This window comes from Kitasatospora sp. NPDC018619, assembly GCF_044391605.1.
GTDB lineage: Bacteria > Actinomycetota > Actinomycetes > Streptomycetales > Streptomycetaceae > Kitasatospora.
Map to the genome: position 1 here is coordinate 12,651 of NZ_JBISAI010000007.1, position 55,739 is coordinate 68,389.

Consider the following 55,739-nt stretch of genomic DNA (forward strand, 5'->3'; position numbering starts at 1 on the left):
CGCCCCCGCGGATGGCCCGGGGCCCGCGGGGGGCGGCCCGGGCCCGGGCCCGCCACCCCGGGGCCCCGGCCGGGGGGGGGGCGGGGGGCGGGGCGGGGGGGGGCCCCCCCGGGGGGGGGGCCCCCCCGCGGCGGGCCGTCGGCGAAGGCTCAGCCCTTCTGCATGACCTCGGGCTCGTGCCGGCGCTGGAGCCGGGTGACGACGATGCCGATGACGACCGAGATGGCGACCAGCACGCCGGCGTCGATCGCCCACTGGGCGACGCTGTGCTTCCAGAGCGGGTCGTAGTTGGGGTTCTGGAAGTCCTTGTTCCAGGGGCCCATGAGGGTGGACAGGTCGAGCGTGGTGGAGACGATGCCGGTGCCCCAGCGGGCGGGCATCAGCCAGGCGACCTGCTCCAGGCCGGGCTTGCTGAAGATCTGGAACAGGCACCCGGTGAACACGACCTGGACGATGGCGAACATGACCAGCAGCGGCATGGTCTTCTCGGCGGTCTTCACCAGGGCGGAGATCATCAGACCGAACATCATCGCGGCGAAGCTCAGCAGGATCATGCCGACGGTCATCTCGACGATCGGCAGGTTCTTCACGATCAGGCCGTGCTCGGGCAGCTTGCGCGGCAGGAAGCCGACGGCGGAGATGATCGCGCCCTGGATCACGCTGAAGAAGCCCAGCACGATGATCTTGGACATCATGTACGCCGAGCGGGACAGGCCGGTGGCCCGTTCCCGTTCGTAGATCGCCCGTTCCTTGATCAGCTCGCGGACCGAGTTGGCCGCGCCGGAGAAGCAGGCGCCGATCGCCAGGATCAGCAGGATCGTGGCGGCCCCGTTGTTGAGGTGGAGCTGGGTGTTGGGGTTGGGCGCGAGCCCCGGCGCGTTGGGGATCAGCACGCTGACCGCGCCGATGACCGCGGGCAGCAGCACCGACAGCGCCAGGAAGCCGCGGTCCGAGGCGAGCACCGACATGTAGCGGCGCATCAGCGTCCACAGCTGGGAGCCCCAGCTCTGCGGCTTCGGCGGCTTGACGGCCTCCTGGGCGACCTGGGCGTGCTGCACCTCGCCCGCCTCGACGGTCGGGGCGGAGTACTGCTGGTAGTGCACCGATCCGCGGTAGCGGCCGGCCCAGTCGTGGTCCGGGTAGTTCTCGAAGGCCTGGAAGACGTCGGCCCAGGTCTCGTACCCGAAGAAGTGCAGCGCCTCGTCCGGCGGGCCGAAGTAAGCCACCGAGCCGCCCGGCGCCATGACCAGCAGCCGGTCGCAGAGGGCGAGTTCCGCCACCGAGTGGGTGACGACCAGGATCGTGCGGCCGTCGTCGGCCAGGCCGCGCAGCATCTGCATGACCTCGCGGTCCATGCCCGGGTCGAGGCCGGAGGTGGGCTCGTCCAGGAAGATCAGCGAGGGCTTGGTGAGCAGCTCCAGGGCGACCGAGACGCGCTTCTGCTGGCCGCCGGAGAGCGCGGTGATCTTGTTGTCGGCCCGCTTGTCCAGGCGCAGCTCGTACAGCACCTCGTCGATCCGGGCCTCGCGCTCGCTGGCCTCGGTGTCGCCGGGGAAGCGCAGCCGGGCCGCGTACTTGAGGCCCTTGCGGACGGTGAGCTCGCGGTGCAGGATCTCGGACTGCGGCACCAGGCCGATGCGCGAGCGGAGCTCGGCGAACTGCTTGTAGAGGTTGCGGCCGTCGTACAGGACCTCGCCGCGGTCCGCCGGGCGGTAGCCGGTGAGGGCGCGCAGCAGGGTGGACTTGCCGGAGCCGGACGGGCCGATGACGGCGACCAGGGACTTCTCCGGGACGCCGAAGCTGACGTCGTTGAGCAGGATCTTCTTGGCGCCCTTGTGCTCGACCTCGACGGTCAGGTGGCGCGCCGAGAAGGAGACGGCGCCGGTGTCGACGAACTCCTGCAGCTGGTCGCCGACCAGCACGAAGCTGGAGTGGCCGACGGTCAGCCGGTCCTGCGGGCCCATCAGCTGACGCTGCACCCGCTGGCCGTTGAGGAAGATGCCGTTGTGGCTGCCGAGGTCGACGATCTCGTAGCGGCCGTCCGGGAGCTGGCGCAGCTCGGCGTGGTGGCGCGAGACCTGGAGGTCGGAGACCACGACGTCGTTGTCGAGCGCACGGCCGATCCGGACGGTGCGCATCGCCGCGGTCAGGTTGCGGATGATGGTCGGCTGCGGCCCGCCGCCGTCCTGCACCGGCGGCGCCGGGAAGCCCTGCTGCTGCGGGAAGCCGCCGTGCTGCGGCTGCGGCTGCGCCGGCTGTTGCGGGGCGTGCGGGGCCTGCGGCGGCGCGTACTGCTGCGGCGGGTAGGGCTGCTGGGCCTGCGGCTGGCCGGCCCAGGGCTGCTGCGGCTGCTGGTACGGGTCGTGCTGCGGCCAGCCCTGCTGCGGGGCGGGCTGCTGGGACGCCGGCACCGGGCCGCGGCTGGTGGCGGCCTCGTGCACCGGGGCGGCCTGCGGGGCGGCGGCGTGCGCCGGGGCGGAGAAGCCGAGCCGGGGGCCGTTCTCCGGGTTGCCCAGGTTCACCACGGCACCGGGGAACAGCTGGGCCTGCAGGGTGCGGGCGCCGGCCACGTACGTTCCGTTGGTGCTGCCGTGGTCGTCCAGCTGCCAACCGTTGCCGTTGAAGCTGATGGTCCCGTGCTGCCAGGAGACCCTGGCGTCGTCGAACGTGAAGTCCGACTGCGGGTTGCGCCCGATGGTGTAGGACCGCCCGGGCTCCAGAGTCCGCTGCTGTCCGTTGATCTCGATGACGAGTTGCGGCACTGCTCGCCTGCCCCGCTCTCTCGGTTCCCCCGAATTGTGGCCCCCGGCCGGGGCCGCGATGTACCTCTGACTGACGGGGGAATCATTCCAGCCCTCCGTCCGTCGGTGAAAGTCGGCCCGGGCGACTGTGACCAGGCTGCTACCGGAGCCCGGACCTGCGGCGTCCCGCGAGGTGGGACGGGTGGTCCCGGCCCCTGCGGAGCCCGGTAGCGTGGGAGCCACCATGAACGCATCGCCCCTGGCCGCTGAGCCCCTCCCCGCCGCCCAGCACCGGACCGCGGACGAGCGCACCCTGCTCGTCAAGGTGTTCGGCAAGGACCGCCCCGGCATCACCGCCGGCCTCTTCGCGACGCTGGCCGGCTTCGGCGTCGACGTCATCGACATCGAGCAGGTCGTCACCCGTGGCCGCATCACGCTGTGCGCCCTGGTCACCCCGCCGCCCGCGCCCGGCGACGAGGGCGGACTGCGGGCCACCGTGCACCGCTGGGCCGACGAGCAGAAGCTCCAGGCCGAGATCCTCTCCGGCATCGGTGACAACCGGCCGCGCCGTGAGGGCCGTTCGCACGTCACGGTGCTCGGCAACCCGCTGACCTCCGCCGCCGTCTCCGCGCTGACCTCGCGGATCACCGCCTCGGGCGGCAACATCGACCGCGTCTTCCGGCTCGCCAAGTACCCGGTGACGGCGGTCGAGCTGGCCGTGTCCGGTGTGGCCACCGACGAGCTGCGGGCCGCGCTGGCCCAGGAGGCGGCCACCCAGCGGGTGGACGTCGCGGTCGTCGCCGCCGGGCTGGAGCGCCGGGCCAAGCGCCTGGTGGTCATGGACGTCGACTCCACTCTCATCCAGGACGAGGTGATCGAGCTGTTCGCCGCCCACGCGGGCTGCGAGCAGGAGGTCGCCGAGGTGACGGCGGCGGCGATGCGCGGCGAGCTGGACTTCGCCGAGTCGCTGCGGGCCCGGGTGGCGCTGCTGGCCGGGCTGGACGCCTCGGTGACGGAGAAGGTCCGCGCCGAGGTCCGCTTCACGCCGGGCGCGCGCACCCTGATCCGTACGCTCCAGCGTCTCGGCTACCAGGTCGCCGTGGTGTCCGGCGGCTTCACCCAGGTCACCGACCACCTGGTGGCGGAGCTGGGGTTGGACTTCGCGGCGGCGAACACCCTGGAGGTGGTGGACGGCAGGTTCACCGGCCGGGTGGTCGGCGAGATCGTGGACCGCGCGGGCAAGGCCCGCTGGCTGGCCCGCTTCGCCGAGCAGGCGAAGGTGCCGCTGGAGCAGACGGTGGCGATCGGGGACGGCGCCAACGACCTGGACATGCTGAACGCGGCCGGCCTCGGGGTGGCGTTCAACGCCAAGCCGGTGGTGCGCGAGGCCGCCGACACCGCGGTGAACGTGCCGTTCCTGGACACCGTGCTCTACCTGCTGGGCATCACCCGTGAGGAGGTCGAGGCCGCCGACGCGCTGCACGGCACGCCGACCGAGTGAGGGCCCGACGACAGCCGAGGGGCGCGCGGATGGGATCCGCGCGCCCCTCGGTGCGTTCCGCGGTCAGTCCTGCGGCGTGTAGTACGAGACCAGCTCGGCCACGCCCGGCTCGACGCCCTTCCAGGAGCCGTTGAAGCTCAGCACCGCGATCGCGGCCGTCGGGAAGCCCCCGAGCCGCAGCCGCTCCAGCGCGTCGCGGTCGCCCGCGTCCCCGGCCAGTACCTGGGTCAGCCCCAGCACACCAGGGTTGTGGCCGACCAGCACCACGTCCGCGTACTCCTCCGGGGTCTCCTGGAGCACGGCGATGATCTCGCCGGGGCTCGCCTCGTAGACCCGCTCCTCGTAGACGGTCTTGCGGGGCCGCTGCGGCAGCTCGTGCACCGCCAGCTTCCAGGTCTCCCGGGTGCGCAGCGCGGTGGAGCAGACCACGTAGTCGGGGTTGATGCCGGAGTCGACCAGCCAGCGGCCGGCGTCCGGGGCCTGGTGACGGCCCCGGTCGGCCAGCGGCCGGTCGTGGTCGTCCACGCCGTTCGGCCAGTCGGCCTTGGCATGGCGGAGAACGATGATCCTGCGGGGCGTGTCGGCGCTCATACCCAGCAAGCTTGGCAGAAAAGCGGCCCGGCGGCGCGATGCTCCGGGTTGCCGCCACTCCGAGGGACGAGGGGTGCCACCGCGCCCCGTTCACCGGGGCCCAGGTGGCCCGGGTGGCGCGGCGCCGCCCGTCAGCCGATCGAGGCGGCGACGGTGGCGATGACGGACACCAGCACTGCGATGGCCACGAAGGCGAGGGCGATGCGGCCGAGCTGCTTGCGGCCGTCGGTGGGGTTGGGATCGAGAACGGGCATGTCCGGGATTCTCCCACCCCGAACACGCCCGCGGCCGCCCGGCCCCGCTCCCTTGGCCCGGCCTTGACCTTCCGCCCGGGCCCCGCCCCCGGCCGTGACCTCAACGGCCGGGACCGGTCCCGGGCCCGGTCCCGGCCAGGACCTCGGGCACCGACCCCGGCCGCACGAGCAGCCGCGGGCGTCACGCCCCGGCCGGCTCCGCCGGGTGCACCGCCTCGTCCTCGATGTGCCGGGCCCGTGCCGCGCGCAGGCCGAACAGCATCTGCGGCACCAGCAGCAGCGCCAGGAAGCCGAGCGGCCAGTACCACTCACCGGTGACGTCGTAGATCCGGCCGATCAGGATCGGGCCCGGCACGGCGATCAGGTAGCCGACACCCTGGGCGAAGACCGACAGCTGGGCGACGCCGCCGGCCGTCCGGGCACGCAGTCCGATCATCGTCAGTACCAGCGGGAAGGCGCAGTTGGACAGGCCCACCAGCAGCGACCAGACCCACGGCGCCCCGGCCGGGGCGAGCGCCAGGCCGGCGTACCCGGCGATGCCGCAGCAGGCCAGCAGCACCACGAACAGCCGCTGGTCGCCACGGCGGGCGGCCAGGTTGGGCAGCACGAAGGAGACCGGCACGCCGATCACCATGGTGACCGCGAGCAGCACCCCGGAGGTGCCCTTGTCGATGCCCGAGTCCTGGAAGATCTTCGGCAGCCAGCCCATCACCACGTACGCGCCGGTGGCCTGGAGGCCGAAGAAGCAGGCCATCGCCCACGCCGTACGGCTGCGGGTGATCGGCAGCTTGGCCGGGGCGGCGGCGCCGCCGGACCGCTCGCCGCGCTCGCGCTTGGCGATCAGCAGCGGCAGCCAGAGCACCAGGGCGAGCGCCCCCAGGGCGGCCCAGCTGCCCAGGCCGTAGCGCCAGTCGCCGCCGAGCGAGCTGGTCAGCGGCACGCTGACCAGGGCGGCCAGCGCGGTGCCGGCCGACAGTGCCATGGAGTACAGGCCGATCATCGGGCCGACCTTCTCCGGGAAGTAGCGCTTGATCACCACCGGCAGCAGCACGTTGGAGACCGCCACACCGGCCAGGGCGAGCGCGGTGAACAGCAGGAACACCGCCGTGCCGCCAGCGAAGGAGCGGGCCAGCACGCCGGCGGTGATCGCGCCCATCCCGGCCGTGATCACCGCGATCGGGCCGATCCGGCGGGCCGCGGCGGGGGCGGCGAAGCCGAACAGCGCGAAGCACAGCGACGGGACGGCGGTGAGCAGCCCGGCGAGCGTCGGGTTCATCCCGAGGCCGTCGCGGACCTGGTCGAGCAGCGGTCCGAGGCTGGTGACCACGGGGCGCAGGTTGAGGGCGGCGGCGGCGATCGCGACGGCGAACAGCCACCCCAGGTAGGTGGCGGAGCCGGAGGGCCGGTCGGCGGCCGGCGACCGGCCCTCCGTCCGGGGGGAAGCGGCGGTCTCTGGTGCGGGCATGTGCAGCATCATAGAATGATGGGATGAATTGATGCACCCCGGAGTTGGCATGATGTGCCGACCTGTGCCGAGCGTTCATCCACCGGCCACCTCCCACCCAGGCCCCACCCAGCCGCAGCCGCAAGGAGTCCCCGTGGCGCTGACCTCCCCGAGGCGCACCCCGCTGTCCGACCAGGTGATCGCACAGCTGCGCTCCCAGATCACGTCCGGTCAGTGGCCGGTCGGCTCGCGCATCCCCACCGAGGCCGCCCTGGTCGAGCAGCTCGGCGTCGCCCGCAACACCGTCCGCGAGGCCGTCCGCGCCCTCGCCCACAACGGGCTGCTCGACATCAGACAGGGCTCCGGCACGTACGTGCTGGCCACCAGCGAGCTGGCCGGGGTGATGCACCGCCGCTTCGCCGACGCCGACCAGGGGCAGGTCGCCGAGTTGCGGGCCGCCCTGGAGACCTCGGCCGCGGCCCTCGCCGCCCGCCGCCGCACCGCCCGCGACCTGGAGCTGCTGGACGGCGCGCTGGCCCGCCGGGAGGCCGCCTGGCACTCCGGCGGCGCCGAGGACTTCGTCCAGGCCGACGCCGCCTTCCACCAGGCCGTGGTCGCCGCCGCCCACAACGACGTCCTGCTCGCCGTCTACGCCGACCTCGGCGAGGCCACCCGCGAGCTCCTGCGGCACGACGTCGGCCCCGAGCTGGTCGCCGAGCGCTACATCGGCCACCACGCCATCCTGGACGCGATCCGGGCCGGTGACCCCGAGCTCGCCGCCCTGGAGGCCGGCCGGGTCACCGTCTCCTGCGCCACCGTCGAGGCCTGACGGCCCCACCGCCGGGGCCGGGCCGAACGCCGTCGCCCGGCCGGAACCCGCCACGCAGCCTGAGCACCGCCGCCCAACCGGAACAACGCCGCAGCCGCAACACCGCTGCCCGGCACCCCCACGAGGGAGGCGCCGGGCAGCGGCGTACGGGCGGGCGTCAGGCGCCGATGGCGTGCAGACCGCCGTCCACGTGGATGATCTCGCCGGTGGTCTTCGGGAACCAGTCCGAGAGCAGCGCGACGATGCCGCGGCCGGCCGGCTCCGGGTCGCTCAGGTCCCACTTCAGCGGGGAGCGGTGGTTCCAGGTGTCCGCCAGGTCGCCGAAGCCCGGGATGGACTTGGCGGCCATCGAGCCGATCGGGCCGGCCGAGATCAAGTTGCAGCGGATGTCCCGCTCGCCCAGGTAGCGCGCCAGGTAGCGGTTGGTCGCCTCCAGGGCGGCCTTGGCCGGGCCCATCCAGTCGTACTGCGGCCAGGCGAACTGCGCGTCGAAGGTCAGGCCGACCACCGAACCGCCGTCCTGCATCAGCGGCAGCAGCGCCGTCGTCAGCGACTTCAGCGAGTACGCCGAGACGTGCATCGCGGTGGCCACGGACTCCCACGGGGTGTCCAGGAAGCTGCCGCCCAGCGCGTCCTGCGGGGCGAAACCGATCGAGTGGACGATGCCGTCCAGGGTCGGCAGGTGCTCGCGGACCTGGTCGGCGATGCCGGCCAGCTGCTGCGGGTCGGAGACGTCCAGCTCCAGCACCTTGACCGGGTGCGGCAGCTTCCTGGCGATCCGCTCGGTCAGGCTCGGGCGCGGGAAGGCGGTGAGGATGATCTCCGCGCCCTGCTCCTGCGCCAGCCTGGCGGTGTGGAAGGCGATGGAGGACTCCATCAGCACACCGGTGATCAGGATCCGCTTGCCCTCGAGGATTCCGCTCATGATCAGTGACCCATGCCCAATCCGCCGTCGACGGGAATGACGGCTCCAGTGATGTACGCGGCCTCGTCCGAACCGAGGAACCGCACGGTGGAGGCGACCTCGGCGGGCGCCGCGTAGCGGCCCAGCGGCACGCCCGAGACGATCTCCGCGCGGCGCTCGTCACTGAGCACGGCGGTCATGTCGGTGTCCACGAAGCCGGGGGCGACCACGTTGACGGTGATGTTGCGCGGGCCGAGCTCGCGCGCCAGCGACCGGGCGAAGCCGACCAGGCCGGCCTTGGAGGCGGCGTAGTTGGCCTGGCCCGGGGAGCCGGACAGGCCCACCACGGAGGAGATCAGCACGACGCGGCCCTTGCGGGCGCGCATCATCAGCTTGGAGGCGCGCTTGACCACCCGGAAGGTGCCGGTCAGGTTGGTGTCCACGACGGAGGTGAAGTCCTCCTCGGACATCCGCAGCAGCAGCGTGTCGTTGGTGATGCCGGCGTTGGCGACCAGCACCTCCACCGCGCCGTGCGCCTGCTCGATCTCGGTGAAGGCGGCGTCGACCTGCGCGGCGTCCGTGATGTCGCAGCGGACGGCCAGGACGTCGTACTTGGCCAGCGCCTCGGGCACCTCGCCCGAGCGGCTGGTGATGGCGACCTTGTCGCCCGCCTCGGCGAAGGCCTGGGCGATCGCGAGGCCGATGCCCCGGTTTCCTCCGGTGACGAGAACCGAGCGGCTCAACGATCCACCTCTCTCCGTGTGTGCGCGTCCGTCGGAATGCGTACGCACTGTGACGCTATCGGGCGGCCGCCGACGGCGGCGCATCGGGCTCCCACAGCGCCTCACGGGCTGATCTGTGGCAATCCGACAATCCGCGCCCCTCCTCGCCGGCCCGGCGGCGGACACCGCCCCTGGCCCGGGCGCCGCCCGGATCGGGCCCACTGTCCGGGAACAACACGGGCGGGCGCGCCCGTTGCCCCCGTGGTGCGGGGCCGGCCCCGGGAGCGGCCGTACCGATTCCCGACCGTCCCGGCGAACGACGAAGGCAGAGCGGATGACCAAGGCACGGCCCGGGAGCACCCACCGACGCGGACGACTGCTGGCCCTCACCGCCCTGGCGGCCGGCCTGGGCGCGGCCGCCTGGTCGCTGCGCGACCTGCCGGCGGCGTTCGGGCGGCGGCCGGACGGCGAGCGCGAGGAGCGGGTGCGCAACTCCCCCCAGTACCGCGACGGCGTCTTCCACAACGCGCCCTCCACGCTCGCCCGCACCCTCGGTGCCCCCGGCTTCGACGGCGCCACCGCCCGCCGGATGCTGTTCGAGCGGGCCGGCCGGGTGCCCACCCGCCCGGTGCCGACCGTCCGCCCCGCGGGCCCGCCCGGGCCGGCCGCCGAGGGCGTGGAGATCACCTGGTACGGGCACGCCTCCGCGCTGGTGGAGATCGAGGGCTTCCGGGTGCTGCTCGACCCGGTCTGGAGCGACCGCTGCTCCCCCGCCGCGCACGTCGGCCCCAAGCGGCTGCACCCGGTACCGGTCGGGCTGGAGGAGCTCCCGCAGGTCGACGCGGTGCTGATCTCGCACGACCACTACGACCACCTGGACATGGCGACGGTCAAGCGCCTGGTGCGCAGCCAGTCCGCGCCCTTCGCGGTGCCGCTCGGCATCGGCGCCCACCTGCGCCGCTGGGGCGTCCCCGAGCACCGGATCATCGAGCTGGACTGGGACGAGACCTGCACCCTGGGCGGCCTGGTGCTCACCCTGACCGCGGCGCACCACTTCTCCGGCCGCGGGCTGACCCGCAACACCACCCTGTGGGGATCCTGGGTGGTCGCCGGCCCGAACCGCAGGGTCTTCTACACCGGCGACTCCGGCTACTTCGAGGGCTACGCCCGGATCGGCGCGCAGCACGGCCCCTTCGACGCCGCCCTGGTCCAGATCGGTGCCTACGACGAGGCCTGGGCGGATATCCACATGACCCCCGAGGACGCCGTCCTCGCCCACCGGGACCTGACGGCCGGCCTGCTGGTGCCCGTCCACTGGTGCACCTTCAACCTGGGCCTGCACCCGTGGGCCGAGCCGGTCGAGCGGCTGGTGAGGGCCGCGAAGGAGCAGGCCGTCCCGCTGGCCGTGCCGCGCCCCGGCGAGCGGGTCGACGTCGACAACCCGCCGGAGCTGGACAGCTGGTGGGAGGCCGTCGGCTGACGGCGCGGGCCGCGGCCGCACGGAACCGGCCGAAACCGCGGCGCACCGGCCGAAATGCGCTGGCCGGAATCCCGGTGGACGGGACATGATGCGGTGCGGGCGCCCCTGTGGCGCCGCACCGCCACCCACCGCGACCTGGGAGCCCGATTGCCTCCGACCCCTTCGGCCGATCACCCCGGCGCGCCGCACGGGCGCGCCGTCGACCCGCTGTTCCTCGCCCTGCCGCTGCGCCCCCTCGCCGACGCCGCCCTCGTCCGGGCCCGCGAACTGGGCGCGGGCCACGCCGACTTCCGCCTGGAGCGGATCCGCAGCGCCTCCTGGCGGCTGCGCGACGCGCGTCCGGCCGGCACCTCCGACAGCGTGCGGCTCGGCTTCGCCGTGCGGGTGCTGCTGGACGGCGCCTGGGGCTTCGCCGCCGGGGTCGACCTCACCCCCGACGCCGCGGCCCGGGTCGCCGAGCAGGCCGTGGCGGTGGCCCGCCTCTCCGGCGGGATCAGCCGGGCGGCCGGCTCCGCCGAGCGGGTCGAGCTGGCCGACGAGCCGGTCTACCGGGACGTCACCTGGGTCTCCTCCTACGAGGTCAACCCCTTCGAGGTGCCGGACGCCGAGAAGACGGCCCTGCTCGCCGAGCGCAGCTCCCGGCTGCTGGCCGCCGACGGCGTCTCGCACGTGCGGGCCGCGCTGCGGACGGTCCAGGAGAACAAGTTCTACGCGGACACCGCGGGCACCGTGACCACCCAGCAGCGGATCCGGGTCCACTCCGACCTGGAGGCCACCTCGGTCGACGAGCGCACCGGCGCCTTCGACTCGATGACGACGCTGGCCCCGCCGGTCGGCCGCGGCTACGAGTACGTCACCGGCACCGGCTGGGACTGGGACGCCGAGCTCGCCGAGCTTCCCGTCCTGCTGGCCGAGAAGATGCGGGCCCCGAGCGTCCGGGCGGGCCGCTACGACCTGGTGATCGACCCGACCAACCTCTGGCTGACCATCCACGAGTCGGTCGGCCACGCCACCGAGCTGGACCGCGCGCTCGGCTACGAGGCCGCCTACGCCGGCACCTCCTTCGCCACCTTCGACCAGCTCGGCTCCCTGCGGTACGGCTCCGAGCTGATGCACGTCACCGGCGACCGCACCGCCGAGCACGGCCTGGCCACCGTCGGCTACGACGACGAGGGCGTGGCCACCCAGTCCTGGGACCTGGTCCGCGACGGCGTCCTGGTCGGCTACCAGCTCGACCGCGCCATGGCCGCGCTGAAGGGCTTCGAGCGCTCCAACGGCTGCGCCTTCGCCGACTCCCCCGCGCACGTGCCGGTGCAGCGGATGGCCAACGTCTCGCTCCGGCCGGCCGCCGACGGTCCGGACACCGCGGGCCTGGTCTCCCAGGTCGAGGACGGCCTCTACATCGTCGGCGACCGCTCCTGGTCCATCGACCAGCAGCGGTACAACTTCCAGTTCACCGGGCAGCGGGCCTACGCCATCAAGGACGGCGAGCTCGCGGGCCAGGTCAGGGACTTCGCCTACCAGGCCACCACCACCGACTTCTGGGGCTCGATGGCGGCGGTCGGCGGCCCGCAGACCTACCGCCTCGGCGGCGCCTTCAACTGCGGGAAGGCGCAGCCCGGTCAGGTCGCGGCGGTCAGCCACGGCTGCCCGTCGGCGCTGTTCCGCAACGTCAACGTGCTCAACACCCAGCAGGAGGCCGGTCACCGATGACCGCGAAGCAGCCCCACGAACTCGTCGAGCTGGCGCTCGGCCTCTCCCGCGCCGACGGCTGCGTGGTGATCGCCGACGAGGAGTCCACCGCCAACCTGCGCTGGGCCGGCAACGCGCTGACCACCAACGGCGTCACCCGCGGCCGCCGCCTCACCGTGATCGCCACCGTGGCCGGCACCGAGGGCACCGCCTCCGGCGTGGTCTCCCGCGAGGCCGTCACGGCGGCCGACGTGGAGGGCCTGGTGCGGGCCGCCGAGGAGGCCGCCCGCGCGGCCGGCCCCGCCGAGGACGCCCGGCCGCTGATCGCCGGCCAGCCCGCGTCCCCGGACTTCACCGAGCCGCCCGCGGTGACCTCCGTCGAGGTGTTCGACGCCTTCGGCCCGGCCCTCGGCGAGGCCTTCGCCCGCGCCCGCGCCCAGGGGCAGCTGCTGTACGGCTTCGCCCGGCACGAGCTGACCTCCAGCTACCTGGGCACCTCCACCGGCCTGCGGCTGCGCCACGACCAGCCCACCGGCATGGTCGAGATCAACGCCAAGACCGCCGACCTCTCCGGTTCTGCCTGGGTGGGCGCGTCCACCCGGGACTTCGCCGACGTGGACGTCGACGACCTGCACGCCGAGCTGACCAGGCGGCTCGGCTGGGGCGCCCGCAAGGTGGAGCTGCCGGCCGGCCGGTACGAGGCGCTGCTGCCGCCCTCGGCCGTCGCCGACATGCTGGTCGTGCTCAACTGGTCCTCCGGCGGCCGGGACGCCCAGGAGGGCCGGACGGTGTTCTCCCGGCCCGGCGGCGGCACCCGGATCGGCGAGAAGCTCAGCCCGCTGCCGCTGACGCTGCGCTCCGACCCGCACGAGCCCGGCCTGGAGGCCGCGCCGTTCGTGCTCGCCCACGCCAGCGGCGGGGACTCCTCGGTCTTCGACAACGGCCAGCCCGTCACCGCCACCGAGTGGATCCGCGGGGGCGTGCTGAACGACCTGGTCACCACCCGCCACTCGGCCGCCCTCACCGGCCTGCCGCTGCGCCCGGCGATCGACAACCTCGTGCTGGAGACGGCCGACCAGGAGTCGGCGCCGACGCTGGACGAGATGGTCGCCCGCACCGAGCGCGGCCTGCTGCTCACCTGCCTCTGGTACATCCGCGAGGTGGACCCGGCGTCGCTGCTGCTCACCGGGCTCACCCGGGACGGCGTCTACCTGGTGGAGAACGGCGAGGTCGTCGGCGAGGTCAACAACTTCCGCTTCAACGAGTCCCCGGTGGACATGCTGAACCGGATCACCGAGGTGGGCCGCACCGAGCGCTGCCTGCCCCGCGAGTGGAGCGACGACGTCACCCGCACCGCGATGCCACCCGTGCGTGTCGCGGACTTCAACATGAGTTCGGTCAGCCAGGCCTCTTAGCCGCCGGTCCACGGGGGGATACGAAGGACATGATGGACGAGAAGCGCGCGACGAGGTCGAGCCGGATGCTGTCGCGCATCCTGCGGCACGAGCCCGGGCTGGCGGGGGTCACGCCGGACGGCGCGGGGTGGGTCCGGGTGGACGAGCTGCTGGCCGGGCTCGCCGCCCGGGGCAGGCCGCTCACCCGGGCCGAGCTGGACCACGTCGTGGCGACCAACGACAAGCGCCGCTTCGGCTACTCGCCGGACGGCCTCTCGATCCGCGCCAACCAGGGCCACACGGTGGCGGTCGACCTCGGTCTGGCCGCCGCCGTGCCGCCGCCCGTGCTGTACCACGGCACCGCCGACCGGCACCTGGCCGCGATCTTCCGCGAGGGCCTGCGGCCGATGGCCCGCCGGGACGTCCACCTCTCGGCGGACACCGAGACGGCCACCCGGGTCGGCGCCCGGCACGGCCGCCCGGTGGTGCTGACCGTGCACGCGGCGGCGATGACGGCGGCCGGCCACACGTTCCGGATCAGTGAGAACGGCGTCTGGCTCACCGACGCCGTCCCCCCGCGGTACCTCTCCCGGCGTTCGTGACCGGGTGTGCGAAGGGCCTGTCCGCTCCGCCGGACAGGCCCTTCGCACACCCGGTCGGGTGGGTCCGGCCCACCCGGTCTCGTCGCCGGGCGGCTCCGGGCGTACCGTGAGGAGGCCGCGCGGCCAGGCGCGCGGGTGCACGACGAGGGCGGTAGGACACATGGGCAAGAGCGCCGACGGCGGGCAGGTCTTCCGGATCACGGGTGCGCGCAGCAGCCTCACCGAGGACGTCCGGGGACGCCAGCGCCGGTACGTCATCTCGATGCTGGTCCGCACGGCCTGCGTGCTGCTCGCCGTGGTGCTGTGGGACGTCCAGCGGGTGCTGGCGTTCGCCGCGCTGGCGGGCGCCGTCCTGCTGCCGTACTTCGCGGTGCTGATCGCCAACGCCGGCCGGGAGCGGGCCCCGGGGCTGCCGAGCACCTTCGATATCCCGCTCGACACCCCGCTGATGCTCGGCCCCGGTGGGACGGGTGGGGCGGGTGCGAAGCCCGGTACAGGGGAGGCAAAGGCCGTTCCCACCGATCCTTCACAGGACGTGGACTGACGGTCCGTTTCCTGCTGGTTCGCCCGCTCGGGCCTCGACGAAAGCTCAAAAGAAGCTCAGATTAATCATGCAGGACCTCCCCATCCGAGGGGGTCGGCGTGACATACTGCGTACGCGCTCCGCATCCCCCGTCGGAGCGACGGACCGACGCCGGGCGGCTCCCCCCGTGGCTGCCCGGCGTCGCCATGCCCGGATCCGCGGCGGGCCCGCGCGGGCGCGACGGGCCGCGTGACAGACTGGCGGTGCAGACGCCACCCGCCAATCGTTGAGGACGGCCCGATGGACACCCCGCAGGCACCGATCTGCTCCGCCAAGGGCTGCCGGGAACAGGCCGGCTGGGTGCTGGTGTGGAACAACCCGAAGCTGCACACCCCGGACCGCCGCAAGACCTGGCTCGCCTGCGACGGGCACCGCGAGCACCTGTCCGGCTTCCTCGGGGTGCGCGGCTTCCTCAAGGAGGTCGTCGCCTTCGCCGACTGGACCCCCGAGGGCGCCGACGGCTCCGGAACGCCGGCCTAGCCGGCCGCGCCTCGCGGCCGTTCCCTCCCTGCGTCCTGGCCGCGTCTTGGCCGTGCCCTGGCCGCGTCCTAGCCGCCGATCGCGGACATCGGCCGCTCGGGCTGGAGGAACTCCGGGTCGTCGATCCCCGCCCCGGCCTTCTTGCCCCACATCGCCGCCCGCCACAGCGCGGCCAGTTCGGCGTCGTCCGCGCCCGAGCGCAGCGCGGTGCGCAGGTCGGTCTCGCCGGTCGCGAACAGGCAGTTGCGCACCTGCCCGTCGGCGGTCAGCCGGGTGCGGTCGCAGGCGCGGCAGAACGGCCGGGTGACGGAGGCGATCACACCGACCCGGCCCGGGCCGCCGTCCACCACCCAGCGTTCGGCGGGGGCCGCGCCCCGGTGCGCGGGCGGCTCCGGGGTGAGCGTGAAGCGGGCGCCCAGCAGGTCCAGGATCTCCGTCGCGGTGACCATCGAGGAGCGGTCCCAGCCGTGCTGGGCGTCCAGCGGCATCTGCTCGATGAAGCGCAGCTCGTAGCCCCGCTCCAGGCACCAGGCCAGCAGGTCGGCCGCCTCGTGGTCGTTGACCCCGCGCATCAGCACCGCGTTCAGCTTCACCGGCGCCAGCCCGGCGGCCTCGGCGGCGGCCAGCCCGTCCAGCACGTCCTGGTGGCGCCGGCGGCGGGTGAGGGTGTGGAACACCTCGGGGTCGAGGGTGTCCAGCGAGACGTTGACCCGGTCGAGGCCGGCCTCGCGCAGCGCCGTCGCGGTGCGGGCCAGGCCGATGCCGTTGGTGGTCAGCGAGAGTTCCGGGCGCGGCTCCAGCTCCGAGCAGGCGGCGACGACCGCGACCAGCCCGGGGCGCAGCAGCGGCTCGCCGCCGGTGAAGCGGACCTCGCGCACGCCCAGGTCGCGGACGGCGACGGTGACCAGCCGGACGATCTCCTCGTCGGTCAGCAGGTCGGGCCTGGCCAGCCACTGCAGGCCCTCCTCGGGCATGCAGTAGGTGCAGCGCAGGTTGCACCGGTCCGTGAGGGAGACCCGCAGGTCGACGGCCTGGCGTCCGAAGGTGTCGAGCAGCACGTGCGTCCTTCCCGAGATGCGGCCGGCCCGGCCACCGTCACGGCGGGCCGGGCCAGCATAGTCATCGCGGGACGATCAGTGGGCGCCCAGCCCGGTCAGCGAGCGGACCTCCAGTTCAGCGTACTTCGCCGGGTCGGGTCGCTCCCTGGACAGCAGCGTGCCGAGCCAGCCGGCCAGGAAGCCGACCGGGATGGAGACCAGGCCGGGGTTCTCCAGCGGGAACCAGTGGAAGTCGGAGTGCGGGAAGAGCGAGGTCTTCGCGCCGGAGACCACCGGCGAGAACACCACCAGCGCCACCGAGGTGACCAGTCCGGCGTAGACCGAGCTGACCGCGCCGACGGTGGTGAAGCGCTTCCAGAACAGCGAGTAGAGCAGGGTGGGCAGGTTGGCCGAGGCGGCGACGGCGAAGGCCAGGGCGACCAGGGCGGCGGTGTTGAGCTTGTCCGCGAAGAGGCTGAGCACGATCGCCACCGCCCCGATCGCGAACGCGGCCCACTTCGCCGACAGCACCTCCTCGCGCTCGCTCGCCTTGCCGCGCCGGATCACGTTGGCGTAGAGGTCGTGGGCGAAGGAGGCCGAGGAGGCGAGCGTGAGCCCGGCGACCACGGCGAGGATGGTGGCGAAGGCGACGGCCGAGATCACCGCGAGCAGGACGGCGCCGCCGGTGGTCCCGGCGCCCCCGCCGAGCGCCTCGGCCAGCTGCGGGGCCGCGGTGTTGCCGGCCGCGTTCGCCGACTTGATCGCCTTGGAGCCGACGAGCGCGGCCGCGCCGAAGCCGAGCGCCAGGGTCATCAGGTAGAAGACGCCGATGATGCCGATCGCCCAGAGCACCGACTTCCGGGCGGCCTTGGCGGTGGGCACGGTGTAGAAGCGGACCAGGATGTGCGGCAGGCCGGCGGTGCCGAGCACCAGGGCGATGCCGAGGCTGATGAAGTCGAGCTTGGCGGTGCCGCTGCCGTACTTCTGCCCCGGTTGGAGGAAGGCCTCGCCCTTGCCGCTCGCGCTCGCCGCCGCGCCGAGCAGCTCGGAGGGGTTGAAGTGGTACTTGGCGAGCACCAGGACGGTCATCAGCGCGGCGCCGACGATCAGCAGCACCGCCTTGACGATCTGCACCCAGGTGGTGCCCTTCATCCCTCCTATCACCACATAGATGATCATCAGTGCGCCGACCCCGACGATGGTCCAGCGCTTGGCGGCGTTCCCCTCGGCCCCGAGCAGCAGGGCGACCAGGGTGCCGGCCCCGACCATCTGGGCGAGCAGGTAGAAGATCGACACCACGATGGTGGAGACGCCCGCCGCGGTGCGCACCGGGCGCTGGCGCATCCGGAAGGCGAGCACGTCCGCCATGGTGAAGCGGCCGGAGTTGCGCAGCGGTTCGGCGATCAGCAGCAGCGCGACCAGCCAGGCGACCAGGAAGCCGATCGAGTAGAGGAAGCCGTCGTACCCGGCGAGCGCGATGGTTCCCGCGATGCCGAGGAAGGAGGCGGCGGACATGTAGTCGCCGGAGATGGCCAGGCCGTTCTGGAACCCGGTGAAGCCGCGGCCGCCGGCGTAGAAGTCGGAGGCGCTCCTGGTCTGCCGTCCGGCCCGGACGGTGATCGCGAGGGTGGCCAGGACGAAGGCCCCGAACAGGGTCATCGTCAGGCCGCGGTGCTCGGTGGCCGAGCTGGCGAGGAGCATCATTCGGCGGACTCCCGGGGGGCGTGGACGACGGCGCCGTGCGCCTCGCGGATCGCCGCGGCGGCGGGGTCGATCCGCCGGTCCGCGTAGCGGGCGTACCAGGCGGCGATGGCGAAGGTGGTCGCGAACTGCAGCAGCCCGAGCACCAGGGCCACGTTGACGTGCCCGAGGACCTTGGCGCGCATCAGTCCCGGGGCGTAGCAGGAGAGCAGGACGTAGAGCAGGTACCAGAGCACGAAGCCGACGGTGACCGGGAAGGCGAAGCTCCGGAACGAGCGCCGCAGTGCACGGAACTCCTCGCTCCCGTCGATGTGTCGGGCTTCCGTGGCGTCGGTGGCGAGGGGCGGCGAATCCACGCTGTCTCACTCCTTCGGCGTATTCGTCACACGGGGCGATCGAACGTGAGGGGCGTCACATGTCTGGTGTGCGCCGCGCAATGCTAGGAGCGTCCTGCCCGCCCCGGAAGGGGTTGGCCGCGATCAGTCGACCGTTCACCCCCTCGCACCATCCGATTGGCCGAAAAGCAGCCCATCCCAGTGAACGCACCGCCCACGACCGGCCCCCGAAACGGCTCCGGCCCGTGCCGCCCCGGTCGGGGAGCGGTACGGGCCGGAGCCGGGGAGCGGGGGCCTTCAGAAGGCGATCCGCACCTTCAGGGCCGAGCGGTCGTCCATCGCGCGGTAGCCGTCCGGAACGCCGTCCAGCCCGACGGTGCGGTCGAAGACCAGGCCCGGCTCGATGGCGCCCGAGAGCACGTCCGGCAGCAGCTCGGGGATGTACGCCCGGGCCGGGGCGACGCCGCCGTTCAGGGAGACGTTCCGGCCGAACATCTGGCCGATGTCGACGCCCGCGCTGCCGCCGTGCGGCACCCCGACGTAGCCCACCGCGCCGCCGTCCCGGGCGATCGAGACGGCCGTGCGCATCGACTCCTCGGTGCCCACCGCCTCCAGCACCGCGTGCGCGCCCTGGCCGCCGGTCAGCTCCTTGACCGCCTCGACCGCGGCGTCCCCGCGCTCGGCCACCACGTCGGTCGCCCCGAAGCGCCGGGCCAGCTCGGTGCGGGCCGGGTGCCGCCCCAGCGCGATGATCCGGCCCGCGCCCAGCCGGTGCGCCGCCAGGACCCCGCACAGGCCCACCGCTCCGTCGCCGACCACCGCGACCGTCGCCCCCGGCCGCACCCGGGCCGAGACGGCCGCGTGGTGCCCGGTCGACATCACGTCGGACAGCGCCAGCAGCCCCGGCAGCAGCTTCTCGTCTCCCGCCGCCTCCTTCGGCAGCTTCACCAGCGTCCCGTCCGCGAACGGCACCCGCACCGCCTCGCCCTGGCCGCCGTCCGAGCCGACCTGCCCCCAGAAGCCGCCGTGCGGGCAGGAGGTCTGGAGGCCTTCGAGACAGAAGTCACACGTCCCGTCCGACCAGACGAACGGCGCCACCACCAGGTCCCCCCTGGTGAAGCCGCGCACCTCGGCGCCGACCTCCTCGACCACGCCCAGGAACTCGTGGCCGATCCGCTGGCCGGCCACCCGCTGCGCCACACCGCGGTACGCCCACAGGTCGCTGCCGCAGATACAGGCGTTCACCACCCGCAGCACCACGTCGGTCTGGTGCTGGATCACCGGGTCCGGCACCTCCTCGATACGGATGTCGTTCGGGCCGTGGATCACGGTGGCACGCATGCGCTGTTCCTTTGTTGAAACGGTTTCGACCAGGTGTACGACACCCCCGCCGACCACTCTATTCCGGCCGCCCGGTCGGAACATTCCGGCCGGAGCCCCCCGCCGCGCCCCTTATCCTGTTGGACCATGCAACCGATCCAGCCCGAGACCCTCGGAGCGCCGCGGACCGCCCCGGTCCCCGCCCAGCGCTCCGCCGCGCCCAGCGGGGGCTTCGCGGTCGTCGACGTCGAGACCACCGGTCTCGGCCGCTCGGACCGCGTCATCTCGGCGGGCGTCTACCAGCTGGACCACGACGGCGACGTCGTCGACCACTGGTACACCCTGGTCAACCCCGAACGGGACCCGGGCCCGGTCTGGATCCACGGCCTCACCGCCGAACTGCTCGCCACCGCCCCGACCTTCCCGCAGATCGCCGAGGAGTTCGCGGCCCGGCTGCGGGGCCGCGTCCTGGTCGCGCACAACGCGCTCTTCGACTGGAACATGATCTCCCGCGAGTTCTCCCGGGCCGGCCTGCGCGCCCCGGTCGACCAGCGGCTGTGCACCATGGTCCTCTCCCGCGACCTGCGCCTGCCGCTGCCCAACGGCAAGCTGTCCTCGCTCGCCGCCCACTTCGGTGTCCGGCAGCGCCACGCCCACAACGCCCTGGACGACGCCCGGGTGCTCGCCGAGGCCTTCCGCCCCAGCCTGCACCTCGCCCGCGACGGCGGCGTGCCGCTGCCGCTGCAGAACTGCGTCGCGGTCACCGACCTCGGCGAGGACGAGCCCGCCTCCCCCGCCCGCAGCACCTGGACCGGCTCCACGTACCGCCAGGCCAGGAAGCGCCCGCCCTGCCCCTACCCCAACCCGGGGCGCTGGGTGGACGGCAAGCCGCTCGTCCAGGGCATGCGGGTGGCCATCACCGGCGACACCGCCACCGACCGCGAGGTCCTGGAGGACCGCGCCGTCGAGGCGGGCCTGCACATCGCCACCTCGGTGAGCCGCCTCACCAGCCTGCTGGTCACCAACGAGCCGGACAGCTGGAGCGGCAAGGCCCGCAAGGCCCGTGAGGTCGGCACCCCCGTGGTCGGCGAGGACGCCTTCCTCCAGCTGCTGCGCGAGGTCGCCCCGCACCCCGGTGCGTGAGCCGGTTGTGAGGTCGGCGTACGGTTCCGGTGTGTACCGTTTTCTGCTGACCCGACAGTGGCTGACCACCATGCTGGTCGCGCTGCTGCTGATCCCCGCGACGATCAAGCTGGGCTTCTGGCAGCTGCACCGCCACGAGGCCCGGGTGGCCCGGAACGAGCTGATCGGCCAGGCCCTGACGGCGGCGCCGGTCCCCTTCGACACCCTGTCGCCGACGCCCGGCTTCGCCGTCCCCAAGGACCTCACCTGGCGCACCGCGACCGCCACCGGACAGTACGACCCGGCGCACGAGTTCGTGGTCCGCAAGCGGACCGACTCCAGCGGCACCATCGGCTACTTCGTCGTCACCCCCTTCCGGCTCGCCGACGGCAAGGGCACCGTCCTGGTCAACCGCGGCTGGGTCGCCTCCGGCACCGGGGCCACCGAGTACCCGCCCGTCCCGGCCGCCCCCGCCGGCGAGGTCTCCCTCACCGGCCGCCTGCGCGCCGAGGAGACCTACGGCGCCAGCGGCATCAAGGACCGCACCGGCCTGCCCGACCGCCAGTACAACCTGATCAACACTGACGAGCAGGCCAAGCGCACCGGCACCCCCCTCCTCGGCGGCTACCTCGAACTCACCGGCACCACCCCGGCCCCGGCCGAGCAGCCCCAGCTGATCCCCGAGCCCAACCACTCGGACATCGGTCCCCACATGGCCTACGCCATCCAGTGGTGGCTGTTCACCGCGATGATTCCGGTCGGCGTCTGGGTCCTCGCCCGCCGCGAGGCCAAGGACCGCGCCAAGCAGGCCGCCGAGGCCGAGGTGCCGCTCGACGCCGTCCCCGCCTAGGAGGGCGGGGCCCGTGTCGCCGCGGCCCCGCGTAGCTAGAGCACGTCGTCCAGCTCCCGCAGCAGCCGCGCCTTCGCCCGCGCCCCCACCACCGAGCGCACCGGCCGCCCCTCCCGGAACACCATCAGCGTCGGCATCGACAGCACCCCGTACGCCGCCTGCGTCCGCGGGTTGCGGTCCACGTCCACGCTCACCACCCGCATCCGGTGCGCCTCCTCCCGCGCGATGTCCGCCAGCACCGGCGCCATCATCCGGCACGGCGGGCACCAGTCCGCCGTGAAGTCGACCAGCACCGGCCCCGGCGCCGCCAGCACCTCCTGCGCGAACGTCTCGTCCGTCACCGCCGGCACACCCGTGATCTCCACCACCGTCTACTCCTTCGTCAGTTCGCACCGCGGCGGTTCCCCGACGGCGGCCAGCCCGTCCCGGGCCTTCACCGCCCGGTCGAACTGCCCCGCCACCTGCGACCGCACCTCCTGGAGCCGGGCGATGCACGCGTCCAGCTCCCCCAGCTTGCGCCGGTAGACCTCCAGGGAGGCCGGACACGAGTCCCCCTCCGGGTGCCCGGCCCGCAGGCACTCCACGAACGGCCTGGTCTCCTCCAGGCCGAACCCGAAGTCCTGCAGCATCCGGATCTCCCGCAGCAGCCTCAGGTCCCCCTCGTCGTACGCCCGGTACCCGTTGCCGGCCCGCCGGGCCGGCAGCAGCCCCAGCTGCTCGTAGTACCGCAGCGCCCGCGTGGTCGTCCCCGCGCGCCGCGCCAACTCACCGATCCGCACGCCGAACCACTCCTCCCGCGCCTCCGGCAACGACGGTAAACCTTCCCCCCGGCGTCAACGCCAGCCCCACCCGCCCCGTCCGGCAGGCACTATGTCCCCATGGATCTCGGACTGAAAGACAGGGCCTACATCGTCACCGGCGCCACCCGGGGCCTCGGCCTCGCCGCCGCCCGCGAACTCGCGGCCGACGGCGCCCACGTGCTGGTCAGCGGCCGCACCCGGCAGGCCGTCGACAACGCCGTCGCCGAACTCGGCGCCCTCGGCAGCGCCCGCGGCCTCGCCGCCGACAACGCCTCCCCCGACACCCCCGAACGCCTCGTCGCCGAGGCCCGGCAGCAGTTCGGGCGCCTCGACGGCATCCTGATCAGCGTCGGCGGCCCGCCGGCCGGGCCCGTCGCGGCCGCCCCCGAGCAGGCCTGGCGGGACGCCTTCGAGTCGGTCTTCCTGGGGGCGCTGCGCCTCGCGCGCACCACCGCGGACGCGCTCCCGGACGGCGGGGTGATCGCCTTCGTGCTGTCCAGCTCCGTCCGCCAGCCGATCCCGGGCCTCGGCATCTCCAACGGGCTGCGGCCGGGCCTGGCCATGGCCGCCAAGACCCTCGCCGACGAGCTCGGCCCCCGCGGCATCCGGGTGGTCGGCCTGCTCCCGGGCCGGATCGACACCGACCGGGTCCGCGAGCTCGACGGCCTCGCCCCCGACCCCGACGCGGCCCGCGCCCAGGCCTCCGCCGCGATCCCGCTCGGCCGCTACGGCACCCCCGAGGAGTTCGGCAGGGTCGCCGCGTTCCTGCTCTCCCCCGCCGCCTCCTACCTGACCGGCGTCATGGTCCCCGTCGACGGCGGCGCCCTGCGCAGCCTCTGACCTCCGCCGACCGCCGCCCCGGGGCCTACTCCACCCGGGACCGCCGCCCCCGCCGACCCCGCCGCCCGTGCCGCGGCTCGGCGGGGGCCGCCTGGAGCACCCGGATCCGCAGGTCGGCCGGCAGCTCGGCGAGCCGCAGGCTCCCGCACGCGTCCGCCCGGGGGCCGTCCTCGAAGTGCTCCACCAGCGCCGCCGGGTCCCCGCCCGGCCGCAGCCGCACCGCCCCGCGCAGCCGCGGGTGCCGCGGCGCCCGCACCAGCCGCACCCCCGCCCGCTCGACCTCCGGCAGCACCGCCGTCCGGTCCTCCACCGCCTCCTCCAGGGCCCGCGCCCCGACCCGCAGCCGCAACCCGCCCACGCCGGGCGTCGGCACCGCGACGCTCGCCAGCCCGGCGCGCCGGAGCTGCGCCACCAGCCACCACGCCGCCCCCGCCACCAGCGCCGCCAGCCCGCCGATCACCGTCGGCCACCACCACGCCGAGCCCACCCACCGCCCGCGCGTGCGGGTGCTCACCACCGGCTGGTCGGGCGAGGTGAGCGGCCACCACCCCGGCGGGTGGACGCCCAGCCGCCGGTACAGGTCGAGCCCTCCCGCCAGCACCAGCACCCCGACGCCCACCAGGACCGCGCCCACCACGCCCAGCAGAACCCGGTTGACGACCGTCCTGCTCACAACGCCACCCCTTCTTCCCCGCCGCCGACCGTCCCCGGGCCCTCCCCCGCGGCCCCCCGCACCGCCCGCACGTCGAGCCGCAGCGGCCGCGCCAGCCCCACCCGCTCCAGCTCGTCCCGCAGCTGCCGCTGCACCAGCGCCGGGTCCGCCGGCCCCACCAGCGAGACCCGCACCCGCCGCCGCCCGACCCGGATCCGCAGCTCGTCGATCCCGTCCAGGCCCGCCGCGCGGTCCGCCAGCAGGTGCCCGACCCCGGCGCGGTCGACCGCCGCGGTCGTCCCCCCGTAGGGCCGCAGCACCAGCCACCGCCGCAGCCCGGGCGCGAGGGCGAGCCACAGCAGCCACCCGCCGAGCGCGGTCACCGCCCCGGCGCCGACCAGTACCGCCAGGTCGTCCAGGTGCCGGACCGCCAGCTCGTCCGCGATCTGCGCCCGCCACCGCCGCGCCGGCTGCCCCACCCGCACCGCCACCACGTCGTACAGCAGCGCCCCCGCCACCACCAGCACGCCCGTCGCCACCAGCGCCGCCGCGGCCGTCCGGGGCGCCCGCAGCCGGCGCGCCCGGCCCGGCGCGCGCCGCCCGTCAGCCTCGCCGCTCACGAAGCGCCCCCCGTCACCAGCTTCTCGACCACGACCACCACGTCCGACACCCTGGTCCCGGTCAGCCCCGCCACCCGTTCCGCGATCCGCCTCCGCACGGCCACGGCCAGGGCGGCGACATCGGAGGGGAACGGCAGTTCCAGCGCCACCCGGACCTTCACCGTGCTCCCCGGCACCGTCACCGAGACGTGCGGCGGCGCCCCCTTCGCCCGCCCGGCGGGCCAGGCGTCCGCCAGCGCCTCCCGGGCGGCCCGCGCCGCGATCCGGGCGTAGACCCGGTCGGCGACCCTCAGCCGCCCCCGGCGCCCCGGTACGGACGCCGGGTCCGGGCCCGCCCCGGCCCCCGGAGCCGGCTCCGCGGCCACGACCGGCCCCGCCATCAGCGGCGGCGCCGGTCGCGGCCGCGGAGCAGGTCCCCGAGCTCGCCCAGCTCGATGTCGCCCTCCAGCAGGCGCCCGGCCACGAAGCCGACCACCCCGAGCGCGGCCACCAGCAGGAAGGCCGCGAACCCGCCGAAGTACCCGGCGAAGCCGAGGGCCATGCCCACCACCAGGCCGACGATGGCCAGGTTCATCCGCTTCTCCCTCGTCTCCGCTGCTTCCCGGCGGCCCCGCCGCCGGGCGCGCTACTTGAGCTTCGGCCGCTGTCCGGAGGCCGCCGCCGGTTCCTCTTCCTCCTCGAACTCCGGTTCGTCCGGGAGGTGGACGTCGTTGACCGCGATGTTGACCTCGACGACCTCCAGGCCGGTCATCCGTTCGACCGCGCCGATGATGTTCTCCCGCACCTGGCGGGCGAGTTCGGGGATGACCACGCCGTACTCGACCACCAGGGCGATGTCGATCGCGGTCTGCTTCTCGCCGACCTCCGCCTTGATGCCCCGCCCCACGCTCGGCTTGCCCCCGGGCACCCGGTCCCGCATCGCCCCGAAGGTCCGGGCGAGCCCGGAGCCGAGCGCGTGGATCCCGGGCACCTCCCGGGCCGCCATTCCGGCGATCTTCTCCACCACCCCCACGGCCAGCGCGGTGTGGCCGCGCTCGCCCACCGGCCGGGCACCGCCGCCGCCCCCGGACGGGCCGGAGGGCGGGGCGCTGCCGCCGCCGGGGTGCTTGTGCATGGTCGCGGGCGTCGGAGTGTCAGGCATGAGCGCTTCTCCCGTCGTACGGCACCAGCTATATCGCAAACCTCCCCAACTCTGGCATTTCGCCACGTTCCCCGCCCGCCGAGCCGGGACGGCCGGCGCCGCAACGAGAGCGGGCCCGGCCCCGGGAGAACTCCCCGGACCGGGCCCTGCGCCGTGGCCGTACGGTCAGTCGCCGATCCCGGCGAGCTCCCGAAGCCGGCGGGCCTGCGCCGCCCGTTCGGCCGAACGCTGCTCGTCGAAGGAGCGTCCGGCGGCCCCCTGCAGCAGGGCCTTGGTCTCGATCACCGCGCCGCGCGGCGCCGCCAGCAGGGCCGCCGCGAGGTCCCTGGCGGCGGCGTCCAGCTCCTCGCCGGGCACCGCCAGGTTGGCCAGCCCGATCGCGGCGGCCTCCTCGGCCCCCACCCAGCGGCCGGTCGCGCAGATCTCCAGCGCCCGCGCGTAGCCGACGAGTTCGGTGAGCGGCTTGGTGCCCGCCAGGTCCGGGACGAGGCCCAGCGAGGTCTCCTTCATCGCGAACCGGACGTCCTGGGCGACGACCCGCAGGTCGCAGCCGAGCGCCAGCTGGAAGCCGGCGCCGACGGCGTGCCCCTGGACCACCGCGATGGAGACCACGTCCGGGCGGCGCCACCAGGTGAAGGCCTCCTGGTACGCGGCGATGGCCTCGTCCAGCTCCTGGTCGGTGGAGGCGGCCAACTGGAGGAACGTGGGCTCGCCCGGGATCCCCTCGGGGGTGAACATGGCCCGGTCCAGCCCGGCGGAGAAGGAGACGCCCTCCGCGCGCAGCAGCACCACCCGGACGCTGCCGGGCAGGTCGCGCCCGGCCCCGGCGAGGGCGCGCCAGAGTGCGGGCGACTGGGCGTTGCGCCGCTTCGGCTGACACAGGGTGACGACGGCGAGCTCGCCGTCGACCTCCAGGCGGACGCCGTCCCGCTCCCAGCTCGGGGCCTGCGGGTCGGTGGCGGAAGCGGTCATGCGGGGACCTCCGGTGGCGAGGGATATGGCTACCGGAGAGTAACAAAACTCGACGCACAGGGGCAGGGGCCCGGCCCCGGAAAGACGGACGGGCCGGAAAGCCCGCCGGGAACGGCCCCGGTGAGCGGACGGGGGACGGACGGGGAACGGGCGCGGGGGACGGACGACACCCCGGACATGACGATCGGCGGCCGGTCCACACGATCCGAGGGCGGACGCCCGACCGTGGTCAGCCGTCGTCTCCCCGGCCGGCGTCCTGCCGCCGCGTCATCCAGCCAATGGCAGACGAACCGTCAGGAACCGGCCCCGGCAGTCGCCTTGCTCTTGCCCCGCGTGGCACCGCCGCGGCCCCGGAGGATCACTCCGGACTCGCTCAGCATCCGGTGCACGAAGCCGTACGAACGACCGGTCTCCTCCGCGAGAGCGCGAATGCTCGCCCCGGAGTCGTACTTCTTCTTGAGATCGGCCGCGAGCTTCTCACGCGCGGCACCGGTCACCCGGCTGCCCTTTTTCAGAGTCTCGGCCACCCGTGCCTCCTCGTAGCGTTGCTCGGTCAGATTCCCATGATCACCCATCCACCGCGTCCTGGCCACCCATTCGACAAGGTCGATGTCGGAAATGCGTGGTCCGCCGGTGGTGATCCGAGCGCACCGGGGCGCTCACACAGAGTGCGCGCCCCCGGGAGATTGCCGCCATTCGCCGAGAAATAGCTGATCAGCAGCATCGGCCCGACCACGATCGAGTGGCGGGCCGACGGAAAGTCCTTAAACGGAATCCGGGTCTACTTCATTCCCGGACACGCCGAATGGACTAGATATTCTCATCTGAATAGCGGACCTTGCGTCTACTTCCGGTCAGGCCAGGGAGACCAGATCGGCGTAGGACGGGTTCCAGAGGTCCTCCACGCCGTCCGGCAGCAGGATGATCCGCTCCGGGTCGAGCGCCTCGACCGCGCCCTCGTCGTGGGTGACCAGCACGACCGCCCCGGAGAACTCGCGCAGCGCGCCCAGGATCTCCTCGCGGCTGGCCGGGTCGAGGTTGTTGGTGGGCTCGTCCAGCAGCAGCACGTTGGCGGAGGAGACCACCAGGGTGGCCAGCGCCAGACGGGTCTTCTCACCGCCGGAGAGCACCCCGGCCGGCTTGTCCACGTCGTCGCCCGAGAACAGGAAGGAGCCCAGGATCTTGCGGATCTGCACCAGGTCGGTGTCCGGCGCGGCCGAGCGCATGTTCTCCAGCACGCTGCGGTCCGGGTCCAGGGTCTCGTGCTCCTGGGCGTAGTAGCCGATCTTCAGGCCGTGGCCCGGGATCACCTCGCCGGTGTCCGGCTGCTCCACCCCGGCCAGCATCCGCAGCAGGGTGGTCTTGCCGGCGCCGTTGAAGCCCAGCACGACGACCCGGGAGCCCCGGTCGATCGCCAGGTCGACGTCGGTGAAGATCTCCAGCGAGCCGTAGGACTTCGACAGGCCGCTGGCGGTCAGCGGCGTCTTGCCGCAGGGGGCCGGCTCCGGGAAGCGCAGCTTGGCGACCTTGTCGCTCTGGCGCACCTGCTCCAGCCCGGAGAGCAGCTTGTCGGCGCGGCGGGCCATGTTCTGCGCGGCGACCGTCTTGGTCGCCTTGGCGCGCATCTTGTCGGCCTGCGCGTTCAGCGTCGCGGCCTTCTTCTCGGCGTTGGCGCGCTCGCGCTTGCGCCGCTTCTCGTCGTCCTCGCGCTGCTGCTGGTACTGCTTCCAGCCCATGTTGTAGACGTCGATGCAGGAGCGGTTGGCGTCCAGGTAGAAGACCTTGTTGACGACCGTCTCGACCAGGTCGACGTCGTGCGAGATGACGATGAAGCCGCCCTTGTACGTCTTCAGGAAGTCCCGCAGCCAGACGATCGAGTCGGCGTCCAGGTGGTTGGTGGGCTCGTCGAGCAGCAGCACGTCGGAGTCCGAGAAGAGGATCCGGGCCAGCTCGACGCGGCGGCGCTGACCGCCGGAGAGGGTGTGCAGCGGCTGGCCGAGGATGCGGTCCGGCAGGCCCAGCGCGGCGGCGATGGTGGCGGCCTCGGCCTCGGCGGCGTACCCGCCCTTGGTGAGGAACTCGGTCTCCAGCCGGGCGTACTTCTTCATCGCGTTGTCCCGGGTGGCGCCCTTGCCGTTGGCCATCCGGTCCTCGTTCTCGCGCATCTTCTTCAGCACGGTGTCGAGGCCGCGGGCGGACAGGATGCGGTCCTTGGCGAGGACGTCCAGGTCACCGGTGCGCGGGTCCTGCGGGAGGTAGCCGACCTCTCCCGTACGGGTGACGGTGCCGGCGGCGGGCAGGCCCTCGCCGGCCAGCACCTTGGTCAGCGTGGTCTTGCCCGCGCCGTTGCGGCCGACCAGGCCGATCCGGTCGCCGGCGGCGACCTTGAAGCTGGCGGACTCGATCAGGATCCGGGCACCGGCACGCAGTTCGAGGGCGTTGGCGGAAATCATGGCGGGGGTCTGCTCCTGGGACGTGGGCGGGCGGCCGGGTGGACGACGGACCCGGGGCCGGTCTGGCGTGAGGGGGGCTTCATCGGCGGTCGGCGCGGCCCTCGCTCGCGCCGCCACCCGCTATTGCCCGGAGAAGATGGCCATGACGGAAAGTCTACCGGGCCCCGCGTCACCCCTGCGGGTGTACCGCCCCGGGGTATCCGCCCCCGGTCGGTGCCGGGGTGTCGGTGCCGGGGTGTCCGGCCCGGCTACCGCGGCGCAGCGCCCGGCTGGTCCCCGGCGGGGGCTCCGGCGTCCGGCGCGTCCGGCGCGTCCGGCGCCTGCTCGACCGGGAGCTCGGCCGCGCAGCCGCCCTGCGGACGGACCGCCGCGAACGGCGCGTCCACGCTGCCGCAGGGCGTCTCGGGCGCGGCCGCCCTGGTGTCGAACACCCGGGGCGGGACGATCGGGCCGTCGGTGACCTCCACCCGGCTGCGGTCCAGCACCCTGACCGTGGCCGCCGGGCCGGTGCTCGTCGACCAGCCGTTGCTGTCCAGCCGGTAGCCGGTGATGCCGCCGGAGACGGGCTGCCCGCTGCCGTTGGTGCAGGTGCGCGGGATCAGCACGGCGTAGTCGGTGTGGACGGTGCGCAGCGGGTCGTAGACGCAGCCGCCGGCGGGCTTGTCGTTGTAGCGCAGGTCGCCGTCGGCGTCGCGCAGGCCCATGGTCAGGTTCGGGGTGACCAGCGCGAGCCAGGGCGAGCCGTCCCGCTGGACGGTGTGCAGCGCGGCCTCGGCCCGCTGCTTGGCGAGCGCCTTGCGCTGGGCGTCGGTCCGCTTGTCGGCGCCGGGCTCGCCGTCGCCGCGCAGCCAGTCGGCCAGGCCGGGCACCGCGCGGTGCCAGCGCACCTCGTGGTCGCCCGGGCGCACCGAGGTGACGAGGCCGTCGTCCCAGACCACGATCGCGTTGTCCCCGGCCATCGCCAGGTAGAGCGCCTCGGCGCCCTCGCGGCGGTAGGACCAGGCCTGCTCGCCGGTCTGCTGGTGGAAGGCCTCCAGGCCCGGGCCCACCCGCAGGTCGAGGTCGGCCGCGCCGAGCGTCTCGGAGTTCACCGGCGTCGCCCCCGCGTCGCCCGGCCCCGCGACCCGGTCGCCGAACGGCACCGGCTTGTTGACGTGCGCCGCCGCTCCGGCCGCAAGGACCAGCATCACCGCCGAGGCAGGCAGGATCGAGCGGGGGGTCAGTACACGCAGCGGCTTCCAGGACACGGCCGGAGCGTACCTGTCACCGGGCACGCGAGTCAGCCCGGTTGTGCCGTCGCGTGTCCGCGCCGGGCGTCCGCCTTGGCCCGCGCGCCCTCCCCGCGCGCCCGCCCGCCCACCTGCGCCGTCGGGGCTCCGGGCACCGCGCGGGGCCGGCCGGGACGGGCCGGACGGGCCCGACGGGACCGTTACAGAGCTGTTACCCGCTCGCCGGTCGCCGGGGGTTGCGGCAGACGGCGTTCGATTGGCGCCCACTTTAGGGTGACTTCCGGCTTTTTCCTCCCCCTGCGGGCCTACTGTCGGCGAGCGGGGCGCCACGGTCCGTCCACGCCGAGACCGTGCGCCCCGCCCACGTGACGTCCGGAGGAGAGCCCCATGCGAATCGGCCGCCTGACGCTGGCCGCCGCCACCCTGCTGCTGATGGCCACGGCCAGCGTCCCGGCGGGGACGCCGTTCAGCCAGACCGAACGGCACACTCTCTCCTCCGACGCCGTCGAGCCGCGCGGCGCGGCCCCCCGCCCCCAGGTCCAGCGGCCGAGCCACGAGCCGCCGTTCGGCGCCTTCGTCGGCTCCTGGGACGACCACATCCCGCAGATCCGCCGGTACGCCCAGTGGCTGGGCGACGCGAACATGCAGGTCGGCCACACCTACCTGGCGGGCAACGGCTGGAGCGACATCGAGGGCGAGGCGATGGTCCTCGGCCTCTGGTCGCAGTGGCGTCAGGCCGACCCGTCCCGGCTGCTGGTGCTGGGCGTGCCGATGCTGGTGCCCAACGAGGCGAACGTGCCGGACGGCGAGGTCGCCAGGCTGCTCGCCGAGGGGGAGCGCGGGGACTTCGACGGGCACTTCCTCAAGCTCGCGCGCCGGCTGGTCGCCCTCGGCGGCGCCGACACCGTGCTCACCCTCGGCTGGGAGATGAACGGCACCACCTACACCCACCGCTGCAAGCCCGACCCTTCCGCGTGGAAGGCGTACTGGCGCCGGATCGTCGGGGTGATGCGCTCGGTGCCGGGGCAGCGCTTCCGCTTCGACTTCGCCCCCAGCCGCGGCCTGGACGCGGTGCCGTGGACGAAGTGCTACCCGGGTGACGACGTGGTCGACATCATCGGAATGGACAACTACGACCAGCCCGCCGGCGGCACCTTCGAGGACTACGTGCGCGAGCCGTACGGGCTCCAGGACCAGGTGGAGTTCGCCGCCAAGCGCGGCAAGCAGGTCTCCTACCCGGAGTGGGGGCTGTTCCGCAACGGCGACAACCCCGAGTTCGTGCAGCGGATGGTCGAGTGGATCCGCACCCACGACACCGCCTACCAGACCGTCACCGACTACTGCCCGCACGGCTTCTTCGAGTGCGACCGCAATCCGCGCTCGGCGGCGGCCTTCCGGCAGCTGATGTCCGGTTCGAAGGGGGCGCCGGCGCCGGAGGGGGTGCCCACGGCGCCGCCCGCCCCGCCGGCCTCCGAGGTGCCCGCGGCGCCGGGCCCGGCGAGCCCGCCGGAGGCGCCCGCCGTGCCGTCCGCGCCCGCCGTGCCCGGGGGCGGCGCCGCGCCGAGCCGGGCGGCGAGCCCGTCGGCCCGGCCGGCGGCGGCCAAGCCGTCGCACCGGCCGACGGACGCGCGGCACGCCCGGCACTGAGCGCTCAGCTCCGGCGGCGGGCCAGCAGCGCCTCCTTCAGGCGGGGGAAGCGGGTGCGCAGCTGGTGCGCCGCCGCCTGCCGGACGCGCACCGCCACGGCCCGGACGGCGGCCGCCGGGGCCGCCCCCGGCGGGCCGAGCAGCAGCCGGTGGTTGCACACCTGCTCCGGCCGCCAGCGCTGCTTGTACGGCTCCTGGCCGCGCAGCAGGCCGAGCACCGGGACGCCGGCGCCGACCGTCTCGTCCAGCGCCGCGCCGAACAGCAGGCCGGCGATGTCCAGCCGCTCGCGCAGCACCGGGTGGGCGCCGTACATGTAGAGCCCGCCGAAGGACGGGCAGAGCAGCAGCAGGTTGACCGCGACCAGCTGGCCGTCCAGGTGGAACCGGTGGACGGCGGCCCGGCCGGAGGCGACCAGCCCGGTGGTGGACTCCGTCAGGTGCCGGGCGAACCGCTCGGTGCGGTGCTCGGGCGTGACGCCGCGCGCCTGCCACTGCAGGAAGTGCAGCCGCAGCAGCCCCTCCAGGGCCTGCGGCACCTCGGCCACCGGCGTCGCGGTGACCTTCACCCCGGCCTCGGCGATCTTGCGCAGCTTCACCCGGCTGCGCTGGGCGGTCTTGCCCGGCAGCCGTTTGAGCAGCCGGTCCATCGGGACGGCCGGCAGGTACTGGCAGAGCGAGTCCCGGTAGCGGCGGCGGCTGCCGCGCCACTGCCGGTACACCCGCTGCACGGCCGCCTCGGGGTGCACCTCGCGCAGTTCCAGCCAGTGCCAGGGGCGGGTGAGCGGGAGCGCGGCGGCGAACTCGGCGGCGGCCCGGTCGGCGCACTCGTCGTCGAGCAGGACGTCGGTGTAGTCGACCAGCCCGCCGCCGAGGCCGGTCAGGCCGCCGAACGGCCCGCCGCGGCGCACGAAGGCGCCCGCGCCGACCAGCCGGCCGTCCCGGCGCACCAGCACCACGAGCAGGCGGCCGGGGCGGCCGTAGTGGCGCCACCAGGAGCGCTGCCAGTCGGCGGCCTGGAAGAAGGTGGCGCTGCGGCAGCGGGAGGCGAGGTCGTCCCACTCCTGCGCGAGGGCGTCCAGGGCGTCGTCCTCGCGGCGCAGCTCGGTGGTCCAGGCCGGCGCCTTCGCCTGGGCGGGCAGGCCGCTTCTGCGGGTGTCGGTGCTCATCGGCCGCTCCCGGCCGGGGCCTGCTCCTCGGCGGGGGCCTGCTCCTCGGCGGGGGCCTGCTGCCGGGCGGCGGGGGCCTGCTGCCGGGCGGCGGGGCCAGGCTTCGCCGCGGGCCCGGCTCCCGGCGGCGCGGTGGCCTTCGCGGGGGCCTGTGCCGCGCCCTTCGCGGAGACCTTCTTCTCCGGCTTCCGCTCCGGCTTCCGCTCGGCCTTGGCCCCCGCGGCTCCGGCTCCGGCCCCCGGCTCGGACGGCGCGGCGACGGCGGCACCGGCGGCTGCCCCGACGGCGGGCTCGGGCTTCGCCGCGGCCTTCGGCTCCGCCGTGGGGCCTGCCTTCGGCTCCGCCGTGGGCGGCGCCTCGCTGCGCGGGCGCGGTGTCGTCGCGACGGCCACCAGCGCGGAGGCGGCGGGGGCGGGGGCCTGCGCCGTCGGCGCCACCGGTGCCTCGGCACCGGTGGCCGGCTCCGGCGTCGCGGCGCCGCCCCGGCGGCGGGTCGTCATCACCAGCGCGCCCACCAGCAGTCCGGCCGCGCCGCCGACCGCGACGTCCAGCTTCCCGGACGGTGTGGTCGGCCTGTCCGGCGCGGCGGCCGGAGAGAGCGTCACCAGCCGGACGTTGGTGTCCCGGCTGCTGGTGTTGGCGAAGGCGACCAGCGAGCGGGCCACCGCGTCGGCCGTCCGGGCGGCGTCCTGGGGGCGGCGCCCGGTGCCGGTGATCTCGATCATCGGGGCGTCCGGGGAGGTCGTCCCGTGCACCAGCGACTCCAGCTGGGAGCGGGTGCGGCCGGTCTCGGCGGCGGCCGCCCCGAGCACCTGCGGCTGGCCGGCCAGCCGGCCGTACGCCTGGGCGAAGTTGGTCGCGGTCGCGGCCTCCCCGGGGTTCTGCGCGACCACCAGGACGTAGGCGTTGGCGGCGTACGACGGGGGCGCGGCGACGGCGTACCCGGCGCCGGCCGCGGCGCCCAGCGGAACCGCGAGCGCCACCGGCCACCAGCGGCGGACCAGGCGGCGGGCGCTTCGGCGCGGTGTGGTCATGGGTGCTGCTCCTTGGGTCTGGTACGGCGGTTCCGGCGAATGGCGGGCGGTCAGCCGCGGGCCAGCCGGTCGTAGAGGGCGCCCAGGTCGGCGGCGACCCGGGCGATGTCGTAGTGGCCGACGGCCGGGGGGTGCGGCAGCGGGTCGGCGGTGTGCCCGCTGAGCGGCCGCAGCTCGCGCAGCGCGGCGGCGTAGGCCGCGGGCTCGGAGGGGACGCGGCGGGCCTGCGGGGCGGCCCGGGGCGGCAGCTCGTCGAGCGCCGGGCAGGCGCTGTACCGCACCGGCAGCCCGGCCGCGAGGCCCTCCAGGACGCCGAGGCCGAAGGTCTCCGCGGTGGAGGGCGCGGCCAGCACGTCCAGGGCGGCCAGCAGTTCGGGCACGTCGTCGCGCTCCCCGGTGAGCACCAGCCGGTCCCGCACGCCGAGCTCCTCGGCCCGGCGCTCCAGCGCGGCACGCTGCGGCCCCTCCCCGACCAGCACCAGCCGGGTGGCCGGGTCGAGCGCGGCGAGCGCCTCGACCAGCACCTCGAAGCGCTTGCCGGGCACCAGCCGGCCCACCCCGCCGACCGCCCAGGCCCGGCCGGGCAGCCCGAGCTCGGCCCGCAGCCGGCGGCGGACGGCGGCCCGCTCGGCGGGCGGCAGACGGTAGCGGGCGGCGTCGATGCCGTTCGGGATCAGCTCGATCCTGGCCGGCGGGACGCCCCAGCCGCGCAGCGTCTGGGCGACCTGGCGGGAGACCGCGACGGTGGTGCTGCCGAGCCGTTCGGCCGCCAGGTAGAGCCCCTTGACGCCCCGGGTGACGGCGCGGCCCTCGATCACCCCGGCGTGCAGCGAGTGCTCGGTGGAGACCACCGCGCGCACCCCGGCCAGCCGGGCGGCGGTGCGGCCGTACAGCTGGGCCCGGTAGAGGTGGGTGTGCACCAGGTCGTAGCGGCCGGCCCGGACCAGCCGGACCAGCCGGGGCAGCGCGGCGAGGTCCCGGTTGCCGCGCATGCCGAGGTGGTGGACGGTGACGCCGTCGGCGCGCAGCGCCTCGGCGACGGTGCCGGGGTTGGTCAGGGCGAGCACCTCGCACTGCTGGTGGGCCGGCAGGTGCCGCAGCAGCAGGTGGAGCTGGCGCTCGGCCCCGCCGGCGGCCAGCCCGGTGACGATGTGCAGCACCCTCATGGCCGGGGCTCCCGCCGGGCTAGGCGCAGCTCGGTGACGGCGTCCCGCAGCCGGTGCCGGCCCTTCTTGGCGCGCAGCCGCCAGGCGCCGTCGCGATCGCCGACGTAGCAGCGGGGCAGGGCGAAGCGGCCGGTCAGCGGGGAGTGCGCGATGGCGCAGGCGTAGTCGTACCCGGCGTCGCGCACGGCCTGCGCGGCGGGCCGGTCGACGGCTCCGTAGGGGTAGCAGAAGCCGGTGACCGGGCCGCCGACGGCCTCCTCCAGCAGCCGCCGGCTCTCCCGGGCCTGGACGGCGAGGGCCTCGGCGGGCAGGCCGGGCAGCGCCTGGTGGCCGAGCCCGTGCGAGCCGATCTCCCAGCCGGCGGCGGCGAGGCCGGTGACCTCCTGGGCGGTGAGCAACTGCTTGCGCGGGCCCTCGGCGTCCCAGCCGTTGTCCCGGCCGAGCAGGTCGGCGACCACGTACGCGGTGGCGGTGAAGCCGTACGCCTGGAGGATCGGCACCGCGTACCGGGCGAAGTCGGCGTAGCCGTCGTCGAAGGTGAGGCCGACGAGCCTCGCGTCCTGCCCGAGGGCGCGGGCGCGCATCAGCTCGCGGACGGAGACCCCGCGCCGGCCGCGCCGGTGCAGCCAGGCGATCTGCTCGGCGAACCGCTCGGGGCTGACGGTGAGCCGGTAGGGGTCCTCCTTCTCGACCGCCACCGAGTGGTACATCAGGATCCACGGCGAGGCGGAGCCGGGGATCGGCGGTTCACCGGCCGGGGGGCGGCTCCTGGGCGGTCGTGCCCGGTGCGGCGGTGCGCTGCCCGCGCCCGCCCGGGCCGAACGGACGGCTCCCCGTTCATTGTCCATCGGGACGCTTCCCTTCTTCGGCGACGGTTGGCGGGTTCCGTCCGGGCCCGAGGGCCCGGACGACGGCGAGGACCGGGCCGCGCACCTCGCGGGCGCCGAGCCCGGTGCCGAGGGCCGCGAACGCCAGCGCGACGGTGAGGCCTCCGAGGAGGGTCGAGAGCAGGGGGTCGGCGGCCGGTGCGGCGGCGGCGGCGCCGAGCACGGCGGCCCCGGCGGCGGCGGCCACCAGCCGGGCGTGGCCGCCGAGCACCAGGTTCAGCCGCAGCGGGATGCCGCGCAGCACCAGGCCGCGCAGCAGCAGGGCGGCGGCGGCGGTGATGCCGGCCGCGTTGCCGGCGGCCAGCCCGAGGGCGCCGAAGCGGGGCGTGGCGAGCAGGCCGGTGGCGACGGTGACGCCGAGGCCGAGCACCATCGCGGCGGCCGGGTACCAGTCCAGCAGCCGGCGGCGACCGTCCCCGGTGCCCGGGTCGTCGGCCCGGCGGACCACCGGGCGCAGCGAGAAGTACGGGCGGATCATCACACCGGTCAGCGCCTGGGCGGGCAGGCCGAAGCTGTAGACCCGGATGACGGCGGCGGTGGCGGCGGTGTCGTGCGGGCCGAAGGCGCCGCGCTCGAACAGCAGCGAGACCACCGGGGGGGCGCAGGCCATCAGGAAGGCGGTGCCGACCAGGACGACGGCCGCCGCCTGGCCGAGGTCCTTCTCCACCCGGTCGCGGGCGGCGGTGAGGTCCCCGGCGGCGAGCGCCCGGGCGACCAGCGGGAAGGTGACGGTGCAGATCAGGATGGCGGCCGTCATGGCGAGTTGGGAGACCTTGGCCGCGTAGTTGAGGTGCGAGATGGTGCCGGGCGGCAGGGCCGAGCCGAGGTAGCGCTCGACGAAGACCTGGGCCTGGCGGGTGAGCGTGAAGGCGGCCACCGGCAGCAGGGCGAGCGGCATCAGCACGAGGGTCCGGCGCGAGCGGCGGCCGCGGCCGGCGCCGGGCGGCCCCTGGCGCAGCCGGTTCAGGAACGGGCCGACCAGCAGGCCGGCCATCAGCAGGCTGCCGGCCGCGACGCCGAGGGCGGCGGAGCGCACGCCGAGGCGGGTGTGGAGGCAGAGCAGGACGGCGAGGATGCCCAGGTTGTAGGCGACGTAGATGCCGGCCGGGGCGGTGAAGCGGTGGTGGGCGCGCAGCGCGGCGGCGAGGTAGCCGGCCACCCCGAAGGGCAGCACGGTGATCGCGGTGATCCGGGTGCAGGCGACGGCCAGCGCCGGGTCGGTGAGGCCGGGGGCGAGCAGGTCGACCAGCTCCGGGGCGCCGAGGGCGGCGACCAGCGCGAGGGCGCTGAGGGCGATCAGCAGCCAGGGCAGGGTGGCGCGGACGAGCTGGCGGACCGGGTCGGGGGCGTGCGGGTCCTCCTCGCGCAGCACCAGGGCGAGGGCGAAGGCGGGCACCATGAGGAAGGACATGGCGTCCTCGATCAGCAGCGGTGCGGCGGTCTCGGGGACGGTCCAGGCGACCAGGAAGGCGTCGGTGCCCTGGTTGGCGCCGAAGTAGCGGGCCAGCAGGAGGTCGCGCAGCAGGCCGAGGCCGGAGCCGGCGGCGCTGAGCAGGGCGGTGATGCCGAAGGCCCGGGCGAGGAAGCCGCGCCGGGGGGCGGCCGGGCGGGGCCCGGTGGACGGGTTCCCGCCCGGGGCGCTGCGCGGGGCCGGGAGCGGGGAGGCGACGGTCGCGGGCGGGTCGGTGGTCACCGGGCCGCTCCGGCGGGCGCGGGGGCGGCGACGGGCAGGCCGGGGGCGGCGGCGGGCAGGCCGGGCGCGGCGGCGGGCAGGCCCGGGGGGTGCTCCGCCGCGCGGGCGGCGAGGCCGAGGACGACGGAGGTCAGCACGGTGGTGGTGCCGCCGATGTCGGCGTACAGGAAGTCGACCAGGACCCAGGTGAGCAGGGCGAGTGCGGCGGTGCCGGGGCCGTGGCGGTGGCGCAGGCAGCCGGCCAGCAGGGAGAGGAAGAGCGCGGCGTACGCGGTGATGCCGATCAGGCCCTGCTCGCTGAGCACCAGGAAGTACATGTTGTGCGGGGAGAGCAGCGGTTCGCGCTGGAAGCCGATGGTGGCGTCGGCGGCGTCGCTGCCGGAGGACAGCCGCAGCGGGGCGTGGCTGTCGCGCAGCTGCTGGAAGGCCTTGGGCCCGGCGCCGTGCACGGGGTGGTCCTGCCAGATCCGGACGGCGGTGGACCACAGGTCGTAGCGGTCGGAGACGGACTGGTCGGGGGCGGCGGAGACCGAGCCGATCGAGCTGAGGCGCTTGGTGACGCCGGAGCCGCCGAGGCCGAGGCCGCCGACCAGGACGATCCCGGCGGCCAGGGCGAGGACGGCGCCGCGCACCAGCAGCCGGGCGTCCACGCGCAGCAGCAGGACGGCGGCGGCGAGGCCGGTGGCGATCCAGCTGCCGCGGCTGAAGGAGACGGCCAGCGGGAAGGAGAGGAAGGCGGCGGCGGCGAACATCGCGCGGCGCAGCGCGGCGTTGCCGCCGGCGCGGCGCTCGCCGAGGGCCAGCGCGAGGGCGGCGAGCAGCCCGTAGCTGACGACGCTGGACATCGCCATGATGTCGAGCGCGCCGAAGGTGCCGACGGCCCGGATCGGCTGGCCGGTGTAGGAGGCGCCGGTGCGGGTGAGGAACTGCTCGGTGCCGACGGCGCCCTGGACCAGCGCGGCGAGCACGAAGGAGCCGAGCACCAGGCGCTGGTCGGTGCGGTCGCGCAGGGAGCACAGGACGGCGGTGGGGACCAGGACGAACACCTGGGTGAGCCGGACGAAGCCGGTGGCGCCGGCGGCCGGGTCGAGGGAGCCGAGGGTGGCGACGGCGGCGGCGGCCACGATGCCGGCGAACAGCGCGCAGGTGGTGCGGCCGGTCGCCGGCAGCCGCCCGCGCAGCAGGTTGACGGCGGTGAGCGCGACCAGGGCGAGCGAGGCGAGGTCGGCGGCGGTGACATGGACGGCGGCGGCGACGTCCTTCTCCCCGGTGGGCACGCAGACCAGCAGGACGGTGGCGGCGGCCAGCGGGCTGGTGCGCTCGGTGAGCGCGGGCAGGGCCTTCCGTAAGGCGGGGCGGGGGAAGGCGGGGAGGGTCAGGGCCACGAAGCGGTCAGCTCCCGTCCGGGTGGAGCATCAGAACCGCGGTGCGGCACAGGATCTTGACGTCCTGCCAGAGGCTCCAGCTCTCGATGTAGCGGTTGTCGAAGCGGGCCCGGTCCTCGATGGAGGTGTCCCCGCGCAGGCCGTTGACCTGGGCCAGGCCGGTGAGGCCGACCGGGACCCGGTGGCGGTCGTCGTACTCGGGGTAGGCCTGGCCGAACCGCATGACGAAGTACGGCCGTTCGGGGCGCGGGCCGACCAGGCTCATGTCGCCGCGCAGGACGTTCCACAGCTGGGGCAGCTCGTCCAGCGAGCTCTTGCGCAGCAGCCGGCCGACGGCGCCCATCCGGTGGTCCTGGGAGATGTTCCAGCGGGTGGCGGACTCGTGCTCGTTGCTCGGGCGCAGGGTGCGGAACTTGAGGACGGTGAAGACCCGGCCGTCCAGGCCGGTGCGCTGCTGGCGGAAGAGCACGCCGGGGCCGGTGTCGAAGCGGACGGCGAGGGCGCAGAGCGCGAGGACGGGGGCGAGCAGCAGCAGGCCGACGGCGGCGGCGGTGATGTCCAGGGCGCGCTTGGCGGCCCAGCCGGGGCGGCGCATCGCGGGGCGGGGGACCCGCAGGCAGGGGTAGCCCCACAGGTGGTCGCCGCCGGTGACGGGGCCGGCGGGCAGCGAGCCGTACTCGCGCAGCGCGGGCACCAGCCAGACCTGGCAGCCGAGCCGGGCGGCGTCGCGCAGGGTGGCGGCGGTCTCGGCCTCGTCGGTGGCGCCGGCGGTGGCGATCACGTGCTGGACGCCGTGCCGGCGCACCTCGCGCTCCAGGGCCTCGCGGCCGCCGAGCACGGGCAGGTCGGTGTCGCCGGGCAGCAGCGGCGGGTCGGCGTCGAGGAAGCCGACCGGGCGCATCCCGTACTCGCCGTGGGCGCGCAGGGCGGCGGCGATCCGGAGGCCGAGCCGGCCGGCGCCGAGCACGAGGACGGGGCTGGGGTGGGCGCGGCGGATCCGCCGGACCAGGTGGTAGAGGACGGCGCGGCCGACGGCGGCGATCAGCAGCTGGGCGCCGAGCAGGACGGTGAGCCGGGCCGGGCCGGCCGGGCCGCAGTCGGGCCACAGGCCGCCGAGGCAGCCGGAGAGGGTGACGGCGAAGGCGGTGGCGACCACGGCCCGGGCGAACAGGGCGGGCAGCTCGTCCAGGACGGACGGGGTGAGCCGGGAGCGGTAGAGGCCGCCGGTCAGGTTGAGCAGGAGCAGCAGGGGCAGGACGGCGGGGACGCCGAGCAGCGGGTCGAGCGGCGCGGCCGGGTCGAGGGCCCGGTTGGCGATGCCGCCGGCGGAGCACAGCGCGATGGTGTCGGCCTGGACCAGGGCGAGCGACAGGGCGAGCCGGGAGCGGACCGTCCCGCCGGTGCGGCGCGCGGCCGGGACGGCCCGGGGGTGCGCCGTTCCCGCCGGCCGGTCGAGCAGCCCGGTACCGGGCCGGCGGGGGCCGGCCAGGGGCCCGCCCGATCGCGGCACACTGTCGTGGTCAATGGTCATCAGCGCACGATCTCCCCTGCTGTGTGCCCGGGGTGACGGTGCCCCGGCACCGGTTGGCACGGGGCGGCCGTCCCGGCCCGGTGGACGCGGTCCTGACAGCGCCTGCTGCCGCTCGCGGCTTCCGGACGTCCGGTGGCGGGGCCGGTGGTGGCGGGACCGGTCACGAAACGGTCGGTCGCGCGGGGCCCCGCCGAGAATTCCCGGCGTGAAATAAGAACGAAGCAGGCAAAATCCGACAATACCGAACCGGGCGGTACAGGCAGGAAGTTGACTTGCCGATTCATTCCAGCCGCCTATTAATAGGTATTTCGGATTTGACGCCTCGCCCCTGTCACCAACCGGGGGTGCGAATACGACAACGCCGGAAACGGCGGGCATTCACGGCATGTGAAACGATCAGATCCGCTCCGGGACACGGGCCCGGCGCCGCCCCGGAGCCGGTCCCGCACCCAGCAGGTGGCGGTACAGCGCGTCCACCTGTTCGACCACGGTGCGCACGTCGTGCCGGCCGACCACGTGCTCGCGCAGACGGGCACCGCGCCGCTCGCATTCGATCGGATCCGACAGTGCGTCCCCCATTCGGGTGGCGAGGGCCCGGGCGTCCTCGGGCGGCACCACCGCGTGCGCGAGCTCGGCCGGCGGCAGGCACTCCCGGGCGCCGGGCACGTCCGTCAGCAGCACCGGACGGGCGGCCGCCATCGCCTCCAGCGGGGCCAGCGCCATCCCCTCCCAGCGCGAGGGCAGCACCACCAGGTCCGCCGCCGCCAGCCACGGGCGGGGGTCCGGCACGTCCCCGACCAGCCGGACCCGGGCCGGCTCGGCGCTGCGCCGGACCAGCTCCGCGATCCGCTGCTCCTCCGGCCCGCCGCCGACCAGCGCCAGCCGGGCCCGCGGCACCCGGCGCAGCACCTCCGGCCAGGCGGCCAGCAGCACGTCCTGGCCCTTCTGCCGGCACAGCCGCCCGACGCAGACCGCCAGCGGGGCGTCCAGGTCCAGGCCGAGCGCGATCCGGGCGGCCCGGCGGTCGGCGGGCGCGTAGTGGCGCACGTCCACGCCGTTGGGCACCACCGCCCAGTCCGCGTGCACCCCGGCCGCCACGCCGTCGGCCCGCTCCTGGACGCTGACGCACAGCAGCCGGTGCGCCCAACGGGTGGCGAAGCGCTCCCAGCGCAGGGTGGCGGCGGCCAGCGCGCCGTCGACGGCGGCGAAGGACCAGGCGTGCGGCTGGAAGACGGTCGGCACCGTGCCGCGCACCGCCAGCCGCCCGGCCAGCCCGGCCTTGGCGCTGTGCAGGTGGACCACGTCGGGCGCGGCCGCCCGGACGATCCGGCGCAGCCGCCAGGCCTCGGCGGGGGTGCCCGGGCCGGGCGGGCGCCGGGCGGGCCAGTCCTGGACCAGCGCGCCGGCCGCCGCGGCCTCCGCGGCCAGCCGGCCGCCGCTCGGGCAGGCGACCAGCACCCGGTGCCCGGCCTCCCGCTGGCCCCGGACCAGGTCGGCGACGACACGGGCGACCCCGCCGTCCACCGGTTGGGAAATGTGAAGGATCGTCATATGCACGGCGGCGAGCCTAGGGTGGCCCGCCGGTGCCGGGCGGCCCGCGTCACCCGCAGGTGGTGGTTCGGCCACCCGTACGGCTTCCGGCTCGCACGGGAGACCGAACTCCTCGAATCCACGGGCGATTCGACCACCTCGATGGTGCTACCCGCCCGAATCGTGCGGCGGGCGATTCCGGGGGCGCGGCGGGCCCGGCCCTCCCCGCCAGGCCCCCGCGCGGGGCGGGCCCCGGCGCAGGGGCCTCAGCGCACCTCGGCGGCGAGGTTCGCCAGCACCTGGTCGTGGATCCGGTTCAGGCCCTTCGGGGCGAAGGTGCGCTCGAAGAAGCCGCCGATGCCGGTGGCGCCCTGCCAGGTGGCGGTCACGGTGACCTTGGAGCGGCCCTCGCCGACGGCCGAGACGGTCCAGGTGATCACCATGCTGGAGTTGGCGTCCTTCTCCACCAGCTGGTCGGGCTTGGGCGCGGAGACGGTGAACAGGCAGTCGCGCACGCGCTTCTCGGTGGCCTGGAGCCGCCAGTGCACCTGGGTGCCGGCACCGGTGCCGCCGACCCGCACCTCGTACTCGCTGTACTGCGCGGGCAGCAGCTTCGGGCGGGTCACCTGGTAGTCGGCCAGCGCCTCGTACACCCGCTCGGGCGCGGCGTCGTAGACCCGCTCGGTGGTGGCCTGCACCTGTCCCATGACCTTGCTCTCCTCGTCTGGGGGGAACCGCTCTGTCCGGCAAGCCAATCACAGGCTCACGCCCGCGACGCGGCGGGATAGGGTGGCCGGTGTGCTCGATCTGGTGACTGCTGTGCGCTACGTCGACCCGCTGCGGGCCGGCGGCTCCGTCCCCGGCGTGGTGGAGACGGACGACCTGGGAACGTACGTGGTCAAGTTCACCGGGGCCGCGCAGGGCCGCAAGGCGCTGGTCGCCGAGGTGATCGTCGGCGAGCTGGCCCGGCGGCTGGGCCTGCGGGTGCCGGAGCTGCGGCTGGTGGACTTCGACCCGGCCGTCGCCGCGCAGGAGCCGGACACCGAGATCCAGGACATGCTCAGGGCCAGCGCCGGCCTCAACCTCGGGATGGACCTGCTGCCCGGCGCGCGGGACTTCCGGCCGGGGATGGTCGCGGTGGACCCGGCCGAGGCCGGGCGGGTGGTCTGGCTGGACGCCCTGACCGGCAACGTCGACCGCACCGTGCACAACCCCAACCTGGTGGTCTGGCACGGGCGGCTCTGGCTGATCGACAACGGCGCCGCCCTGATCTTCCACCACCGCTGGGAGGCGGCCGGGGCCTCGGTCGGCCGGCGCTACGACCTCAGCGCGCACGCGCTCGGCGGCTCGGCCCCGGACGTCCGGCTGGCCGACGAGGAGCTCGGGCCGCTGGTCACCGTGCCGCTGCTGGAGGAGGTGGTGGGGCTCGTCCCGGACGAGTGGCTGGCCGACGAGCCCGGCTTCGACTCGGCGGACGCCGTCCGGCATGCCTACGTCACCCATCTGGCCGCCCGGGTGGTGCTCTCCGCGCAGTGGCTGCCGGAGGGCTTCGCCACGCCGGAGCAGCTGCGCGACGCGGAGCGGCGGCAGGCGGCGCGCACCAGGGCCGGGCGGCCGGCCTGGCTGCGGGAGGTGCCGGACCTGCACGGCAAGCCGTCGGTGGAGACGGTCTGGGAGCGGCACGTCGACGAGGGCCTGGCGTAGCGCGCTCCTCCCCCGCTCGGAGTACCGGCGGACGGACGCGACCGGGGAGCGGGGCCACGTGGCCCCGCTCCCCGGTTCGGCGTTCAGGAGTGTCCGCGGTCAGCGCGTCAGCGCCACCACTGGACCGCCTTCTCGGCGTTGACCAGGCCCGCGCCGTAGAAGCCGTTGTCGTTCACGCCGCCCTCGCAGGTGGCCTTCCAGGTGCCGGCGCCGCCCGGGTTGAACTCGCCCTTCGGGCACGGGACGGACTCGGCGTGGGTGGTGAGCAGCTCGGTCAGCTCGTCCGGGCTGGCCCACGGGAAGGTGCCGGCGAGCAGCGCGACCACGCCGGTGACGTGCGGGGTGGCCATCGAGGTGCCCTGCATGTAGCCGTACTTGCCACCGGGGATGGTGGACAGGATGCGGCCGTCCTTGTCCGGGGTGTCCGGGAGCTGGAAGCGGCGGTCGCCGCCCGGGGCGGTGACGGACACGACGCCCTTGCCGTAGCTGGAGTAGTAGGCCTTCACGCCGGCGGAGCCCACCGCGGAGACGGCGACGACGCCGGGCAGCTCGGTCGGCAGCGACAGGCAGTCGTTGGTGACCGGGCGGCTGCCGGGGGTGGTGTCGTCCGGGCTGGCCACGTCGACGGTCTTGTGGGCCAGGTCGATGTTCTCGTTGCCCGCGGCGGCGATGTTGAGGACGCCCTTGCGCTGCGAGAAGGCGACGGCCTTGCGGACGGCGTCCGAGATGGCGGCCTGGTCCTTGTCCGTCTTGCAGTTGAACATCCACGGGTCGACGAAGTAGCTGTTGTTCGTGACCTTGAAGCCGTGCTCGCCGGCCCAGACGAAGCCGCAGACCGCGTTCTCCGGGTAGATGAACCCGCCGTCGTCGACGACCTTGACGGCGGCCAGCTTCACGTTCGGCGCGACGCCGACGATGCCCTTGCCGTTCTTGGCGGCGCCGATGGTGCCGGCCACGTGGGTGCCGTGGTCGCTGGTGGTCGGCTGCCAGGCCTTGAAGTCGGTGTTCGTCCTGCCGTCGATGCAGGAGACCGACTGCGAGGCGTCCACGTTGGCGGCCAGGTCCTCGTGGGTGGCGTCGATGCCGGAGTCCAGCACGCCGACGGTGACGTTGCGGCTGCCGAGCGAGGTCTTGTGGGCCTTGTCGGCACCGATCTGGCGCATGTCCCACTGGTAGGCGTCGTACGGCTCCTGGCCCGGGGCGGCCGAGGCGGCCGGCTCGGCGGCGACGTCGGCCTTGCCCTGGTCGGCGGCCTGGATGCCCTTGGTGCGGCTGGCACCGACCGAGTCGACGCCCTTGGCCAGGCGCAGCTTCTCGGCGAACTTGGTGTCGTTCGAGCGGGCGACGATGACGCCGACCTGCTCGTAGGACTGGACCACCGTGCCGCCGAGGCCGGCGATAGCCTTCTCGACCTTCTGCACCTGGCCGTGGTTGGCCTTGGTGTTGACGACGTAGCTCATCAGCGGACCGGTCGTCGAGTCGGCCGCGGGGGCCGCGACGGCGGTGCCGGCCGGCAGCGCGAGGGCGCCGGCGGTGGCGAGCACGACGCCCACGGCCGCGTACCGGGTACGGCTGATCCGAGGAACACGCATGAGGGTTGGCCTCCCGAGTCGTCAGGCGTCAGCTGCGGTGGGCAGGTGCGCTTGGGAATGACCGGGACGCTAATGAATATTTGCTTATAAGCGCAAGAGGTAGTCATCTAATCGTCACATCTAGACCAGAACCCGGGGTTAGGGGCACTCGGACCCAACACCGGAAACAGAGTCAAGAGTGTTAAAAAGTGATGGTTCGCCGGCGTTCGTCCGCGTCCCTCGCGGCCTCGGCCACCAGGACGGATCGTGCCGCTACAGCGCGTACAACCGACGCGCGTTGCCGGCCGCCACCAGTGCCGCCAACCGCTGCGCGTCGGCCGCCGAGCAGGCGCCGTCCGCCCGCCAGCGCGCGAGCACCGCATCCAGTCCGTACCGGAACTGACAGGTCCCCACCAGATACAGTTCGGGGAGCCCGTAGGCGTCGGTGGAGAACAGCAATTTCCCGAACGGGGCCAGCTCCAGCATCTCGCCCAGCACCGCGGCCACCCGCGGCCCGGTGTAGGAGGCCGTCAGCCCGAGGTCGGTGTACACCGTCGGGAAGGCCTGGGCCAGCCAGGCGGCCTGCCGGTGGTACGGGTAGCCGTGCAGCAGCACCAGCGGGACGCCGCTGGGCTCGGCGGCCCGCACGAAGTCCGTCAGCAGCGACGGGTCGGCCCGGTGCAGGGTGAGGTCCGGATCGCCGAAGCCGGTGTGGAGCTGGAGCGGCAGCCCCAGGTCGGCGCAGACGTCCACCGCCGTCCAGAGCAGGTGGTGCAGCAGCACCGGGTCGGTCAGCCGGGCCCGGCCGCCGCGCAGATGGGCACCGGCCGCGGCCACCACGGCCCGGGCGGCGGGGCGTTCGGCGGGGGCGGCCAGGCCGTGCCGGTAGGCGAGCACCGACTTGACCGCGACGGCCCCGGCGGCGGCCGAGCCGAGCGCCTGCGCGACGGCCCTCGGCCAGCCCGCCGCGCCGTCCGTCACCGTCTCGGCGACGGACTCCAGCCGGACCACCTCGCGCACCGACGCCCCGGTGGCCCGGGCGAGGTCGGCGAGCGGCAGCAGCTCGTGCCCGGCGGCGGCCGTCAGCCCGGTGTCCACCAGGCAGGCCTCCAGCCCGGCCGCGGCCAGCAGCCGCCCGGTGGCCTCGGCCGCGCCCAGTTCCCGCCGCCGGGCCAGGTAGTCGGCGGCCGGGGCGTGCGCCGGCAGGCCCAGGACGGGCGGGCACCAGCGCCGCACGGCGAGGCCGAGCGCGCTGTCGAACGGCGAGCAGCCCGGCGCGGGCGGGCGGTCGGACTCGGTGAGCAGCCCGGCCAGGGCGTCGTCGTCGAGCTCGGCCGCCACCACGCTGTGGCAGTGGTGGTCGACCAGCGCCGGCCCCTGCGGCCGGGCGGGCGCCGGCCCCGGTGGCCGGGCCACCGCTCAGTACCGCCAGCGGGTGGCCGCGACCAGCTCCTGGGGCGTGGCGGCCGCGTACTGCTCCGCCTCCGCCCGGCGCACCGCCAGCACCGCCTGGTAGAGCGGCTCGCCGAGGGCCTCGCGCAGCACCGCCGAGCGCTCGTAGGCAGCGATCGCCTCGGCCGGGGCGGCCGGCAGCCGGGGCACCGTGCCGGGCTCCGCGGCGGCTGGGTCCCCCGTGAACTCCGGTGGCAGCGCACGGCGCTGGTCCAGCCCGGCGAGGCCGGCCGCGATCACCCCGCCGACCATCAGGTACGGGTTGGCGCTCGCGTCGAAGCACTTGACCTCGGCGTTGGCGGTGGCGGACCGCTCCCCGGCGGAGCCCGTCACCAGGCGCAGCGCGGCCTCGCGGTTCTCCAGGCCCCAGCACTGGTAGGCGCCGGCCCAGTGCGAGGGCACCAGCCGCAGGTACCCGGCCGGGCTGGAGCAGCCGAGCACCAGCAGCTCGGGCAGCGCGTCGAGCACCCCGGCGAGGAAGCCCTCGCCCTCGGCCGTCAGGCCGTGCGGGCCGGGGCCGCCGTGGCCGAGGTTGCGCCCGTCGCGCCAGAGGCTGACGTGCAGGTGCCCGCCGTTGCCGACGCCGCCCGGCTCGACCACCGGCGCGAAGGAGACCCGCAGGCCGTACCGGGCGGAGACGGCTCGGACGGTGTGCCGGACCAGGACGGAGGTGTCGGCGGCGGCGACCGGGCCCTCGGCGGCGACCGAGACCTCGAACTGGCCCGGGGAGTACTCGGGGTGGATCTGCAGGACGCCCAGCCCCTGCCTGCCGAGGGCGCGCACCACGTCGCGCAGGTAGTCGGAGAGGTCGGTGAGCCGGTGCATCCCGTACGCGGGGCCGTGCGTCGGGTACCGCGGCTCCTCCTGCGGGGCGCCGACCAGCGCGACCGTCCACTCCACCTCGATGCCCGCCTTGAGGGCCAGGCCGCGCGCGGCCGCCGCCGCCACGGCCCGGCGGGCGAACAGCCGCTGGCAGCCGGGGTGCGGGGTGCCCGCCTGGGTGTACCTGTCCCCCGGGGCCCAGGCCCAGCCGGGCTGGGCGGCCAGCGGGACGATCCGGTCGAGGTCCGGGTAGAGCCTGAGGTCCCCGGTGGGGCCGCCGATGATCGGGCTGGTGACGATCACGTCGTCGGCCAGGAACACGTCGAAGCAGGGCGCGGTGCCGACGCCCCACTGCGCGGCGTGCGCCAGGCCGCCGAGCGGCACCGCCTTCACCCGGGTGATCCCGGCGTTGTCCACCCACGTGACGGCCACCGCCTCGACGGCCTCGGTGCGCAGCCGGTCGACGGCCTCCTCGGCACGTGCGGCCCGCTCCGCGCGCGGCGCCAGCGCGACGGCCGCCGCCGCGGCGGCGGCGAGCCGCTCCCCGGCGGGGGGCGGCTCGGCGGGGCCGGCGGCGGAGGAGCCGGCGGTGGAAGGTCCGGAGGTCATGCCGTCATGCTGCCCCGCCGGGCGGGGGCGGCTAACTCCCCTATCGGGTGGTCCGGTTGGCGCTCCCGTTCCACCGTTCACCCGTTCGGGTAAACGGTGGCCGACCCTCCCCGCGCCGGCCCGCCCGGCGAGTCCGGCGGGATCGGCGGGTCCGGCGGGATCGGCGAGTCCGGCGGGTCCGGCGGGGGTCGGCCCCGCGGCCGGAAACGGTTTTCCGCCCCGCCCTCTTCCTACTCGCGAGTAGCTTCGCTACAGTGGCCGGGCACGCACCACCGCCGGGCTTCGGGAGCCGCACCGGCGGCAGGCCGCGGTCGCCGTTCACCGGACGCCCGCGCAGTGCGCCTTCACCGGCCGGTGCCGCGGACCGCGGCAAACCGGGTTCCTTCCTCGCCTTCAGAGCCGCTTCCTTCACCTTCGAGCGCCTGAGCACCACGGCACACCCGCGTTTCGGCCGGAGCGGACCGGCCGCCGTCCGGGTGCGCCGGCACCCGTCACCTCCCCAGCCCCCGCGCGTGGACCCTCCCCCGGCGGCGGCCGCCCCCGGCGTACGGGCGCGGCGGCGCGCCCGCCGGGGCACGCGCGGGCCCTTCATGACTAGGAGTCAGGACAGATGGAGCGTCCCTTCCCCACCGTGGCCGTCGTCGGCCTCGGCACGATGGGTGCCGGCGTCGCGGTGGCGGTCGCCAAGAGCGGCCGCCGGGTGATCGGCATCGAGGCCTGCGAGGACTCCGCCGCCCGGGCCCTGGCCCGGATCGAGGAGGCCACCGCGCACGCGGTGGCCCGGGAGCGGCTGACCGCCGAGGAGCGCACCGGGCTGCTGGCCCGGATCTCGGTCGGGCACGAGCTGGCGGCCGCCGCCGGCGCCGACCTGGTGATCGAGGAGGTGCCCGAGCAGCTGGAGCTGAAGCGGGAGCTCTTCGCCGAGCTCGACCGGATCTGCCCGCAGACCACCGTGCTGGCCACCGGCACCACCGCGCTGTCGGTGACCCGGATCGCCGCCGCGACCACCCGTCCGGACCGGGTGCTCGGGCTGCACTTCTTCAACCCGGTGCACGGCATGAAGCTGGTCGAGGTGGTCCGCACCGTGCTGACCTCGCCGCGGACCGCCGAGGACGCCGCCGCGTTCGCCCGCGACCTCGGCAAGGAGCCGGTGGCGGCCGGCGACCGGGCCGGGTTCGTGGTGAACGGCCTGCTGTTCGCCTACCTGAACCAGGCCGCCGCGATGTTCGAGTCCAAGTACGCCTCCCGGGAGGACATCGACGCCGCGATGCGGCTCGGCTGCGGACTGCCGATGGGCCCGCTGGCGCTGCTCGACCTGATCGGCATCGACACCGCGCGCACCGTGCTGGAGGCGATGTACGAGCAGTCCCGGGACCGGCTGCACGCGCCCGCGCCGGTCCTCGGCCAGCTGGTCGCGGCCGGGCTGCTGGGCCGCAAGACCGGCCGCGGCTTCTACACCTACGAGGCGCCGGGCTCGTCCCGGGCCGTCGACGCGGCCACCGGGCCGGCCCTGCCGAAGGTGCCGGGCCGGGAGGTGCGCACCGTCGGCGTGTGCGGCTCCGGGACGATGGCCACCGGCATCGTCGAGGTGTTCGCCAAGGCCGGACACCCGGTGCTGCTGGCCGCCCGCAGCCGGGAGAAGGCCGACGCGGCCAAGGCCCGGCTGGCGAAGTCGCTGGAGCGCTCGGTGGCCAGGGGCCGGCTGTCCGCCGAGGCACGGGACGCCGCGCTGGCGCTGGTCACCCCGGTCGGCGGCTACGCCGAGCTGGCCGGGGTGGACCTGGTGGTCGAGGCGGTGGCGGAGGACCTGGCGGTCAAGCGGGAGCTGTTCGCCACCCTGGACAAGGTCGTCCGGCCCGGCGCGGTGCTCGCCACCACCACCTCCTCGCTGCCGGTGATCAGCTGCGCGACGGCCACCTCGCGGCCGCAGGACGTGGTCGGCATGCACTTCTTCAACCCGGCCCCGGCGATGAAGCTGGTCGAGGTGGTCTCCACCGTGCTGACCGCGCCGGACGTCACCGCGACGGTGCTGGAGCTGACCGCGAAGGTCCGCAAGCACCCGGTCGAGTGCGGCGACCGGGCCGGGTTCATCGTCAACGCGCTGCTCTTCCCCTACCTGAACGACGCGGTGCGGATGCTCCAGGAGCACTACGCGACGGTGGACGACATCGACACCGCGATGAAGCTCGGCTGCGGCTACCCGATGGGCCCGTTCGAGCTGCTGGACGTGGTCGGCCTGGACGTCTCGCTGACGATCGAGCAGGTCCTGCACCAGGAGTTCCGCGAGCCCGGCCTGGCGGCCGCGCCGCTGCTGGAGCACCTGGTCGCGGCGGGCTGCCTGGGCCGCAAGACCGGCCGCGGCTTCCGCGACCACGCGCGCCGGTGACCACGCCGCAGGCCGGGGGCGGCCCGCACGAGCCGCCGTACGAGCTTCCGTACGAACCGCCGTACGGGCCGCCCCCGGTCGGACCGCAGGCCGCGCCGCCGCACGGCCCGGCGCCCTCCGGGGCCCCCGTGCGCCCCGCCTGGGGCCCCGGGACGGTGCCCGCCCGGTGGCCCCGCCCGGCCGTGACCGGGCCGGTCGCACCGGTGCGGCGGGGAAGGGCCGCGGCCGGGCCGTCCGGGCCGTGTAGCGTTCCGGACATGGATCGGGCTCAGTCAACCTCCCCGCAGCACCCCTCCGGGCCGCACGGCGGCGCCGACCGGGCCGGCCCCTCGGCCGGGGGCACCGGGCCGGACGCCGGGCCGGGCAGCCGCCGGGCGGCGGCGCAGCGCCAGCAGATGCGCCAGGACCTGGCCACGGCCGCGATGGAGCTGTTCGCCTCGCAGGGCTACGAGGAGACCACCGTCGACCAGATCGCGGCCGCCGCCGGGGTGGCCCGGCGCACCTTCTTCCGGTACTTCCGGTCCAAGGAGGAAGCGATCTTCCCGGACCACGACGACACCCTGGTGCGGGTGGCGGACCTGCTGGCCAGCGCGGAGCCGGAGGAGCACCCGCTGGACGTGGTCTGCCGCGGCATCAAGGAGGTGCTGAGGATGTACGCCTCCACCCCGGGGGTGTCGGTGGCGCGGTACCAGCTGATCCGTCAGGTCCCGGCGCTGCGCGAGCGGGAGATCGCCGTGGTGGCCCGCTACGAGCGGCTGTTCACCCGCTACCTGCTGGGGCGCTTCGACACCGGCGAGTCCATCCCCTCGGGCTGGCAGCGCGGCGGCGAGGACGACTCGATGCTGGCCGAGGTCTCGGCGGCGGCGGTGGTCGCGGCGCACAACCACGTGCTGCGGCGCTGGCTGCGGGCCGGCGGCCGGGGCGACGTGGAGGCGCAGCTCGACCACTCCTTCGAGGTGATCCGGCGGACCTTCTGGGCGTCCAGCGCGCCGGGTGCCAGGCGCCGGGGATCGGTGGTGGCACCGGGTGCCACTGTGACCCCGGGGGAGCTCGGGGCGGAGAGCGCACTGAGTGCCAGCCCCGGAGGTGAGGTGCTCATCACAGTCGCCAGGACGGACGCTCCGCTGGAGGTCGTGGTGGACAGCATCCGGGCCGCGCTGAGTGGTACCCGGGAGTCTTAACCAGGGAATTTCCCCAGGTCAGAGCAGTAGTGAGGGCCCGCGCCGGACAGTCGGCGCGGGCCCTTCGGCTGCCCGCTCAACGCGCGTCACCCGGGCGCCGAACTCGTCGTAATTCCTGGCACCCGGTGTCTTTACGAGTGGCACAGGGTGCCACTACCTTGTTACCCACCAGTCGCGGCGCCGCGGCTCCCCACCTCGGCGCGCCGCCGTCCGGTGTTCCCACACCCCGGGAGCAGAGCCAGCCCGGCCCGGTCCACCCCGGGCCCCCAGCCTGACCCGCCCACCACCCACCCCATCGAAGCCGGTGTCCGCTCCCGGCTCCCCCAGACGCCCTGTGACCCTCACACAGGTACGCCTTCGGAGGCAGCCATGCAGGAAATCCTCGACGCGATCCTCAGCACCGACAGCACGTCGGCGGACTTCGCGGCGATCAAGCTCCCCGAGTCCTACCGGGCGGTGACGCTCCACAAGGACGAGGAGCAGATGTTCGCGGGCCTCGACAGCCGCGACAAGGACCCCCGCAAGTCCCTTCACCTCGACGACGTCGCCCTGCCGGAGCTCGGCCCCGGCGAGGCCCTGGTCGCCGTCATGGCCAGCTCGGTGAACTACAACACCGTCTGGAGCTCGATCTTCGAGCCGGTCTCCACCTTCGGCTTCCTGGAGCGCTACGGCCGGCTGTCGCCGCTGACCAGGCGCCACGACCTGCCGTACCACGTGCTCGGCTCCGACCTCGCGGGCGTGGTGCTGCGCACCGGCGCCGGGGTCAACTCCTGGAAGGCCGGCGACGAGGTCGTCGCCCACTGCCTCTCGGTCGAGCTGGAGTCCCCGGACGGCCACAACGACACGATGATGGACCCGGAGCAGCGCATCTGGGGCTTCGAGACCAACTTCGGCGGCCTGGCCCAGATCGCCCTGGTGAAGACCAACCAGCTGCTGCCCAAGCCGCGGCACCTCACCTGGGAGGAGGCCGCCTCCCCCGGCCTGGTCAACTCCACCGCCTACCGGCAGCTGGTCTCGCGCAACGGCGCGGGCATGAAGCAGGGCGACAACGTGCTGATCTGGGGCGCCAGCGGCGGCCTCGGCTCGTACGCCACCCAGTACGCGCTGGCCGGCGGCGCCACCCCGATCTGCGTGGTCTCCAGCGAGGCCAAGGCCGACATCTGCCGCGCCATGGGCGCCGAGGCGATCATCGACCGCTCCGCCGAGGGCTACCGGTTCTGGAAGGACGAGCACAACCAGGACCCGCGCGAGTGGAAGCGCCTGGGCAAGCGGATCCGCGAGTTCACCGGCGGCGAGGACGTCGACATCGTCTTCGAGCACCCCGGCCGGGAGACCTTCGGCGCCTCGGTGTACGTCACCCGCAAGGGCGGCACCATCGTCACCTGCGCCTCCACCTCCGGCTACATGCACCAGTACGACAACCGGTACCTGTGGATGTCGCTCAAGCGGATCGTCGGCTCGCACTTCGCCAACTACCGCGAGGCCTACGAGGCCAACCGCCTGATCGCCAAGGGGAAGATCCACCCGACCCTGTCCAAGGTCTACTCCCTGGAGGAGACCGGCCAGGCCGCCCTGGACGTGCACCACAACAAGCACCAGGGCAAGGTCGGCGTCCTGTGCCTCGCCCCCGAGGAGGGCCTCGGCGTCACCGACCACGAGCTGCGCGCGAAGCACCTGCGCGCCATCAACCTGTTCCGCGAGCTCGACGAGCGGAACGTCCAGCCGAGCCGGAACGTGTGAGAGCCCCTCCGATGACCGAGCCCCAGAAGCGCGACCGCCCCTGGCTGATGCGCACCTACGCCGGCCACTCCACCGCGAGCGACTCCAACGCGCTCTACCGGCGGAACCTGGCCAAGGGCCAGACCGGTCTGTCCGTCGCCTTCGACCTGCCGACCCAGACCGGCTACGACTCCGACCACGTCCTCGCCCGCGGCGAGGTCGGCCGGGTCGGCGTCCCGGTGGGGCACGTCGGCGACATGCGCACCCTGTTCGACGGCATCCCGCTCGAACGGACCAACACCTCCATGACGATCAACGCCACCGCCATGTGGCTGCTGGCGCTCTACCAGGTGGTCGCCGAGGAGCAGGGCGCCGACATCGCCGCCCTCACCGGCACCACCCAGAACGACATCGTCAAGGAGTACCTGTCGCGCGGGACGCACGTCTTCCCGCCCGGCCCCTCGGTGCGGCTGATCACCGACATGATCGCCTACACCGTCGGCCACATCCCCAAGTGGAACCCGATCAACATCTGCAGCTACCACCTCCAGGAGGCCGGGGCCACCCCCGTCCAGGAGATCGCCTACGCGATGTGCACCGCCGTCTCGGTGCTCGACGCCGTGCGCGACTCCGGCCAGGTGCCGGCCGAGCGGATGGGCGAGGTGGTCGCCCGGATCTCCTTCTTCGTCAACGCCGGCGTGCGCTTCGTCGAGGAGATGTGCAAGATGCGCGCCTTCGCCCGGCTGTGGGAGAAGGTCGCCCTGGAGCGCTACGGCGTCACCGACCCGAAGCAGCGCCGCTTCCGCTACGGCGTCCAGGTGAACTCGCTCGGCCTGACCGAGGCGCAGCCGGAGAACAACGTCCAGCGGATCGTCCTGGAGATGCTGGCCGTCACCCTCTCCAAGGACGCCCGCGCGCGGGCCGTCCAGCTGCCCGCCTGGAACGAGGCGCTCGGCCTGCCCCGGCCCTGGGACCAGCAGTGGTCGCTGCGCATCCAGCAGGTGCTGGCGTACGAGTCGGACCTGCTGGAGTACGGCGACCTCTTCAACGGCTCCGAGGTGGTCGAGGCCAAGACCGCCGAGCTGCTGGCCGGCGCCGAGGCGGAGATCGCCAAGGTGCTGGAGATGGGCGGGGTGATCCCGGCCGTCGAGTCCGGCTACCTGAAGTCCAACCTGGTCGCCTCGCACGCCGCCCGCCGGGCCCGGATCGAGTCCGGCGAGGACAGGATCGTCGGGGTGAACTGCTTCGACACCACCGAGCCGAGCCCGCTCACCGCCGACCTCGACACCGCGATCATGGTCGTCGACCCGGCGTCCGAGCAGTCCGTGCTCGCCGCCCTGGAGGCCTGGCGCGCCGGGCGCGACGAGGCCGCCGTCCAGGAGTCGCTGGCCGCGCTCAAGGCCGTCGCCGCCACCGAGGCCAACCTGATGCCGGCCACGCTCGCCTGCGCCCGGGCCGGCGTCACCACCGGCGAGTGGGCCTTCGCCCTGCGCGAGGTCTTCGGCGAGTACCGCGCGCCCACCGGCGTCGGCGGCGCCCCCGTGGCCGTCCCCGCCGAGCCCGGCGGGGAGCTGGAGCAGGTCCGCGCCGCGGTCGCCGCGACCGCCGAGGAGCTGGGCGCCGGCAAACTGCGCCTGCTGGTCGGCAAGCCCGGCCTGGACGGGCACTCCAACGGCGCCGAGCAGATCGCCGTCCGGGCCCGCGACGCCGGGTTCGAGGTGGTCTACCAGGGCATCCGGCTGACCCCGGAGCAGATCGTCTCCGCCGCCGTCGCCGAGGACGTGCACTGCGTGGGGCTGTCCATCCTCTCCGGTGCCCACGGCGAGCTGGTGCCCGACGTCCTGAAGCGGCTGCGCCGCGCCGGGGTGGAGGATGTCCCGGTGATCGTTGGTGGCATCATCCCGGCAGCGGACGGCGAGGCCCTGCGGGCCGCCGGCGTCGCCGCCGTGTTCACCCCGAAGGACTTCG

At 74.6% G+C, this 55,739-nt stretch carries 50 protein-coding genes (1 of these 50 only partly in view); 17 read left to right on the forward strand and 33 right to left on the reverse strand.

Annotation, left to right across the window (positions count from 1 at the left end; all coding sequences use genetic code 11):
- Positions 1–149 precede the first annotated feature (149 nt).
- On the reverse strand, positions 150–2,762 hold the full coding sequence (locus ACH5AR_RS12695; protein WP_396301382.1) for an FHA domain-containing protein: 2,613 nt from the start codon (positions 2,760–2,762) through the stop codon (positions 150–152).
- Between the two features lie 223 nt (positions 2,763–2,985).
- Between ACH5AR_RS12695 and serB the strand changes: the two genes are divergently transcribed.
- On the forward strand, positions 2,986–4,242 hold the full coding sequence (serB, locus tag ACH5AR_RS12700) for a phosphoserine phosphatase SerB (protein WP_396301383.1): 1,257 nt from the start codon (positions 2,986–2,988) through the stop codon (positions 4,240–4,242).
- A 63-nt stretch (positions 4,243–4,305) separates the two neighbouring features.
- On the opposite strand, the gene ACH5AR_RS12705 is transcribed toward serB, so the two are convergent.
- The 3 genes from ACH5AR_RS12705 to ACH5AR_RS12715 all read right to left on the reverse strand — a co-directional run bounded on the left by ACH5AR_RS12705 (position 4,306) and on the right by ACH5AR_RS12715 (position 6,552).
- Positions 4,306–4,833 (reverse strand): SixA phosphatase family protein, encoded by a 528-nt coding sequence (locus ACH5AR_RS12705; RefSeq protein WP_396301384.1) that lies wholly within the window; start codon positions 4,831–4,833, stop codon positions 4,306–4,308.
- 131 nt (positions 4,834–4,964) lie between these two features.
- The gene (locus tag ACH5AR_RS12710; RefSeq protein WP_396301385.1) at positions 4,965–5,087 is read right to left on the reverse strand and encodes an SGM_5486 family transporter-associated protein; all 123 of its coding nucleotides are present in this window, start codon (positions 5,085–5,087) and stop codon (positions 4,965–4,967) included.
- Between the two features lie 181 nt (positions 5,088–5,268).
- Positions 5,269–6,552: a CynX/NimT family MFS transporter gene (locus tag ACH5AR_RS12715; protein ID WP_396301386.1), complete on the reverse strand. Its 1,284-nt coding sequence runs from the start codon at positions 6,550–6,552 to the stop codon at positions 5,269–5,271.
- Positions 6,553–6,685: 133 nt separating this feature from the next.
- Between ACH5AR_RS12715 and ACH5AR_RS12720 the strand changes: the two genes are divergently transcribed.
- Positions 6,686–7,360 (forward strand): FadR/GntR family transcriptional regulator, encoded by a 675-nt coding sequence (locus ACH5AR_RS12720; RefSeq protein ID WP_396301387.1) that lies wholly within the window; start codon positions 6,686–6,688, stop codon positions 7,358–7,360.
- A gap of 157 nt (positions 7,361–7,517) precedes the next feature.
- Here the strand turns inward: ACH5AR_RS12720 and fabI are convergent, their stop codons facing one another.
- Positions 7,518–8,285, reverse strand: coding sequence for an enoyl-ACP reductase FabI (gene fabI / locus ACH5AR_RS12725; protein ID WP_396301388.1), 768 nt, complete (start codon positions 8,283–8,285; stop codon positions 7,518–7,520).
- Positions 8,286–8,287: 2 nt separating this feature from the next.
- Entirely contained in the window at positions 8,288–9,007 is a 720-nt protein-coding gene (fabG, locus tag ACH5AR_RS12730; protein WP_396301389.1) for a 3-oxoacyl-[acyl-carrier-protein] reductase, read from the reverse strand.
- A gap of 313 nt (positions 9,008–9,320) precedes the next feature.
- On the opposite strand from fabG, the gene ACH5AR_RS12735 reads away from it, so the two are divergent.
- The 6 genes from ACH5AR_RS12735 (at position 9,321) to ACH5AR_RS12760 (ending at position 15,217) form a co-directional block, all read left to right on the forward strand.
- Positions 9,321–10,466 (forward strand): MBL fold metallo-hydrolase, encoded by a 1,146-nt coding sequence (locus tag ACH5AR_RS12735; protein ID WP_396301390.1) that lies wholly within the window; start codon positions 9,321–9,323, stop codon positions 10,464–10,466.
- A gap of 147 nt (positions 10,467–10,613) precedes the next feature.
- On the forward strand, positions 10,614–12,179 hold the full coding sequence (locus tag ACH5AR_RS12740; protein ID WP_396301391.1) for a TldD/PmbA family protein: 1,566 nt from the start codon (positions 10,614–10,616) through the stop codon (positions 12,177–12,179).
- The gene (locus ACH5AR_RS12745; RefSeq protein WP_396301392.1) at positions 12,176–13,573 is read left to right on the forward strand and encodes a metallopeptidase TldD-related protein; all 1,398 of its coding nucleotides are present in this window, start codon (positions 12,176–12,178) and stop codon (positions 13,571–13,573) included. Before ACH5AR_RS12740 ends, ACH5AR_RS12745 begins: the two co-directional genes overlap by 4 nt.
- Before the next feature lie 32 nt (positions 13,574–13,605).
- Positions 13,606–14,154, forward strand: a complete 549-nt coding sequence (locus tag ACH5AR_RS12750) for an RNA 2'-phosphotransferase (protein WP_396301393.1) — start codon at positions 13,606–13,608, stop codon at positions 14,152–14,154.
- A gap of 160 nt (positions 14,155–14,314) precedes the next feature.
- Complete coding sequence (locus tag ACH5AR_RS12755) at positions 14,315–14,698, forward strand: DUF3099 domain-containing protein (protein WP_396301394.1); 384 nt, start codon at positions 14,315–14,317, stop codon at positions 14,696–14,698.
- Between the two features lie 279 nt (positions 14,699–14,977).
- The gene (locus ACH5AR_RS12760) at positions 14,978–15,217 is read left to right on the forward strand and encodes a hypothetical protein (RefSeq protein WP_396301395.1); all 240 of its coding nucleotides are present in this window, start codon (positions 14,978–14,980) and stop codon (positions 15,215–15,217) included.
- 68 nt (positions 15,218–15,285) lie between these two features.
- On the opposite strand, the gene moaA is transcribed toward ACH5AR_RS12760, so the two are convergent.
- The 4 genes from moaA to ACH5AR_RS12780 all read right to left on the reverse strand — a co-directional run bounded on the left by moaA (position 15,286) and on the right by ACH5AR_RS12780 (position 19,631).
- Positions 15,286–16,275 (reverse strand): GTP 3',8-cyclase MoaA, encoded by a 990-nt coding sequence (moaA, locus tag ACH5AR_RS12765; RefSeq protein ID WP_396301396.1) that lies wholly within the window; start codon positions 16,273–16,275, stop codon positions 15,286–15,288.
- Positions 16,276–16,350: 75 nt separating this feature from the next.
- The gene (locus tag ACH5AR_RS12770; RefSeq protein ID WP_396301397.1) at positions 16,351–17,958 is read right to left on the reverse strand and encodes a cation acetate symporter; all 1,608 of its coding nucleotides are present in this window, start codon (positions 17,956–17,958) and stop codon (positions 16,351–16,353) included.
- Positions 17,955–18,311, reverse strand: coding sequence for a DUF485 domain-containing protein (locus tag ACH5AR_RS12775; protein ID WP_396301398.1), 357 nt, complete (start codon positions 18,309–18,311; stop codon positions 17,955–17,957). Before ACH5AR_RS12775 ends, ACH5AR_RS12770 begins: the two co-directional genes overlap by 4 nt.
- A 276-nt stretch (positions 18,312–18,587) precedes the next feature.
- Positions 18,588–19,631, reverse strand: coding sequence for a zinc-dependent alcohol dehydrogenase family protein (locus tag ACH5AR_RS12780; protein WP_396301399.1), 1,044 nt, complete (start codon positions 19,629–19,631; stop codon positions 18,588–18,590).
- Between the two features lie 126 nt (positions 19,632–19,757).
- On the opposite strand from ACH5AR_RS12780, the gene ACH5AR_RS12785 reads away from it, so the two are divergent.
- Positions 19,758–20,753, forward strand: a complete 996-nt coding sequence (locus tag ACH5AR_RS12785) for a DEDDh family exonuclease (RefSeq protein ID WP_396301400.1) — start codon at positions 19,758–19,760, stop codon at positions 20,751–20,753.
- Positions 20,754–20,784: 31 nt separating this feature from the next.
- Positions 20,785–21,582, forward strand: coding sequence for an SURF1 family protein (locus ACH5AR_RS12790; RefSeq protein ID WP_396301401.1), 798 nt, complete (start codon positions 20,785–20,787; stop codon positions 21,580–21,582).
- A gap of 35 nt (positions 21,583–21,617) precedes the next feature.
- On the opposite strand, the gene trxA is transcribed toward ACH5AR_RS12790, so the two are convergent.
- Both trxA and ACH5AR_RS12800 read right to left on the reverse strand, forming a co-directional pair.
- Positions 21,618–21,950 carry a thioredoxin gene (gene trxA / locus ACH5AR_RS12795; RefSeq protein WP_396301402.1) on the reverse strand — a complete coding sequence of 111 codons (333 nt, stop codon included), beginning with the start codon at positions 21,948–21,950 and terminating at the stop codon, positions 21,618–21,620.
- Between the two features lie 3 nt (positions 21,951–21,953).
- Complete coding sequence (locus tag ACH5AR_RS12800; RefSeq protein WP_396301661.1) at positions 21,954–22,361, reverse strand: MerR family transcriptional regulator; 408 nt, start codon at positions 22,359–22,361, stop codon at positions 21,954–21,956.
- Positions 22,362–22,460: 99 nt separating this feature from the next.
- Here ACH5AR_RS12800 and ACH5AR_RS12805 point away from each other — a divergent pair, with 99 nt between their 5' ends.
- Complete coding sequence (locus ACH5AR_RS12805; RefSeq protein ID WP_396301403.1) at positions 22,461–23,222, forward strand: SDR family NAD(P)-dependent oxidoreductase; 762 nt, start codon at positions 22,461–22,463, stop codon at positions 23,220–23,222.
- 25 nt (positions 23,223–23,247) lie between these two features.
- Here ACH5AR_RS12805 and ACH5AR_RS12810 read toward each other — a convergent pair whose 3' ends face one another.
- The 9 genes from ACH5AR_RS12810 to ACH5AR_RS12850 form a co-directional block, all read right to left on the reverse strand.
- On the reverse strand, positions 23,248–23,895 hold the full coding sequence (locus tag ACH5AR_RS12810) for an alkaline shock response membrane anchor protein AmaP (protein ID WP_396301404.1): 648 nt from the start codon (positions 23,893–23,895) through the stop codon (positions 23,248–23,250).
- A complete protein-coding gene (locus ACH5AR_RS12815) occupies positions 23,892–24,494 on the reverse strand; it encodes a DUF6286 domain-containing protein (protein ID WP_396301405.1) in 603 nt (200 codons plus the stop codon). The genes ACH5AR_RS12810 and ACH5AR_RS12815 overlap by 4 nt, the downstream gene beginning before the upstream one ends.
- On the reverse strand, positions 24,491–24,859 hold the full coding sequence (locus ACH5AR_RS12820) for a hypothetical protein (protein WP_396301406.1): 369 nt from the start codon (positions 24,857–24,859) through the stop codon (positions 24,491–24,493). Before ACH5AR_RS12820 ends, ACH5AR_RS12815 begins: the two co-directional genes overlap by 4 nt.
- Before the next feature lie 14 nt (positions 24,860–24,873).
- The gene (locus tag ACH5AR_RS12825) at positions 24,874–25,068 is read right to left on the reverse strand and encodes a hypothetical protein (protein WP_396301407.1); all 195 of its coding nucleotides are present in this window, start codon (positions 25,066–25,068) and stop codon (positions 24,874–24,876) included.
- Between the two features lie 51 nt (positions 25,069–25,119).
- Positions 25,120–25,635: an Asp23/Gls24 family envelope stress response protein gene (locus tag ACH5AR_RS12830; protein ID WP_396301408.1), complete on the reverse strand. Its 516-nt coding sequence runs from the start codon at positions 25,633–25,635 to the stop codon at positions 25,120–25,122.
- Between the two features lie 165 nt (positions 25,636–25,800).
- Positions 25,801–26,607 (reverse strand): enoyl-CoA hydratase/isomerase family protein, encoded by an 807-nt coding sequence (locus ACH5AR_RS12835; protein WP_396301409.1) that lies wholly within the window; start codon positions 26,605–26,607, stop codon positions 25,801–25,803.
- 293 nt (positions 26,608–26,900) lie between these two features.
- Positions 26,901–27,134 carry a helix-turn-helix domain-containing protein gene (locus tag ACH5AR_RS12840; protein ID WP_188300454.1) on the reverse strand — a complete coding sequence of 78 codons (234 nt, stop codon included), beginning with the start codon at positions 27,132–27,134 and terminating at the stop codon, positions 26,901–26,903.
- Positions 27,135–27,461: 327 nt separating this feature from the next.
- On the reverse strand, positions 27,462–29,060 hold the full coding sequence (locus tag ACH5AR_RS12845; protein WP_396301410.1) for an ABC-F family ATP-binding cassette domain-containing protein: 1,599 nt from the start codon (positions 29,058–29,060) through the stop codon (positions 27,462–27,464).
- A 248-nt stretch (positions 29,061–29,308) separates the two neighbouring features.
- A complete protein-coding gene (locus ACH5AR_RS12850) occupies positions 29,309–30,307 on the reverse strand; it encodes a hypothetical protein (protein ID WP_396301411.1) in 999 nt (332 codons plus the stop codon).
- 369 nt (positions 30,308–30,676) lie between these two features.
- On the opposite strand from ACH5AR_RS12850, the gene ACH5AR_RS12855 reads away from it, so the two are divergent.
- The gene (locus tag ACH5AR_RS12855; RefSeq protein ID WP_396301412.1) at positions 30,677–31,936 is read left to right on the forward strand and encodes a glycoside hydrolase family 26 protein; all 1,260 of its coding nucleotides are present in this window, start codon (positions 30,677–30,679) and stop codon (positions 31,934–31,936) included.
- A gap of 4 nt (positions 31,937–31,940) precedes the next feature.
- Here the strand turns inward: ACH5AR_RS12855 and ACH5AR_RS12860 are convergent, their stop codons facing one another.
- The 9 genes from ACH5AR_RS12860 to ACH5AR_RS12900 form a co-directional block, all read right to left on the reverse strand.
- A complete protein-coding gene (locus tag ACH5AR_RS12860; protein ID WP_396301413.1) occupies positions 31,941–33,101 on the reverse strand; it encodes a GNAT family N-acetyltransferase in 1,161 nt (386 codons plus the stop codon).
- On the reverse strand, positions 33,098–34,135 hold the full coding sequence (locus ACH5AR_RS12865) for a Wzz/FepE/Etk N-terminal domain-containing protein (protein ID WP_396301414.1): 1,038 nt from the start codon (positions 34,133–34,135) through the stop codon (positions 33,098–33,100). Before ACH5AR_RS12865 ends, ACH5AR_RS12860 begins: the two co-directional genes overlap by 4 nt.
- A 50-nt stretch (positions 34,136–34,185) precedes the next feature.
- Positions 34,186–35,301 (reverse strand): glycosyltransferase, encoded by a 1,116-nt coding sequence (locus tag ACH5AR_RS12870; protein WP_396301415.1) that lies wholly within the window; start codon positions 35,299–35,301, stop codon positions 34,186–34,188.
- Positions 35,298–36,149, reverse strand: coding sequence for a polysaccharide deacetylase family protein (locus tag ACH5AR_RS12875; protein WP_396301416.1), 852 nt, complete (start codon positions 36,147–36,149; stop codon positions 35,298–35,300). Before ACH5AR_RS12875 ends, ACH5AR_RS12870 begins: the two co-directional genes overlap by 4 nt.
- Positions 36,139–37,881: a lipid II flippase MurJ gene (locus ACH5AR_RS12880; RefSeq protein ID WP_396301417.1), complete on the reverse strand. Its 1,743-nt coding sequence runs from the start codon at positions 37,879–37,881 to the stop codon at positions 36,139–36,141. Before ACH5AR_RS12880 ends, ACH5AR_RS12875 begins: the two co-directional genes overlap by 11 nt.
- A complete protein-coding gene (locus ACH5AR_RS12885; protein WP_396301418.1) occupies positions 37,878–39,266 on the reverse strand; it encodes an O-antigen ligase family protein in 1,389 nt (462 codons plus the stop codon). The genes ACH5AR_RS12880 and ACH5AR_RS12885 overlap by 4 nt, the downstream gene beginning before the upstream one ends.
- Before the next feature lie 7 nt (positions 39,267–39,273).
- On the reverse strand, positions 39,274–40,797 hold the full coding sequence (locus ACH5AR_RS12890) for a sugar transferase (RefSeq protein WP_396301419.1): 1,524 nt from the start codon (positions 40,795–40,797) through the stop codon (positions 39,274–39,276).
- Positions 40,798–41,193: 396 nt separating this feature from the next.
- The gene (locus ACH5AR_RS12895) at positions 41,194–42,348 is read right to left on the reverse strand and encodes a glycosyltransferase (RefSeq protein ID WP_396301420.1); all 1,155 of its coding nucleotides are present in this window, start codon (positions 42,346–42,348) and stop codon (positions 41,194–41,196) included.
- A gap of 245 nt (positions 42,349–42,593) precedes the next feature.
- The gene (locus ACH5AR_RS12900) at positions 42,594–43,034 is read right to left on the reverse strand and encodes an SRPBCC family protein (RefSeq protein ID WP_396301421.1); all 441 of its coding nucleotides are present in this window, start codon (positions 43,032–43,034) and stop codon (positions 42,594–42,596) included.
- Between the two features lie 91 nt (positions 43,035–43,125).
- On the opposite strand from ACH5AR_RS12900, the gene ACH5AR_RS12905 reads away from it, so the two are divergent.
- Positions 43,126–44,031: a HipA family kinase gene (locus ACH5AR_RS12905; protein ID WP_396301422.1), complete on the forward strand. Its 906-nt coding sequence runs from the start codon at positions 43,126–43,128 to the stop codon at positions 44,029–44,031.
- A 107-nt stretch (positions 44,032–44,138) separates the two neighbouring features.
- Here ACH5AR_RS12905 and ACH5AR_RS12910 read toward each other — a convergent pair whose 3' ends face one another.
- The 3 genes from ACH5AR_RS12910 to ACH5AR_RS12920 all read right to left on the reverse strand — a co-directional run bounded on the left by ACH5AR_RS12910 (position 44,139) and on the right by ACH5AR_RS12920 (position 48,485).
- Positions 44,139–45,623 (reverse strand): S8 family peptidase, encoded by a 1,485-nt coding sequence (locus ACH5AR_RS12910; protein ID WP_396301423.1) that lies wholly within the window; start codon positions 45,621–45,623, stop codon positions 44,139–44,141.
- 252 nt (positions 45,624–45,875) lie between these two features.
- Entirely contained in the window at positions 45,876–47,018 is a 1,143-nt protein-coding gene (locus tag ACH5AR_RS12915; protein ID WP_396301424.1) for an amidohydrolase family protein, read from the reverse strand.
- Between the two features lie 3 nt (positions 47,019–47,021).
- Positions 47,022–48,485: a glutamine synthetase gene (locus ACH5AR_RS12920; RefSeq protein WP_396301425.1), complete on the reverse strand. Its 1,464-nt coding sequence runs from the start codon at positions 48,483–48,485 to the stop codon at positions 47,022–47,024.
- A 610-nt stretch (positions 48,486–49,095) separates the two neighbouring features.
- Between ACH5AR_RS12920 and ACH5AR_RS12925 the strand changes: the two genes are divergently transcribed.
- The 4 genes from ACH5AR_RS12925 to ACH5AR_RS12940 form a co-directional block, all read left to right on the forward strand.
- Complete coding sequence (locus ACH5AR_RS12925) at positions 49,096–50,871, forward strand: 3-hydroxyacyl-CoA dehydrogenase family protein (RefSeq protein WP_396301426.1); 1,776 nt, start codon at positions 49,096–49,098, stop codon at positions 50,869–50,871.
- Between the two features lie 257 nt (positions 50,872–51,128).
- A complete protein-coding gene (locus tag ACH5AR_RS12930; RefSeq protein WP_396301427.1) occupies positions 51,129–52,052 on the forward strand; it encodes a TetR family transcriptional regulator in 924 nt (307 codons plus the stop codon).
- Between the two features lie 369 nt (positions 52,053–52,421).
- Positions 52,422–53,792, forward strand: coding sequence for a crotonyl-CoA carboxylase/reductase (gene ccrA / locus ACH5AR_RS12935; protein WP_396301428.1), 1,371 nt, complete (start codon positions 52,422–52,424; stop codon positions 53,790–53,792).
- Between the two features lie 11 nt (positions 53,793–53,803).
- Positions 53,804–55,739, forward strand: partial view of a protein meaA gene (locus ACH5AR_RS12940; RefSeq protein WP_396301429.1) — the 5' portion only. Its footprint extends 95 nt past the window's final position; only the first 1,936 of its 2,031 coding nucleotides appear in the window; the start codon lies at positions 53,804–53,806; its stop codon lies beyond the right edge, outside the window.

What these genes read in the sequence shown, in the direction of transcription:
- ACH5AR_RS12715 (WP_396301386.1), bottom strand. Translation starts at nt 6,552, where the DNA reads ATGCCCGCACCAGAGACCGCCGCTTCCCCCCGGACGGAGGGCCGGTCG.
- ACH5AR_RS12760 (WP_396301395.1), top strand. Translation starts at nt 14,978, where the DNA reads ATGGACACCCCGCAGGCACCGATCTGCTCCGCCAAGGGCTGCCGGGAA.
- ACH5AR_RS12925 (WP_396301426.1), top strand. Translation starts at nt 49,096, where the DNA reads ATGGAGCGTCCCTTCCCCACCGTGGCCGTCGTCGGCCTCGGCACGATG.
- ACH5AR_RS12835 (WP_396301409.1), bottom strand. Translation starts at nt 26,607, where the DNA reads ATGACCGCTTCCGCCACCGACCCGCAGGCCCCGAGCTGGGAGCGGGAC.
- ACH5AR_RS12785 (WP_396301400.1), top strand. Translation starts at nt 19,758, where the DNA reads ATGCAACCGATCCAGCCCGAGACCCTCGGAGCGCCGCGGACCGCCCCG.
- ACH5AR_RS12710 (WP_396301385.1), bottom strand. Translation starts at nt 5,087, where the DNA reads ATGCCCGTTCTCGATCCCAACCCCACCGACGGCCGCAAGCAGCTCGGC.
- ACH5AR_RS12735 (WP_396301390.1), top strand. Translation starts at nt 9,321, where the DNA reads ATGACCAAGGCACGGCCCGGGAGCACCCACCGACGCGGACGACTGCTG.
- ACH5AR_RS12825 (WP_396301407.1), bottom strand. Translation starts at nt 25,068, where the DNA reads ATGAACCTGGCCATCGTCGGCCTGGTGGTGGGCATGGCCCTCGGCTTC.
- ccrA (WP_396301428.1), top strand. Translation starts at nt 52,422, where the DNA reads ATGCAGGAAATCCTCGACGCGATCCTCAGCACCGACAGCACGTCGGCG.
- ACH5AR_RS12900 (WP_396301421.1), bottom strand. Translation starts at nt 43,034, where the DNA reads ATGGGACAGGTGCAGGCCACCACCGAGCGGGTCTACGACGCCGCGCCC.
- ACH5AR_RS12845 (WP_396301410.1), bottom strand. Translation starts at nt 29,060, where the DNA reads ATGATTTCCGCCAACGCCCTCGAACTGCGTGCCGGTGCCCGGATCCTG.
- ACH5AR_RS12875 (WP_396301416.1), bottom strand. Translation starts at nt 36,149, where the DNA reads ATGGACAATGAACGGGGAGCCGTCCGTTCGGCCCGGGCGGGCGCGGGC.
- ACH5AR_RS12855 (WP_396301412.1), top strand. Translation starts at nt 30,677, where the DNA reads ATGCGAATCGGCCGCCTGACGCTGGCCGCCGCCACCCTGCTGCTGATG.
- ACH5AR_RS12750 (WP_396301393.1), top strand. Translation starts at nt 13,606, where the DNA reads ATGGACGAGAAGCGCGCGACGAGGTCGAGCCGGATGCTGTCGCGCATC.
- ACH5AR_RS12780 (WP_396301399.1), bottom strand. Translation starts at nt 19,631, where the DNA reads ATGCGTGCCACCGTGATCCACGGCCCGAACGACATCCGTATCGAGGAG.
- ACH5AR_RS12895 (WP_396301420.1), bottom strand. Translation starts at nt 42,348, where the DNA reads ATGACGATCCTTCACATTTCCCAACCGGTGGACGGCGGGGTCGCCCGT.
- ACH5AR_RS12865 (WP_396301414.1), bottom strand. Translation starts at nt 34,135, where the DNA reads ATGACCACACCGCGCCGAAGCGCCCGCCGCCTGGTCCGCCGCTGGTGG.
- ACH5AR_RS12830 (WP_396301408.1), bottom strand. Translation starts at nt 25,635, where the DNA reads ATGCCTGACACTCCGACGCCCGCGACCATGCACAAGCACCCCGGCGGC.
- ACH5AR_RS12910 (WP_396301423.1), bottom strand. Translation starts at nt 45,623, where the DNA reads ATGCGTGTTCCTCGGATCAGCCGTACCCGGTACGCGGCCGTGGGCGTC.
- ACH5AR_RS12770 (WP_396301397.1), bottom strand. Translation starts at nt 17,958, where the DNA reads ATGATGCTCCTCGCCAGCTCGGCCACCGAGCACCGCGGCCTGACGATG.
- ACH5AR_RS12805 (WP_396301403.1), top strand. Translation starts at nt 22,461, where the DNA reads ATGGATCTCGGACTGAAAGACAGGGCCTACATCGTCACCGGCGCCACC.
- ACH5AR_RS12705 (WP_396301384.1), bottom strand. Translation starts at nt 4,833, where the DNA reads ATGAGCGCCGACACGCCCCGCAGGATCATCGTTCTCCGCCATGCCAAG.
- fabI (WP_396301388.1), bottom strand. Translation starts at nt 8,285, where the DNA reads ATGAGCGGAATCCTCGAGGGCAAGCGGATCCTGATCACCGGTGTGCTG.
- ACH5AR_RS12745 (WP_396301392.1), top strand. Translation starts at nt 12,176, where the DNA reads ATGACCGCGAAGCAGCCCCACGAACTCGTCGAGCTGGCGCTCGGCCTC.
- ACH5AR_RS12890 (WP_396301419.1), bottom strand. Translation starts at nt 40,797, where the DNA reads ATGACCATTGACCACGACAGTGTGCCGCGATCGGGCGGGCCCCTGGCC.
- ACH5AR_RS12930 (WP_396301427.1), top strand. Translation starts at nt 51,129, where the DNA reads ATGGATCGGGCTCAGTCAACCTCCCCGCAGCACCCCTCCGGGCCGCAC.
- ACH5AR_RS12860 (WP_396301413.1), bottom strand. Translation starts at nt 33,101, where the DNA reads ATGAGCACCGACACCCGCAGAAGCGGCCTGCCCGCCCAGGCGAAGGCG.
- ACH5AR_RS12755 (WP_396301394.1), top strand. Translation starts at nt 14,315, where the DNA reads ATGGGCAAGAGCGCCGACGGCGGGCAGGTCTTCCGGATCACGGGTGCG.
- serB (WP_396301383.1), top strand. Translation starts at nt 2,986, where the DNA reads ATGAACGCATCGCCCCTGGCCGCTGAGCCCCTCCCCGCCGCCCAGCAC.
- ACH5AR_RS12870 (WP_396301415.1), bottom strand. Translation starts at nt 35,301, where the DNA reads ATGAGGGTGCTGCACATCGTCACCGGGCTGGCCGCCGGCGGGGCCGAG.
- ACH5AR_RS12920 (WP_396301425.1), bottom strand. Translation starts at nt 48,485, where the DNA reads ATGACCTCCGGACCTTCCACCGCCGGCTCCTCCGCCGCCGGCCCCGCC.